At 57.6% G+C, this 56,486-nt stretch carries 50 protein-coding genes and 3 tRNA genes (1 of these 53 running past the window's edge); 21 read left to right on the top strand and 32 right to left on the bottom strand.

The window, feature by feature from the left end; all coding sequences use genetic code 11:
• Positions 1-7: 7 nt before the first annotated feature.
• The 7 genes from ACR0C5_RS05735 to ACR0C5_RS05705 are packed head-to-tail and all read right to left on the bottom strand — an operon-like array spanning position 8 to position 6,692.
• Positions 8-940: an AEC family transporter gene (locus tag ACR0C5_RS05735; protein WP_480875190.1), complete on the bottom strand. Its 933-nt coding sequence runs from the start codon at positions 938-940 to the stop codon at positions 8-10.
• A 42-nt stretch (positions 941-982) separates the two neighbouring features.
• Positions 983-1,780 (bottom strand): MBL fold metallo-hydrolase, encoded by a 798-nt coding sequence (locus ACR0C5_RS05730; protein ID WP_170769301.1) that lies wholly within the window; start codon positions 1,778-1,780, stop codon positions 983-985.
• The gene (locus tag ACR0C5_RS05725) at positions 1,777-2,583 is read right to left on the bottom strand and encodes a TatD family hydrolase (RefSeq protein ID WP_170769302.1); all 807 of its coding nucleotides are present in this window, start codon (positions 2,581-2,583) and stop codon (positions 1,777-1,779) included. The genes ACR0C5_RS05730 and ACR0C5_RS05725 overlap by 4 nt, the downstream gene beginning before the upstream one ends.
• Complete coding sequence (locus ACR0C5_RS05720; RefSeq protein ID WP_480875188.1) at positions 2,580-3,701, bottom strand: DNA polymerase III subunit delta'; 1,122 nt, start codon at positions 3,699-3,701, stop codon at positions 2,580-2,582. Before ACR0C5_RS05720 ends, ACR0C5_RS05725 begins: the two co-directional genes overlap by 4 nt.
• 10 nt (positions 3,702-3,711) lie before the next feature.
• Complete coding sequence (gene tmk / locus ACR0C5_RS05715) at positions 3,712-4,320, bottom strand: dTMP kinase (protein WP_170784265.1); 609 nt, start codon at positions 4,318-4,320, stop codon at positions 3,712-3,714.
• 12 nt (positions 4,321-4,332) lie between these two features.
• Positions 4,333-5,499: a D-alanyl-D-alanine carboxypeptidase family protein gene (locus tag ACR0C5_RS05710; protein ID WP_480875185.1), complete on the bottom strand. Its 1,167-nt coding sequence runs from the start codon at positions 5,497-5,499 to the stop codon at positions 4,333-4,335.
• 20 nt (positions 5,500-5,519) lie between these two features.
• The gene (locus tag ACR0C5_RS05705; protein ID WP_480875183.1) at positions 5,520-6,692 is read right to left on the bottom strand and encodes an SPOR domain-containing protein; all 1,173 of its coding nucleotides are present in this window, start codon (positions 6,690-6,692) and stop codon (positions 5,520-5,522) included.
• 204 nt (positions 6,693-6,896) lie between these two features.
• On the opposite strand from ACR0C5_RS05705, the gene ACR0C5_RS05700 reads away from it, so the two are divergent.
• Positions 6,897-6,986: transfer RNA gene (locus tag ACR0C5_RS05700), tRNA-Ser, on the top strand.
• A 96-nt stretch (positions 6,987-7,082) separates the two neighbouring features.
• On the opposite strand, the gene ACR0C5_RS05695 is transcribed toward ACR0C5_RS05700, so the two are convergent.
• A complete protein-coding gene (locus ACR0C5_RS05695; RefSeq protein WP_480875180.1) occupies positions 7,083-8,024 on the bottom strand; it encodes a response regulator in 942 nt (313 codons plus the stop codon).
• A 559-nt stretch (positions 8,025-8,583) separates the two neighbouring features.
• On the opposite strand from ACR0C5_RS05695, the gene ACR0C5_RS05690 reads away from it, so the two are divergent.
• On the top strand, positions 8,584-9,333 hold the full coding sequence (locus ACR0C5_RS05690) for an acyl-homoserine-lactone synthase (RefSeq protein ID WP_170769308.1): 750 nt from the start codon (positions 8,584-8,586) through the stop codon (positions 9,331-9,333).
• A 209-nt stretch (positions 9,334-9,542) separates the two neighbouring features.
• Positions 9,543-10,676: a response regulator gene (locus tag ACR0C5_RS05685; RefSeq protein ID WP_480875177.1), complete on the top strand. Its 1,134-nt coding sequence runs from the start codon at positions 9,543-9,545 to the stop codon at positions 10,674-10,676.
• Positions 10,677-10,686: 10 nt separating this feature from the next.
• Here ACR0C5_RS05685 and ACR0C5_RS05680 read toward each other — a convergent pair whose 3' ends face one another.
• A complete protein-coding gene (locus tag ACR0C5_RS05680; RefSeq protein ID WP_480875174.1) occupies positions 10,687-12,045 on the bottom strand; it encodes a cytochrome P450 in 1,359 nt (452 codons plus the stop codon).
• A 271-nt stretch (positions 12,046-12,316) separates the two neighbouring features.
• Here ACR0C5_RS05680 and ACR0C5_RS05675 point away from each other — a divergent pair, with 271 nt between their 5' ends.
• Positions 12,317-13,744, top strand: coding sequence for a sensor histidine kinase (locus tag ACR0C5_RS05675; RefSeq protein WP_170769311.1), 1,428 nt, complete (start codon positions 12,317-12,319; stop codon positions 13,742-13,744).
• Between the two features lie 36 nt (positions 13,745-13,780).
• Here the strand turns inward: ACR0C5_RS05675 and ACR0C5_RS05670 are convergent, their stop codons facing one another.
• Entirely contained in the window at positions 13,781-16,282 is a 2,502-nt protein-coding gene (locus ACR0C5_RS05670; RefSeq protein WP_480875170.1) for a cadherin repeat domain-containing protein, read from the bottom strand.
• 180 nt (positions 16,283-16,462) lie between these two features.
• Here ACR0C5_RS05670 and ACR0C5_RS05665 point away from each other — a divergent pair, with 180 nt between their 5' ends.
• Genes ACR0C5_RS05665 through ACR0C5_RS05655 form a run of 3 tightly spaced genes read left to right on the top strand, consistent with a single transcriptional unit; the run spans position 16,463 to position 21,571 of the window.
• Entirely contained in the window at positions 16,463-18,169 is a 1,707-nt protein-coding gene (locus tag ACR0C5_RS05665; RefSeq protein WP_480875167.1) for an ABC transporter transmembrane domain-containing protein, read from the top strand.
• Entirely contained in the window at positions 18,166-20,241 is a 2,076-nt protein-coding gene (locus ACR0C5_RS05660; RefSeq protein ID WP_170769314.1) for an ABC transporter transmembrane domain-containing protein, read from the top strand. Before ACR0C5_RS05665 ends, ACR0C5_RS05660 begins: the two co-directional genes overlap by 4 nt.
• Before the next feature lies 1 nt (position 20,242).
• Complete coding sequence (locus tag ACR0C5_RS05655; RefSeq protein ID WP_480875164.1) at positions 20,243-21,571, top strand: HlyD family type I secretion periplasmic adaptor subunit; 1,329 nt, start codon at positions 20,243-20,245, stop codon at positions 21,569-21,571.
• 55 nt (positions 21,572-21,626) lie between these two features.
• Here the strand turns inward: ACR0C5_RS05655 and ACR0C5_RS05650 are convergent, their stop codons facing one another.
• The 3 genes from ACR0C5_RS05650 to ACR0C5_RS05640 all read right to left on the bottom strand — a co-directional run bounded on the left by ACR0C5_RS05650 (position 21,627) and on the right by ACR0C5_RS05640 (position 24,287).
• Positions 21,627-22,157: a DUF3299 domain-containing protein gene (locus ACR0C5_RS05650; protein WP_480875162.1), complete on the bottom strand. Its 531-nt coding sequence runs from the start codon at positions 22,155-22,157 to the stop codon at positions 21,627-21,629.
• A gap of 295 nt (positions 22,158-22,452) precedes the next feature.
• A complete protein-coding gene (locus ACR0C5_RS05645; RefSeq protein WP_170769317.1) occupies positions 22,453-22,878 on the bottom strand; it encodes a hypothetical protein in 426 nt (141 codons plus the stop codon).
• A complete protein-coding gene (locus tag ACR0C5_RS05640) occupies positions 22,875-24,287 on the bottom strand; it encodes a GMC oxidoreductase (protein ID WP_480875158.1) in 1,413 nt (470 codons plus the stop codon). The genes ACR0C5_RS05645 and ACR0C5_RS05640 overlap by 4 nt, the downstream gene beginning before the upstream one ends.
• A 385-nt stretch (positions 24,288-24,672) precedes the next feature.
• Between ACR0C5_RS05640 and ACR0C5_RS05635 the strand changes: the two genes are divergently transcribed.
• Positions 24,673-26,169: a GMC oxidoreductase gene (locus ACR0C5_RS05635; RefSeq protein ID WP_170769320.1), complete on the top strand. Its 1,497-nt coding sequence runs from the start codon at positions 24,673-24,675 to the stop codon at positions 26,167-26,169.
• Between the two features lie 66 nt (positions 26,170-26,235).
• On the top strand, positions 26,236-27,639 hold the full coding sequence (locus tag ACR0C5_RS05630; protein ID WP_480503080.1) for an MATE family efflux transporter: 1,404 nt from the start codon (positions 26,236-26,238) through the stop codon (positions 27,637-27,639).
• Positions 27,640-27,645: 6 nt separating this feature from the next.
• Here the strand turns inward: ACR0C5_RS05630 and ACR0C5_RS05625 are convergent, their stop codons facing one another.
• The 14 genes from ACR0C5_RS05625 to ACR0C5_RS05560 all read right to left on the bottom strand — a co-directional run bounded on the left by ACR0C5_RS05625 (position 27,646) and on the right by ACR0C5_RS05560 (position 40,294).
• Entirely contained in the window at positions 27,646-28,734 is a 1,089-nt protein-coding gene (locus tag ACR0C5_RS05625; RefSeq protein ID WP_480875155.1) for a M56 family metallopeptidase, read from the bottom strand.
• A complete protein-coding gene (locus tag ACR0C5_RS05620) occupies positions 28,721-29,116 on the bottom strand; it encodes a BlaI/MecI/CopY family transcriptional regulator (protein ID WP_170769322.1) in 396 nt (131 codons plus the stop codon). Before ACR0C5_RS05620 ends, ACR0C5_RS05625 begins: the two co-directional genes overlap by 14 nt.
• 66 nt (positions 29,117-29,182) lie before the next feature.
• Positions 29,183-29,584 carry a DUF2160 domain-containing protein gene (locus ACR0C5_RS05615; RefSeq protein WP_170769323.1) on the bottom strand — a complete coding sequence of 134 codons (402 nt, stop codon included), beginning with the start codon at positions 29,582-29,584 and terminating at the stop codon, positions 29,183-29,185.
• Positions 29,585-29,592: 8 nt separating this feature from the next.
• Entirely contained in the window at positions 29,593-30,390 is a 798-nt protein-coding gene (locus ACR0C5_RS05610) for a carbohydrate ABC transporter permease (RefSeq protein WP_085807800.1), read from the bottom strand.
• Positions 30,387-31,250, bottom strand: coding sequence for a carbohydrate ABC transporter permease (locus ACR0C5_RS05605; protein WP_085807799.1), 864 nt, complete (start codon positions 31,248-31,250; stop codon positions 30,387-30,389). Before ACR0C5_RS05605 ends, ACR0C5_RS05610 begins: the two co-directional genes overlap by 4 nt.
• Positions 31,250-32,323 carry an ABC transporter ATP-binding protein gene (locus ACR0C5_RS05600; protein ID WP_480875151.1) on the bottom strand — a complete coding sequence of 358 codons (1,074 nt, stop codon included), beginning with the start codon at positions 32,321-32,323 and terminating at the stop codon, positions 31,250-31,252. The genes ACR0C5_RS05605 and ACR0C5_RS05600 overlap by 1 nt, the downstream gene beginning before the upstream one ends.
• A gap of 1 nt (position 32,324) precedes the next feature.
• Positions 32,325-33,374 (bottom strand): ABC transporter ATP-binding protein, encoded by a 1,050-nt coding sequence (locus ACR0C5_RS05595; protein ID WP_480503075.1) that lies wholly within the window; start codon positions 33,372-33,374, stop codon positions 32,325-32,327.
• Positions 33,375-33,455: 81 nt separating this feature from the next.
• A complete protein-coding gene (locus tag ACR0C5_RS05590) occupies positions 33,456-35,195 on the bottom strand; it encodes an ABC transporter substrate-binding protein (protein WP_480875148.1) in 1,740 nt (579 codons plus the stop codon).
• 282 nt (positions 35,196-35,477) lie between these two features.
• Positions 35,478-35,552: transfer RNA gene (locus ACR0C5_RS05585), tRNA-Glu, on the bottom strand.
• Between the two features lie 22 nt (positions 35,553-35,574).
• Positions 35,575-35,649 (bottom strand) — tRNA-Glu (locus ACR0C5_RS05580).
• Between the two features lie 98 nt (positions 35,650-35,747).
• Positions 35,748-37,490: a single-stranded-DNA-specific exonuclease RecJ gene (gene recJ / locus ACR0C5_RS05575; RefSeq protein WP_480875146.1), complete on the bottom strand. Its 1,743-nt coding sequence runs from the start codon at positions 37,488-37,490 to the stop codon at positions 35,748-35,750.
• Between the two features lie 93 nt (positions 37,491-37,583).
• Positions 37,584-38,564: a class II fructose-bisphosphatase gene (gene glpX, locus ACR0C5_RS05570; RefSeq protein WP_170769330.1), complete on the bottom strand. Its 981-nt coding sequence runs from the start codon at positions 38,562-38,564 to the stop codon at positions 37,584-37,586.
• Between the two features lie 69 nt (positions 38,565-38,633).
• A complete protein-coding gene (locus ACR0C5_RS05565) occupies positions 38,634-39,920 on the bottom strand; it encodes a homoserine dehydrogenase (RefSeq protein WP_480875142.1) in 1,287 nt (428 codons plus the stop codon).
• Between the two features lie 125 nt (positions 39,921-40,045).
• Positions 40,046-40,294 carry a hypothetical protein gene (locus ACR0C5_RS05560; RefSeq protein ID WP_170769332.1) on the bottom strand — a complete coding sequence of 83 codons (249 nt, stop codon included), beginning with the start codon at positions 40,292-40,294 and terminating at the stop codon, positions 40,046-40,048.
• A gap of 99 nt (positions 40,295-40,393) precedes the next feature.
• Here ACR0C5_RS05560 and ACR0C5_RS05555 point away from each other — a divergent pair, with 99 nt between their 5' ends.
• The gene (locus tag ACR0C5_RS05555) at positions 40,394-40,990 is read left to right on the top strand and encodes a TetR/AcrR family transcriptional regulator (protein WP_480875139.1); all 597 of its coding nucleotides are present in this window, start codon (positions 40,394-40,396) and stop codon (positions 40,988-40,990) included.
• On the opposite strand, the gene ACR0C5_RS05550 is transcribed toward ACR0C5_RS05555, so the two are convergent.
• Positions 40,971-41,882, bottom strand: coding sequence for a pirin family protein (locus tag ACR0C5_RS05550; protein WP_170769334.1), 912 nt, complete (start codon positions 41,880-41,882; stop codon positions 40,971-40,973). The genes ACR0C5_RS05555 and ACR0C5_RS05550 overlap by 20 nt on opposite strands.
• A 91-nt stretch (positions 41,883-41,973) precedes the next feature.
• Between ACR0C5_RS05550 and ACR0C5_RS05545 the strand changes: the two genes are divergently transcribed.
• Positions 41,974-42,537, top strand: a complete 564-nt coding sequence (locus tag ACR0C5_RS05545) for a hypothetical protein (RefSeq protein WP_331252068.1) — start codon at positions 41,974-41,976, stop codon at positions 42,535-42,537.
• Here the strand turns inward: ACR0C5_RS05545 and ACR0C5_RS05540 are convergent.
• Genes ACR0C5_RS05540 through ACR0C5_RS05530 form a run of 3 tightly spaced genes read right to left on the bottom strand, consistent with a single transcriptional unit; the run spans position 42,497 to position 45,259 of the window.
• A complete protein-coding gene (locus ACR0C5_RS05540; RefSeq protein WP_170769335.1) occupies positions 42,497-43,093 on the bottom strand; it encodes a TadE/TadG family type IV pilus assembly protein in 597 nt (198 codons plus the stop codon). The two genes, ACR0C5_RS05545 and ACR0C5_RS05540, sit on opposite strands and share 41 nt — an antisense overlap.
• A gap of 7 nt (positions 43,094-43,100) precedes the next feature.
• Complete coding sequence (locus ACR0C5_RS05535; protein ID WP_170769336.1) at positions 43,101-43,631, bottom strand: TadE/TadG family type IV pilus assembly protein; 531 nt, start codon at positions 43,629-43,631, stop codon at positions 43,101-43,103.
• The gene (locus tag ACR0C5_RS05530; protein WP_170769337.1) at positions 43,628-45,259 is read right to left on the bottom strand and encodes a TadE/TadG family type IV pilus assembly protein; all 1,632 of its coding nucleotides are present in this window, start codon (positions 45,257-45,259) and stop codon (positions 43,628-43,630) included. The genes ACR0C5_RS05535 and ACR0C5_RS05530 overlap by 4 nt, the downstream gene beginning before the upstream one ends.
• Before the next feature lie 328 nt (positions 45,260-45,587).
• Here ACR0C5_RS05530 and ACR0C5_RS05525 point away from each other — a divergent pair, with 328 nt between their 5' ends.
• The 4 genes from ACR0C5_RS05525 (at position 45,588) to rpoD (ending at position 51,574) form a co-directional block, all read left to right on the top strand.
• Complete coding sequence (locus tag ACR0C5_RS05525; RefSeq protein WP_170788419.1) at positions 45,588-47,018, top strand: Glu/Leu/Phe/Val family dehydrogenase; 1,431 nt, start codon at positions 45,588-45,590, stop codon at positions 47,016-47,018.
• 126 nt (positions 47,019-47,144) lie between these two features.
• A complete protein-coding gene (locus tag ACR0C5_RS05520) occupies positions 47,145-47,441 on the top strand; it encodes a hypothetical protein (RefSeq protein ID WP_480875133.1) in 297 nt (98 codons plus the stop codon).
• Between the two features lie 80 nt (positions 47,442-47,521).
• Positions 47,522-49,468: a DNA primase gene (gene dnaG / locus ACR0C5_RS05515; RefSeq protein ID WP_480875130.1), complete on the top strand. Its 1,947-nt coding sequence runs from the start codon at positions 47,522-47,524 to the stop codon at positions 49,466-49,468.
• A gap of 114 nt (positions 49,469-49,582) precedes the next feature.
• A complete protein-coding gene (rpoD, locus tag ACR0C5_RS05510) occupies positions 49,583-51,574 on the top strand; it encodes an RNA polymerase sigma factor RpoD (RefSeq protein ID WP_170769341.1) in 1,992 nt (663 codons plus the stop codon).
• Between the two features lie 163 nt (positions 51,575-51,737).
• Here rpoD and ACR0C5_RS05505 read toward each other — a convergent pair whose 3' ends face one another.
• The gene (locus tag ACR0C5_RS05505; protein ID WP_170769342.1) at positions 51,738-52,757 is read right to left on the bottom strand and encodes a helix-turn-helix domain-containing protein; all 1,020 of its coding nucleotides are present in this window, start codon (positions 52,755-52,757) and stop codon (positions 51,738-51,740) included.
• 272 nt (positions 52,758-53,029) lie between these two features.
• Here ACR0C5_RS05505 and ACR0C5_RS05500 point away from each other — a divergent pair, with 272 nt between their 5' ends.
• The 6 genes from ACR0C5_RS05500 to ribD form a co-directional block, all read left to right on the top strand.
• Positions 53,030-53,467, top strand: coding sequence for a thiol-disulfide oxidoreductase DCC family protein (locus ACR0C5_RS05500; RefSeq protein WP_480875127.1), 438 nt, complete (start codon positions 53,030-53,032; stop codon positions 53,465-53,467).
• Positions 53,468-54,004 carry a DUF4166 domain-containing protein gene (locus tag ACR0C5_RS05495; RefSeq protein ID WP_480503061.1) on the top strand — a complete coding sequence of 179 codons (537 nt, stop codon included), beginning with the start codon at positions 53,468-53,470 and terminating at the stop codon, positions 54,002-54,004.
• Positions 54,005-54,088: 84 nt separating this feature from the next.
• On the top strand, positions 54,089-54,493 hold the full coding sequence (locus ACR0C5_RS05490; RefSeq protein WP_170788423.1) for a hypothetical protein: 405 nt from the start codon (positions 54,089-54,091) through the stop codon (positions 54,491-54,493).
• 17 nt (positions 54,494-54,510) lie between these two features.
• Positions 54,511-54,924 (top strand): secondary thiamine-phosphate synthase enzyme YjbQ, encoded by a 414-nt coding sequence (locus ACR0C5_RS05485; RefSeq protein ID WP_480875123.1) that lies wholly within the window; start codon positions 54,511-54,513, stop codon positions 54,922-54,924.
• Positions 54,925-55,044: 120 nt separating this feature from the next.
• Positions 55,045-55,515 (top strand): transcriptional regulator NrdR, encoded by a 471-nt coding sequence (gene nrdR, locus ACR0C5_RS05480; protein ID WP_008756450.1) that lies wholly within the window; start codon positions 55,045-55,047, stop codon positions 55,513-55,515.
• On the top strand, positions 55,512-56,486 hold the 5' portion of the coding sequence (gene ribD / locus ACR0C5_RS05475; protein ID WP_480503060.1) for a bifunctional diaminohydroxyphosphoribosylaminopyrimidine deaminase/5-amino-6-(5-phosphoribosylamino)uracil reductase RibD. Its footprint extends 126 nt past the window's final position; 975 of the gene's 1,101 nt are visible here — the first part of the coding sequence; it begins with the start codon at positions 55,512-55,514; the stop codon falls past the right edge of the window. The genes nrdR and ribD overlap by 4 nt, the downstream gene beginning before the upstream one ends.

Raw genomic sequence — 56,486 nt, 5'->3', positions numbered from 1 at the left:
AAATGCTCTATCCCAGCAGAGCAAGCCACAGCCATACCGTCAGGATCGACGACGCAGTACCGATAAGCACCGATGAGGCCGCGACCCGTCGCGCGCGCCCATACATATTGGCAAAGATATAGGCGTTGAACCCCGGTGCCATGGCCGCGTTCAGCACGCCCGAGCGGAACAGATCCTGCGGCAGCCCGACGCTTGATCCGAATAGCCAGACCAGACTTGGATGCAGCAGCAGCGACACACCGCAAACATAGGCGATGGTGCGCAGATCGCCCTCGGGCCGATATTTGACAAGAACGCCGCCCAAGGCAAACAAGGCTCCGGGCAAGGCGGCGCGGGTGATCAGGCCAAGGGCGTCATCGACCACTCCGGGCACGCCAACCCCGGACAGGTTGATTATGAATCCCGATGCAATCCCCAGGATCAGCGCATTTCTGAACATCGCTGACAAGACCGAACGGAACATATGCGTGCCACCGTTGCCGCGACTGCGAATGACCTCCATCACTGTGATGCCGATGCCATAGCAAAACGGCGCATGGAAGGCGATGATAGCATAGTTCCCGGCCAGGTTTTCAGGGCCATAAGCGCGCTCGGTAATCGGCAGGCCCAGCAGGACCGAGTTCGAGAACAAGCAGCAGAAGCCGATCGCGACGCAATCCTCCCACTCGCGCCGGAAGATCAGGCGCGCGCCGAACAGGCCGGCGCAGAAACATAGGCCCGCAGCGGTGTAGAAACTGAACAGCAGGCGCGGGTCGAAACTGGCGCTGAGGTCCAGATTGGCGATGGCCAGAAACAGCAAGCAGGGAATGGCGAAGCCCTGGGTGAACTTCATCAGCCCGTCGATATGGACCTCTTTGAAATACCCCAACCGGGTCGAGGCATATCCCGCGCCGATCACCAGAAATACTGGCAGGATAACGTAGATCAGGCTTTGCAGCATGGTGCCATCCGGTGAGATATTGCGGCAGGCACCACCGACATTTTACAGCGCCTGATGGATCACCATGCCATCATAGGCCGGGGTGATGTGGTCGGCGGTTTCGGCCTTGACCGTGGCATAGTCCATGTCGATATGCATATTGGTCAGCACCGCGCGCTTCGGCTCGAGCTGTTCGATCCAACCAAGCGTCTTTTCCAGATGCGCATGAGTGGGATGCGGCGTGCGGCGCAGCGCGTCGATGACCAAACAGTCCAGCCCTTGCAGTGCAGGCCATGCGTCGTCATAGATCTCGGCCACGTCTGGCAAATAGACCAGTCCGCCAATCCGAAAGCCCAACGCGTCGATCGAGCCGTGATTAACCTTGAACGGCTGCAACGGGATCGGGCCGCCGGGGCCGTCGATCTCAAACGGGCCACTGATGGTTTTCAGATCAAGGATCGGCGGGTAGGGCGAGCTGTCAGGCTGGATGAACGCATATCCGAACCGTCCCAGTAGGTCGTTTTGCGTGTCACCGTCCGCCCAGACAGGTACGCGGGTGCGCATGTTGAACACGATCATGCGCAGGTCATCTATGCCGTGGACGTGGTCGGCATGGCTGTGGGTGTAGACCACCCCATCCAGACGCCCGGTGCCGGTATCCAGCAACTGGCTGCGCATATCCGGCGTGGTGTCGATCAGGACCGAAGTTGTGCCTTCGGGCCCATCGCGCTCTACCAGCATGGAACAGCGACGGCGGATGTTCTTGGGGTTTTCGGGGTCGCAATCGCCCCAATGCCCGCCCAGTCGAGGTACGCCACCGGAGGAACCGCAGCCCAGAATGGTGCAGCGCAGCTGGGTCATGCAGCCGCCTTGTAGGTTGCGGCTTTGGTGAACAGCCGCTCGAAATTCAGCTGGGTCTGAGCGGCGAACTCGGCATAGTCCATACCGAACACCTCGGCCCCTTTGCGGGCGGTATGGGCGGTATAGGCGGGCTCGTTGCGTTTGCCGCGGAACGGGGGCGGGGCCAGATAGGGCGCGTCGGTTTCGACCAGAACGCGATCGACTGGGGCGGTGGCAAAGATATCGCGCAGCTCCTGGCTTTTGGGGAAGGCGGCGATGCCGGACAAGGACAGGTAAAAACCCAGATCCAGCGCGGCTTTGGCCAGTTCCGCCGATGAGGAAAAGCAGTGCATCACGCAGGAATAGGGCGCGTTGCGATGTTCCTCGGCCAGAATGCGGGCCATGTCCTCGTCCGCCGCACGGGCGTGAATAATCAGGGGTAGGCCGGTGCGCTGGGCCGCCTCGATATGGACACGCAGAGATTGTTTTTGCACTTCGGCGCTGTCGGCGGTGTAATGGTAATCCAGCCCGGTCTCACCAATACCGACGAATTTCGGGTGCTGGGACAGTGCGACCAGTTCGTCTACGGTTGCCATCTGCTCATCCGCAGCGCTCATGGGGTGGGTGCCGGCGGCGTAGAAGACGGGGGCGTGGGCCTCAGCTATCGCGCGGACGCTGGGTTCATTGCGCAGCTTGGTGCAGATTGTGACCATACGGGTTACGCCCGCGTCAATCGCATTGGCGACGATCTGGTCCAACTGGCCTTCGAAATCGGGGAAGTCCAGATGGCAATGGCTGTCGGTGATCTGGGGGGTGTCGCTCATCTGCTCTGACCGGCGGTTTCCTGTATCTTGAACACCGTATCTAGGACCAGAGCCGCAGGGTCAAGGTTCACCGCCTGACCATGGCGTGCGCGGGCTGTGATTGTCGCAGCCACCTCAGCCCATTTGCGGGCCTGATGGGGGGATTGGGATAGGCGCGACAGGATTTCGGCCTCATGCGGGGCGGCTTCGGGCAGGGGGGCTGCGCCGGTCGCTCCGGTCAGGGCAAGGCGCGACAGGGTCACGTCGATCAGGGTCAAAAGCAGCTCGAACCTCTCAGCCGCGCCGCGCTGGGCGGCGGCCTCGGCCAGTTTCAGGGCGCGTTGACGGTCCATGCGGGGCAGGGTGCCGAGGATGGCGATGAACTCGGCGTAAATCTCTAGCCCGCCCAGGTTAATCAAGCGCACCGCGTCCCCGACAGAGCCAGCGGCGAGGGCGGCCAGATTATCTGGTTGCGTAGGCATTTCGGCTCCGGTTTGGGCCAGTGCGGACTGCATATCGTCAGCCCCTAATGGGGATAGGCGCAGGGTTCGACAGCGCGACCGGATTGTTGGCAACAGGCGCGAGGGCTGGTGCGAGATCAACAGCAGCGTCGTACGCGCGGGCGGTTCTTCCAGCATTTTCAACAGGGCGTTGGCGGCGCTGACATTCATCTCATCAGCCGCGTCTACGATGACCACGCGCCGCCCGCCATCGGCCGAGGACAGGCCGAAGAACTTGCCCAGCTTGCGGATGTCATCCACCACGATCTCACTCCGCAGCCGCCCTTGATCGTTCAGCGTTCGGGTAATGGCGGCCAGGCCGGGTTCGGCCCCGGCCTGAATGCGGTGGGCGACGGGGTGGTCGGGGTCGATCGCGAGCGTCTCTGGGGGCGGGGGCGCGCCGAACAGCCCGTCATCCTCAGCCGGAGGGGTCGCCAGCAGGAACCGCGCGATCTGCCACGCAAGCGTAGCTTTGCCCACCCCGCGCGGGCCGGTCAGCAGCCAGCCGTGGTGCAGACGGTCCGAGGTGTAGGCGTTCAGAAAGGCCTGTTCGGCCTCGGCCTGCCCGAATAAGGTCGCGGTTTCGCGCGGATGCGGGGCACCGGGGGCCTGATCCGGGGTCGGGGTGTCGTCGCTCATGGGTCGTCCGTCACAAGGATTGCAGGACGATATCTGTCACATCGCGGGCCACACTGTCCATGTCCCGGTTGCCATCGATCACGCGAAAACGGTCCGGGAACTCATCGGCCAGCGCCAGAAACCCGGCGCGCATCTTTTGCTGCAACTCCAGGCCGAAATCCTCGAACCGTTCCTCGGTGCCTTGCCGCCCCTTGGCGCGAGACAGGCCGATTTCGGGGTCCATGTCGATCAGCAGGGTCAGGTCGGGTTCGCGCCCGATCATCAGCTTGTGCAACTGATCCACTACAGGGCGCAGATTACCACGTGACATGCCCTGATACATGCGCGTGCTGTCGGCGAACCGGTCGCAGATCACGACTTTCCCAGCCGCCAGCGCGGGTTCAATGGTTCGTTCCAGATGGTCGCGGCGGGCGGCAGTGAACAGCAGCAGCTCTGTCTCGGCTGACCAGCGGTCGGGATCACCTTCCAATACCAGCCTGCGGATTTCCTCGGCCCCGGCTGAACCGCCGGGTTCGCGGGTCAGAACAACGTCGCGGCCCAATCCGCGCAAGTGATCGGCCAGCATACGCGCCTGCGAGGACTTGCCCGACCCATCAATGCCTTCAAATGTCAGAAACACGCGGCGCCCTTGTCAAAATGCGTCCAGAGGGTTGCCGATCACATCGGTCAGAACAATCCCTCCGACAGTCATCATACGCACCAAAAAGCCGCCAGTCGCCACATCTTCCACCGCGACCAATGGGCGGCGGATTTCTGGCAAGCCTTCCGGTTTGATCACCAGTTCGGCCAGTTTCTGACCCTTGGCAATCGGAGCGTTGATCGGGCCGTCATAGACGACCTCGGCAGCCACGTTTTCGTTGCCCAGAACCGGCAGTAGGATGTTCAGATCGTCTTCGGGTACAAGGCCAACCGTCCTTTGCGCCCCCATCCAAACCTCGGCCTCGGCTATCGGCGCGTCTTTGTTGGCAATTGTCCTCTCGACAAAATTTCGAAACGACCAGTTAACCACGGACTCAGCCTCCTCTGCGCGCGTGGCGGTGCTGTCCAGACCGGTGAGCACGAAGATCACCCGGCGATCGCCCTGTTTGGCCGAACCGACAAGGCCATAGCCTGCCTCTTGCGTGTGGCCGGTTTTCAGACCATCCGCGCCGATCCCCAATTTCAACAACGGGTTGCGGTTGCGCTTGTTCGAGGGGGCCCGACCGTCGAATTCAAACTCTTCCTCGGCAAACAGAGGATAGTATTCAGGAAAATCACTGATCAGGCGATCTGCCAGAACGGCCAGATCGTGGACTGACATCATGTGACCGGCAGCGGGCCAGCCGTTGGAATTGGCAAAGCTAGAATTGTCCATGCCCAGCTGTTTCGCGCGCTGCGTCATGTAGCGGGCAAACCCGGCCTCGGTCCCGTCGGGGCTGAGCGCCTCGGCGATCACCACGCAGGCATCGTTGCCCGACAGCACGATGATACCGCGCAGCAAATCCTCGACTGTGACGCGATCCAATGTGTTCAGGAACATGGTCGAGCCACCATAGCTCATGGCGTGTTCGGAAACGGGTAGGGTCTCATCCAACGTCAGACGTCCGTCGCGCAGGGCCTCGAAGGCCACATACAGTGTCATGAGTTTGGACATCGACGCCGGGGGCAGGGGCTGATCGGCGTCTTTGGATAGAAGGACCGTGCCGGTCGTCTGATCCATCACATAGGCCGCCCTGGCCGTCGTATCGAAAGCCTGGGCGGGCAGAGCAAACATTACCAGTCCGAGGTTCAGAACAGTTGAGCGTAGTGAGGACAGCATAGCGGCACCTCCTTTCGGGTTCAGTTTTTGACGGTGAAGGCGTCTGAAAAGCCCAGATCCTTGACATCGCGATGAATGGCATTGCGCTCGGCCCGCGTGGATGCGGGGCCAACCACCACGCGCCAGACGATCTTGTCATCGGTCTTCAATTCTCGCACCTCAGCGCTCAGACCGTTCCTGCGGATCTTGTCGGCGGCGCTTTTGGCATTGGCTTCGACCCCGAACGTACCCACCTGCACATATGGTTTTGACAGCGGGCCGGAAGCTGGGGCTTCGGCCGCCACAGGAGTCGGGTCCGAGGCTTCAGTCGCCGCTGCGGCGCCCTCAATCGGGTCCAAGGGCGTTTCGGTGATTTCATCGACCTCTTTCTTCTGCCACCACTTCCGTTTTGGTGCGGTATCGGCGGGAGGTGTCACTTCGGGGTCAGTCAGAGACGGCGCAGCCGCAGCGGCTGCAGCGACCTCGGCTGTGTCGGCGGCCGTTTCGGTCGCTGTATCAACCGCTGTATCTGCGGCATCGGCGGTTGCCGCGCCAGCAGCAGCGGCAGCCCCTGCGACGGCTGCGGTTTCCTTCTTTTGCCACCATTTGCGCTTGGGTTTGTCTTCAACCGCCGCCTTGCCATCGGCTTCGACGTCAACCGCCGCGCTTTCAACCACTTCCTGCTCGGGCTCGGCGGCGGGTTCTTCCGCAGCTTCGGGTTCAGGTTCGGCTGCGACAGGCTCTACCGGTTTGCGACGCAGAGCGATAACGTCCACTCGTGTGGGCGCGCCGGCCAAAATACCCAGCTTCTCGGCGGCAGCGGAAGAAAGCTGCAACGCGGGACCAGGAAGGTTGCGTTCGCGGCGGAACAGGGCGCCTGTGGTGGACTTGTTATTTGCGGTGTTTGTTATGCGTACACGTTCGGGCTGGGTAACATCCGGGTGCGCGACCCAGATACCGCCCAATGACGGGCGTCCATCCCACAACCCGGCTTCGGTGACGTTGAAAACCTCGGGGGCTTCGACATCCTCGCGTGTGTTTCCGGTCGCATCGGGAAACAGCTCTACCGAGTCACTGCCGCGCGGACTGCTGTCCGCGTCCGATGAAGCCTCATCCGAAGACAGCGTTTCGTCGCAACCTACAAGAACTGTAAGCGCCACAGCAAAAACCACCAACGCCCGCGGTTTTGCGCGTGTCACAATCGCTCGATCCATTATCTCATCCCTTGCCTGAAAGGGCTTGGTTCACAATGCCCCACTGCCGTTTGCCGGTTCTCAAAGGCCAGCGTGTTTCGGTCTTTTCACCGTTGATCATAACCCGAGCAAAGGAGCATGGAAAGTCTGCTGGACAGGCTTGAGCAAGTTTTCCCTATTTGCACTTGCCACCGGTTTCGCTTGGCCTTAGACCCAGCTCCACGCGGGGAGGTGGCAGAGTGGTCGAATGCGGCGGTCTTGAAAACCGTTGGGCGTGAGAGCGTCCCCAGGGTTCGAATCCCTGTCTCCCCGCCACTCATGATACATCTTGGACGAATTGAACGACGAAAAGCCGGGCAAACCTGTGGTCAGCCCGGCCTTGCGAGATTTTTCAGTTTCAGAAGAAGGGGTTCAGCCGAACCTGACCAAAGGGCCATCCTGAATTTCTGAAAGTTCAACAGTCTTGTCGATCAGGAACAGAGCTTCCATCTTCGACGAAGCATTCAGCGAGACGTCCTCACCGACGTGGTATGATATACCCGCATTAGCCAGAAGCTCTCCGGCGTCGGTGCCAGGCAGGCGTGACAGGCGCAAGCTCAGTTCTTGCGCGTTCAGGCCCTTTTTGCGGTCGTGAATCAGAAGGAACACACCATTGCCCCAATAGGTCGCGAAGTTGCGGCCATCCTTGGAGGATGTCAGTAGCGCCTCGCCTGCAACCGCCATGATCTCGCGGAATTCGGTTGATGTGCTGAGGCCGAAGATCTCTTCGACTTCGTTGACCTTGATGGCCAGCATTTTGGACGTTCTGGCGTGCATGGTTGCCAGTTGAACCACGTAATTTTCGAACTCGGCCAGACCGATGCAGCCAGGCAGATCGCCAAAATAGAGCGGATCGCTCAGGCGGAAATTCGGATTCACCTCGGAATCGTTTTGCGCGTAGACATCCGCCTCGAGCACTTCGATCGCGGCACGCCGTTCGGCAGCCAGTCGATACGCATCCGAAAGACGCTGTTTTAGGTCGGCAAACTCGAAAGGTTTGGTGACATAGTCTGTGGCGCCAACCTCGAACGCTTCGTCGATATACTGTTTCTGCACCATGGCGGTGACCATGATAATTGGGGTAAAGCGATAATCCGGCAGTTTGCGCGCTTCTTCGCACAAAGTAATACCGTTCATCTCGGGCATTTGCACATCAAGCAGCAGACAGTCGAATACCTGATCCGTTTCGGACAGGACTTTAATCGCCTCTTGACCGCTGCGCGCGGTTACCACGTCTTCATAACCGAAGGCGCCCAATACACAGATCAACAGCTCAAGAATGCTTGGGTCGTCGTCTACGGCAAGTATACGCATAACAAATCACCAGGTTTTGCCACCGAACCATCCTTTTGCTTTGCAGACTTCCGGCAAAGGACGGCAGGCGAGTGGATTTTCAGGTGCGTTCAGGCTGTCCGAGAAAAACGGCAAAAGATTGACGGGTCAGAGGCACCTATGTGTCCGATTAATCATTTTTTCATTAAGCGCGGATTTAATGAACATTAGGATCAACATGGAATTTGCCAATCATTTCGACCGCTCGGGTAAGAGCTTTTTCACCCTGTTGCAAAGGAGTTGACGTGTCGTGATCGCGAAAAATTCATGTTTGCCGCTCCAAGTTCCACCCAGTTAGTCGGAAAACCCAGAAAATTCTCTTGTGTTCAAAGAGTTGTGAGCGGCTAACTGTCTGCATCTGGCGCAGGAAATCCACAAAAAAATCAAACAAAATGGCGAATAAACTGAAATTTAGCAGCCAAAAATGAAGGGTGGAGGTGATTTGGCCACACATGGGCTTCAATCATAAGGCGAACAGCACTAAGTTGTAGACTTGGTGTTCGGCATCTTGGCATAAGTGTGTCAAAAATAAGAGCAAAATATGGATCGACCACTCCAGTACGAGCAGGCCTACCCGGCGTCCAAAGTTTTTCCGGACCTTGAGCCTGCCAATGACGCTGCGGCTGCGCCCAAGCCTGCGCCGCGGCGACGGTTGTTTTCGCTCAAGCGAAGCCAGCCGTCCCGTCAGGAAAAGCTGGGTGAGATTCGTGCGACGACGATGAGTTTTCGCAACATGCATGAATATGGCACGCTGCTGTCCAAGTATCTGGAAACCCGCAAGTCGATTTTCATCGACCGCCTGAACTGGCAGATCGGGCAGGTAGATGGCATGGAGTTCGATCAATACGACACACCCGCCTGTCGCTGGGTCGTTCTGCATGAATTCGGCGAGGTTCTGGGCGGCGTGCGCCTTTTGCCGACAACCGCGCGCTGCGGGATTTACTCCTATATGTTGCGGGATGCGCAGCAGGGGAATTTGCCGGGTATGCCAACGGATGTCCTTTTTTTCGAGGCTCCAGTTGCCCCCAATGTCTGGGAGGCATCGCGGTTTTTCATCACCGACAGCGTGCCGTCCTCACGTCGTATGGCCGTGCAACAAGAGTTGTTCTATCAAATGACTGTGACAGCCGCCGAGGGTGGAGCGACGCGCATTCTTGGAATTGTACCGTCAGTCTGGGCGCGCTGGTCGCGGCGGCTTGGGGTAGGGGCCGCGCCGGTTGGGGCGAAGTTCTCGATCGAAGGGACCTATAGCCAGTCGGTCTTGTTCAATATCAATCGGCAATCGCCATAGAGCGCGGTTAAGGTGCTGGAAAGCATGTTAAACACGGGGTTGGCCTGCGTGTTCCTTGTCTCTTGATGCGAGGCCCGTGGCCGGTTTTGACAAAATAAGGCCCAGAAATGAACACGTTTCGCGGCGTTTTTTACCGTTTTCGCCGCGGTTTTGTCCTAGTCGTTCAATAGGTTGGGACCGTTAAACAAGTTGAAAACGGTTTACCAGTCATGAAACACTCCAACCCGGACAGTGAACAGTTCCAGCGGAAACTGGAAATCCGCGCGTTGCAAAAGACCAAGCTGCGCGTCTTGGTGGTTGATGATGAACCCAGCATTCTGGAGCTGTTGCAGGCCGCGCTGGCCGAGTTTGAGAATTGCGATATTTCAGCTGCATCCTCGGCCACTGAAGCCCTGGCGCTGATAGAAGCCACCGGAACGCCGTTTGACTGTTTCCTGCTGGATATTCAAATGCCCGGTATTAACGGAATCGAATTGCTGCGGCGTATTCGACAAATGCCCGAACATGCCGATGCGCCGGCGATCATGCTGACCGCGATGAGCGATAGAAAACATGTGGAAGAAGCGTTTCTGGAAGGCGCGTTCGACTATGTTACCAAACCGTTTGATTTCTTCGAGCTGCGCAGCCGGATGAACGCGGCGCATCTTTTGATGCAAGAACGTATCAAGGCGCGCCGCAGCTCGGCCTCGGTGCAGAGCCTTCGGGCTGAACTTGACAGTACACAGCAGTTCAGCTTTGATGATCCATTGTCAATCGACGGGCTCGAACGGTGCCTACGATATGTTGAGTTCGACAATTACATCGAACAACTTTCGCGGGGATGTCTGTACGATTCATGGGTCGTTGCCGTCAAACTTCAGGATGCTGACTTCCGGTTCGATCTTAACGATTTCAGTGCGTTCCGCCGTGCGATTTCCAATTTGGGACGCTCCATCGAAAAGACGACCAAGCTATCGCAAGCAGTGTTCTCGTACCGGGGTAGCGGCGTGTTTCTCGTCGTCGTGCATGGCCGCGAGGCCGCATCCGATCTGCCTGCCGAAGAAGAATTGAACCAGCTTTTTGGCGCGATGCTGGCGGACCGAGGTGTCTCGGGGTCGGTTCGGGCTGTCAAAGGAACGGCTATTGCCATGCGGTCTATTTCCAAGTCAGGGGCATTCTCAGCAATGAATAACGCGATCGAAAAGGTGCAGGAACGGGAAGTGGCCCTTCGCAAGGTCGAAGCGCCCGAGGCAGAACTGCCCAGCAAATCTAACGTGGTGAAGATGGACAAGCCACGTACCAGCCTGTTCGAGACCGTTTTGCAGGAGATGTACGGCAGCCAGACCTATCTGGCCCGCAAGTAAGGCTTGGGCCTCAGGCGCGGGCCGCGTTCAACATCATGGGACCGCTGGCGCGCATGGTGAACGTCAGGACCGGCTCGGGCATCGGAGCCGATGACATCGAGAAATGAATGTCTCGCAGAACCGACGCCATCAGAACCATAATCTCGGTCTCGGCATATTGCGCGCCAATACAGATGCGAGGGCCATCACCGAAGGGGATATATTGCCCACGCGGAGGCGGAGCACCCAAAAAGCGTTGGGGTCTGTACTGATCAGGCTCTTCCCACAGCTTTTCATTGCGGTGAAGTGAATAGACCGGAAAAAACAACGCGTCACCTGGTTCGATCTTGATCCCTTTGATCTCCACTGTTTCCTCAGCATCCCGCGCAAAAAACGCAGCCGAAGGGTACAGGCGCAACGTCTCTTTGATATGCGCGCGCAACAGCGGCATGTGTTCGAGATGCGAGAATTCGATTTTGTCTTCAGGGCAGGCTGTTCGAATCTCATCCCGGATTCTGTGCTGCATCTCGGGGTAGAGCGCCAGCAGGTAGTATCCCCAAGCCATCGCATTGGCCGAAGTCTCATGCCCCGCGACAACAAAGGTCAGCAGGTTGTCGACCGTGGTTTCCAGATCTTCGAAGTCTTCCTTAAGCGCGTTGATCATCAGGTCTAGGAAATCTTGCGGCTCCTCTCGGCCTTCGGCGCGGCGCTGCTCGATCACAGTGCGTGCCAAATCGCGCATCGTAGTGACGGGGGCGGTGCTGCGCAGCCATTTGCGGCGGGGCAGCCATTTGGGCAGGCCCATCAGGTCGAACAGAGAGATATCGGAAATATAGTTAAAATAGGCGATCAAACCCACGCGGATTTGTTCGGAGCTGACCTCTTCATTGCCGGAAAAGATCACACGAGAGATATTCGTCAGCGTCGAAGCCGGTGCGACCTGCGCTATGTCCACAGGACCTTCGTTCTCAGCTAACGACGCGGCGATCTCGGAGCCAGTTTCGGCAAAGTGGCGCGACAAGACAGGCAAGTTCCGGGCCGCGAAAAGCGGCGAGTAGCGCTGTCGTTGTTTGCGCCATTTCTCACCTTCGGACAGGATCAGACCATTGCCAACGGCGGAGCCGATGATGTCTTTGGTGAACTTGGCCTTTGGAAAACGGCGGCCTTTGCCAACAAGCAATTCGGTCACCATTTCGGGGTCGCATATATAATGGATGTTCAACGGACCACGCACATAGGTCTGCTGAATCGTCTCAATCGGGATAACCTCAAGCATGTTGCGCCCGGCTGATCGGGCGAATTGCAACAACGATACGGGCTTTTCTGCCAGTCGGGCCGAAACCGGTGTCACGTCGGCCTGCCTCATTTCCTGCATACCAATTGCGGTCATGCTGCTCATCCTTCAGGTTCATTGGCCCCTGGGCAGAAACATTTAGTGTCAAAACACGCAAAGAATCAATGAAATCGTTAACTTACCGCCATGTGTTTCCGGACTGTGTCATATTAGACTCCGTCACTGATGCTGATATGAGAACAGTGACTATTAACAATACACATCGCGTTTTGAGATTATTGCCAAACTGTGAACCAATTTCGGACCAACTGCGTCCTCATTGTGCCTGTAGTTCAAGGAGAACAGTGCCACAATTGAAGACGACGTGATGACGATCACAGAAACGACACCGCCGATCGAGCTCTCGGAAGAGCCTGTCGATCAGCTGCTACAGAACATCAAGGACTACACCGCCATGAGCTTTGCGCTGCTTTGGCAGCGGCAAGCGATTTTTCTGGCGACGACCATTCTGACGGGCTTCTTCTTCGACTCGCTCAACGCGATCCTGTTCTATGGCACGATCCTGATATGCGAAGCGCAAGACCTGTATCTTGCTAAACGTGTGGCGCGCCTGCGGCGCGATGAACGGCGCGCGATTGCGATGATGGTCGCGTGGATATTGCTGAACACGATCCTAAGCGCCGCTGCCATTTGCCTCTATGCGGTGTCAGTTGCGTTCAAACAGCCGTCGGGGGGGCACTTCACACCCTTGTTCTTCCTGTTTGCGGCCGCGCTTTTTGCGGCGATGAACAACCATCAGTTCGTCTGGGCCATGATCGTGCGGCTGGCCATGTATGGCGTGTCGTTCATGGTGATCGTCGTTACCGATATCTGGATTGAACAACCCGACCTGTCGTCGGAACTTTGGCTGCATTTCTTCACGGTCGTCTTCGTGATGTACTTTTTGATCGACTGTTCACTGGTCTTTCTTAAGCTTTATCGAAAAAATCTAGAGCAGCTTGAAAAACTACGGGAGGAGCACGAACGTACCAAGGCGGCCTATATCGCCAAGACACAGTTCATTTCTACGGTTAGTCACGAATTGCGCACGCCGCTGACCTCTATCAAGGGATCGCTGGACCTGATCAACACAGGCGCGATGGGCGAGGTGCCTGAAAAGATGCAAAAACTTGTTGATCTGGCTGCGCGCAACAGTGAGCGGCTGGCGTCGCTGATCAATGACGTACTTGATATTCAGAAGATGGAAGCGGGTGAGATGGTCTTTCGGCAAACTGCGATTGATGTTCGTCCTCTTGTGCAAGAAGCCATTGCGGCCAATCTGGGTTATGCCAGTGCCCATAACGTAGTGATTGAAGAGAATGTCGACGGCCAAGCCGATCTGCAAATACGCGGGGATACATCGCGCCTGATTCAGGTGCTGACCAATATGATTTCGAATGCTGCCAAGTTCTCTTTCGATGGTGGCTCGATCACCGTCGGCTACAAGCAGGTTGGCGGCCGCGTGCGGATTTTTGTAAAGGATCAGGGGATCGGTATCCCCGCGGGAAGCCGAGACAAAGTTTTCGACCGCTTTTCGCAGATTGATTCATCTGATGAACGCCACGCCGGAGGTACAGGTCTTGGAATGAACATTTCCAAGGAAATCGTGGAACAGTTTGGTGGCACGATCGACTACTACAGCACACTAGGCGTCGGAACCGAATTTTTCGTAGAGTTTCCCATCCTGGAACCGCGTAACAGGCCTGCAAAAGGACATGGACTTACTGATCTGCCGAAAATCATACGATCCAACTAGGCCGTCCATTTGGATCAGCCTTGGCCCAAAATTACTTCACCAGTCGAAACGCTCATAGACTTGTGTATCTAGTGCCGAAACTTGCGGGCTGTCAGGTAGTGTCACTGTCTCGGACAGGACATCTGTTTCTTGGGCTATATCCTGAGCCTCCGGTGCCATGTCCCAAGGTTGAGAGGCCATATCAGTTTCCGTCGCGTCGGCGAGTACAGATGCATCCATTCTTTCGGACTCCGCGCCCGCTGGTTCTGATCCTCCGACAGTGAGTTGAACCGGGATTTCTATTCTGTCCACTAAGTCGGGATCGTTGCGATCAGAGATTGCGAGTTCGAGGTTGATACTACCTTCGAATCCAGCGGGCGGGGAAATTTCCAAACTCGAAAGGTCCCAGCCATCCAAATTGACCACTTCTCCATCCGATAACAATGAGGCTTCGCCACTAACGAAGAGAGTGTTTTCGGGTGCGCCGTCCAACAAAATCGTCGCGCGCTCACTGGCTTCCGCTATGTCGATTTTTAGAGCTATAGTTCCACCTTCTTCGGCTGAGAGAATTCCGCTGACCTGAATTTCGGGCGGGTTTGAACTTTCTCCTTCCGGCCGGTTGTCTGGACCTGTTTCCAAAGCGGTGGTCGGCGCGCTTTCATCGAAAGAGCGTTGGACTTCCTGATCACGGTTTTTGGCTTTTGAGTAGCTTTGACTTGCGGAATTGTTTTTTGACGCCAGACCGCTGGCGATTGCAGTCTCGGGCATGTCGGCAACAGTGATCGAGATTGTCTCGGTTCGGCTTAAACCACCTGCGTCGATCACTGATACATCGATGTCAATCGAGGCTGCTACTTCATAGTCCAAGGCGACACCAGGCTTCAGTCGCAACTGGTTGCCGACCACTTCGAACCGATCATCCGAAACTTCGAACCGGTGTATGTCATTTGCATCGGGATCAGCGAAACTCAGATACCCAACGATGGCGCCTTCGGTATTTTCTGCGACCGAAAGCTGAGCCTCTGTCAAGGCGATGTTGTCGACCAGGGCGCCGTAGCTGTCATTTTGACTTTCTGGTTCACGGAGTTCCAGCGTGTCCTGGCCAGAGCCGACCACCTGAAGCTGGAACGTTTCCCAATCGGACGATTGTGGATCCAGTTCGCCGACCAACTGTCCGTTCCAATATACTTCGACCGTGTCGGTGCCACCGGATAGGCGCTCTCGCAGGTCAATGCCCAAATCGTAAAGCTGCCCGTCTTCAGTCTCAATCGTCTGGGAAATACTGTCGACGCCCCTTGCGTGGTCCAACTCCAACAATTGGTCCCCATGTGAAGCCTTGGTCCCCCATAGATTATCCCAGATTTCAAGGCCATGAGCATCGGTCCATCCGCCAGAATCGTCATTGTCGAAGCCGCGCCATCTGCCACGGTCGAGGTCGAATTCTTCAAAGCTTCCGTTTGCGACCAGATTGTCTGTTGCATTGCCAATGGACAAGTCGACCGGGGCTTCGTTGATGTCTTGGATATCCACTACGAAGGTTTCAGAAACACTCAGCCCGCCGGCGTCGATAGCTGTCACCTCAAGCTCGATCTGTTGGGTGGTCTCAAAGTCAATGTCCACCTCAGGCTTGAGGCGTAACTTTCCATCAACAACTTCGAAACGGTCGTCCGAGACTTCGAAGCTGTGGCTGTCGCTCTTGTCCGGATCAATCACCGAAATCTCTCCAACCACGGCACCGGCTGCATTTTCTGCCACAGTTGAATTGCTGAGCGAAACGCCCTCGGGCCCTTCGTTCACATCCAGCACCTCGATGGTGAAGGTTTGCGTCAAGCTGAACCCGTGCGCGTTTGTGGCCGTCACGTCCACTTCGATCTGGGCTGCATCTTCATGGTCCAGCGATACTTCGGGTTTTATTCGCAGCTCTCCATCTATGATTTCAAACCGATCGTCCGAGACGGTAAATTCATGCGCGTTGCTGCTATTTGGATCAATTACGGTGAGGGTGCCAATCGCTGCACCAGACGCATTCTCTGCGACGGTCGCGTTGTCCAAATTTAGCGCGTCAGGCGCAAGGTCAACCTCCTGTTCTGGAGGAGGCACTGCGCTGGGACCACTGGAAACCGGGGCAGCGATTCTTGGCGGAACATCCGGAATTTCTGGAACCGTCGGAGAGCCCTCCGTGTTTGAGGTGTTGAGCTTCGAAAAAGGCTCATTGGCGGATCCTGAAAAAGAAGAGGGTGCTTCAGGTGCATCTGGAGCAGAGCGCGTTTGCACAGTTTTCTGGCCATCAATGACGGCCTGTGCTTGAGGAAGCGAGCGTTCGGCGCTGATGAAGTCGTCGCGCGCAGAAGGCATGTCTGCTTTCTCAGGTGCACCGTTTTGATGCAGCCTTTCGTCTATCGTTCCTTCGACCCGTTCCCCTGTGTGCAAAGTGCTGCGGGTCGGATCCTCTTGGATCGAAACGCCGCGCGCAACGTGAGAGACGATCTCGGCTTTGTCGTTCAGTTCGGTTTGTGCGGAATTAATCTGATGCTCAAGATATTGCCCGGCTTTTTGCATTGATCTGATCCCCGTTTGTTCCCCTGATTCCGGCCCATCAGTACCATAGGTTGTTACTGCGATTGCGACTTAAGTATTTAAAAATTAAACGGAATAATCCGCAGTTCTCGATCGGAGTTTACACTTCTTCAATAGGTTCAGGCCAAACCGATTGGACGAGGCAACTGGGTGAGCAATAGGATGGGACCGAGCGAATTTATCGGACGAAAACTGACGCCACGGTTGGGTGTTCCGGTTTGGGTGGCTTCCCTGTCTTTGAACGTATTGTCACTTTTGATGCCGATCTCAATCCTGTTGATTTTCGACCGGATCATTCCATTCCAATCCATGGAAACTCTGCACGTTCTGACCGGCGTTCTGCTGTTCAGTGCGGGGTTTGAACTTGTTTTGCGACATTGCCGATCCATTCTATTGTCGACCGCCGCAGAGGATGCAGCGCGCGCCAACTACAGCCTTTTTATGAGACAGGTTCTGACGGCAAATACCCTGACCTTCGCCAAAGAGCCACCCAGCAGTTATGCCGAGCGCTACGCTGCGATTGCGCAACTTCGGGATCATTATGCGGGGCAAGGGCAAACGCTTTCGATTGATCTGCCGTTTACGCTCATGTTTGCAATCTTGATCGGATTGATTGGCGGCTGGCTCGTTCTGGTTCCATTGGGTGCTTTTGGCATCGTCCTGATTTTTGCGGCCGTAATGAAACGTGCTCAATGGAACTTGTTCCGACAGCGTAAGACGCTGGACACCCGCAGATACGCCTTTTTGTCCGAGCTTTTGTCGAACATGAAGACAATCAAGGCTAACCGGATGGAGCCGCAAATGTCGCGGCGATTTGAGATGCTTGAGGATCAGACAGTCGACATCAGCGGCCGAATGATACGTTTCGCCGGCTTCGCACAGAGTTTTGGCACCGTTTTTGCTCAGGTATCGGTGGCCGCAATGGGCTTGTTGGGCGCTTATCTGGCGATCCGAAATCAGATTGGTATCGCGGAAATGGCGGCCTGTATGCTTCTGAATGGGCGGATCGTGCAGCCGCTGACCAAATTGATGGCAATGTGGGTCCAGGCTGAAAATATCACTGTCGCCTGGTCCAGATTGAAAGAGATGAATGAGCTTGAAACGCATCTAGTCGCGACGTCTGGCGACGGGAAGCTATCGGGTGTTGTTACGGCCTCGGACGTCTCGGTCAGGCGTTTGCATGGAAACGGTGCGTCATTTTCAACGGTCAGTTTTACAGCCAGCGCCGATAGAGGCGTTTTGATCGAAGCCGAGGAAAGCTGGATGGTCGACGCCCTTTTTGATGCGCTAACGGGACAGTGCGACCTGGATCAGGGAAGCATTCTTTTCGACAGAGTGGATGCCAAGAAAAGAGTTGCCTTTCGCGGCGAAAACGCGTTGGTCGCGCTGGAGAGCGAACCAGTTATCCTTTCAGGTACCTTGCTGGAAAACCTAAGTGCGTTTGGTGATCACGAACGGATCGAAAGCGCCAAGACGGTTGCCGCTGCATTGGGGTTGGAACGCCGGATTCTTCGCCTGCCGCTTGGGTACAACACCCCAATGACAATTGGGTCGGCGTTCGAACGCGACCCGGTGAACCGGCAATTGATCGCATTGGTGCGCGCACTGGCTCTACAGCCTCACATCCTGCTAATGAACGAGCCGACCGCTGTGCTTGATACGGCTGAGCGACAGGCGCTGGCAGATTATCTGGCTAAGTTAGAAGTGCGACCGACGCTTATCGTGGCATCGCCCGACCCGCGTTTTAAGCAATTTGCGCCACAGGTCGTCAGGCTAAATGCAACCAAGTCACGCGACATGGCAGCGTGGGTCGCGGATACGGATCTTGAAAGGCTGACATCAGAGGCCATGCAAAAGGGGGCCGCATGACGACGCTTGAAGTAGAAAAAGCAACCGGCCTGCTGGACGCTCTGCTTTACAACCAAGGGCGCCGAAGCAGCCTAAACACGTTGCTGGAAGCACTCCCACATCAATCAGAAAGGCTAGATCAGGATGACATTCTGGATGTGCTCGACACGCTGAAAATTTCTTATACCAAAACTCGATGCCGGGAAGACACCATTGTGGACGCGGATTGCCCGGCTTTGGTTATTCCCGAAACCGGGCCGTGGTACGTCGCCTTGGGGCGTAACGGCTTGTCTTTGCGGGTGGCTGGCGCGAAAGACCACTCACCAAAACGTCGTAAGTGTTTGGTCATCCGAATTGAATCGAAGGCTTGGCGCGAAGAGGATGGTACGCCGCAAACTGTTCGTATGGCATTCCGAGTCTTTAGGCCGATGTTGCCTTGGCTTTTTCTTGCGTCATTCCTCATCAATCTATTGGGCTTGGCTGCGCCACTTTTGATCATGGCGATTTATGACAAGGTTATCCCATCGGGTTCGGTGGCAATGCTTACGTCATTGGTTGTTGCGGTCTTGGTTATCGGCCTCTCGGATATGTGTTTCCGACACGCGCGAACACGGGCATTGGCGTATATCGGCGCGCGCGGCGAACACCAACTCATGATTGCGTTGTTTCACAAACTGATGTCGCTGCCCCTGCAGCAGTTGCAGAAGTCGGATATCAGCCAACAGCTCTCTCGTTTCAGGCAATTCGAAGCCCTGCGAGACGTGTTCACAGGCCAGATCATGACCAGCTTGCTCGATTTGCCTTTCGTTTTAATTTTCTTTGCCGTCCTGACTTTTCTTGCCCCTCAGGTCGGATTGTTGACGCTTGGGCTTGTTGTTATTTTGGTGATACTCGGTTTCGTTACCATCCCCGAACAGCGGCGACTGGACAGTGCAGCCTCAGATGCGGCTGCAAAAAGTCAATCTGCAATGCAGCAGGCGATATTGCACCAGCGCATGATGAGCGACTTGGGACTGCAACAGAGATGGCTGGATCGCAGCTTGTCTTTGTCCGAAGCGGCAGAGGATGCAACGCGGCGTGCACGTGTGTTTCAGGCATTCACGCAGTCCTTGTCCCAATCGGTGACAGCGTTGGCCACGGTGGGGGCCATTATTCTCAGCGCTTATGCAGCGGTGAATGGCGATCTCAGTTTTGGCGCTTTAATCGCTGTGATTGCTCTGGTGTCAAAAATTCTTGCCCCGGTACAGACATTGTATTGTTGCTGGGCTCAAATCCTGATTTTCAGTCACAGCCGCAATCAGGCTGATCGGGTGCTTTCATTGCCAGAAGAGCTTGAACTGGGGTTGGAGCATTCTCATCGCAAAGACATTCAGGGCGCGATCCAGTTTTCTGCCGTCACTTTTCGCCCAGATCCGCTGAATGCACCGCTTCTGTCGCAGGCGAGTTTGAGCTGTGATCCCGGTGAAGTCACCTTAATCATGAGCAGTGATGCAGCCGTGCGAACGGCGGTCTTAGACCTGATGGACGGGTTGGCTACGCCTTTGGCGGGCACTGTATCTTATGATGACGTTGACTTGCGGCAAATCGCCAGGGACGAACTGCGCACTTCGGTTACTTACGCGACCTTTGAAAAAAAGCTGTTCTACGGCACGATCGCACAGAATTTTCGATTGGCGTCTGTGTCACTGAGTGATTGCCAAATCGAAACGGCCTTGTCGCAGATGGGATTGTCGCAGGACCAGGAGTTGTTGCCAGATGGTCTTGAAACTCGTCTGACCGATGCTCACCTGGCGCAGTTGCCAGATGAAACCCTCAAGGCTCTGACCCTTTCGCGTAGCATGGCGCGCCCTTCATCGGTTTATCTGTTTTCGGAACCGACCAATGGTTTGTCAGATCAGCGCCGTGCTGCCTTCAAGGAGTGGATGCGACAGCAAAAGAGGCGGAGCACCGTTGTGATCGCAACTGCGGACCGGTCCTTCCTTTCGATCGCAGATCGCTTTGTGTTTCTAAACGGAGAGCGCGTGGTTTTGAATGACACCGGAGAGGTCGGGCGCGGAAAGTTGAAGGCCATTTTACAGGCAATGGAAAAATAAAATGAGAGAGCAGACACAACAAAATTCGACCTCCGGTCCCACGGCACGTTTAATAAATCGTCGTCGGATGCGACCTCCAAGGGTGGCCGCGTTTTTGGCACTGACGATCTCGGGCTTTCTGGGCGTGATACTAGTTCTGGCGGGGCAAACCAACGTTCCTCAAATCACGCGGGCCCCGGGGACAATCTTGCCATTCGGGGACTATGCTCAGATCGAAACTCTGCACGGAGGCGTGGTCCGGGCCGTTCACGTGCGCAATGGCCAAACGGTCGAGGCGGGCCAACTTTTGGTGGAATTGGACCATCCAGACCTTTCGCGTGAGCAGGACATTATGACGGGTCAGCTTTCAGCAATTATTCGTCAGACCGAAAATGCCAAAACCGTTTTGTCCATGCTAGACAGCGAGACTTTGCCAAGTGACCGCGCGCTTGATGAGATAAGGAGTAGAGGCCTGACCAATGCCGCGGCTAGGCTGGATCTGTATTCCGAAAGCCAGACGATCCAGCAGGTATCGATCCAGCAGCAAGAGGGGACGCTGCGAATTTTGCAAGATGCAGCCGAACTGTCAGCAGCACGGGTCGAAAGAAAACAAGATCTTCTGGCAAGACATGCACAGCTTAGGGCACGTGGATTGAAAACCCTGAGCGACTATCTTGAAGAGGAAGATGAGGTTGAAGCGGTTCGAATTGCGGCATCGGACGCGCGGGTTCGGTTGGCCCAGGCTGAAAATGCGTTGAATTTGGCCCGCGCGTCTATGGCAGAGGAAACTCTGGCTCTGCGCGAAGAGGTATTGACGAAACTTTCTGATCTGGATCAGGAAAGGGCAGAGCTTATTGCCGCTCTCAAGATAGTGGGAGCTCAGATCGCGAGCCTGGCCATCGTGGCTCCGGCCCGCGGAGTCGTTCAAGCTGCTGCCTATCCCAATCCGGGAGAGGTCATTGCGCCGGGTGAGGTGCTGTTCGAATTGTCGCCAACACATGACGCGCTATTGGTTGAGGCACGCATTCCAAACGCGGATATCGGTCATGTGGATACCAGTCAGCCAGTGTCCGTCAGCGTTGACACATTCGATGTGCGCAGGTTCGGAAAGATCCAAGGGCGATTGCAAACTGTCTACCCCATGCCGCTTACCGATGAGAGGACCGGCGAGACCTATTTTCGCGCATCCTTTGTTTTGGCTGAAGGCAATGTGGGACGTGGACCTTATGAAAGGCCACTTCAGGCCGGGATGACGGTTGTGGCCGAGATGACGACAGGGGAGCAAACGCTGTTGTCCTATATGTTGAAACCTGTCCAGACGACTTTGGGCCGTGCTTTCAACGAAAGATAGTAGCCCGACCTGCGTGCCGCCTCATCTCGTCCCGTAGGTCGAGCAGGCGATGAATTTAGTTTTCATTCGACAAAACCGCGCCACCCGTTTTGTTGCGGGATGCGGCACGCAGACGGTCCTTGAAAGTCTGGGTCGCGCTGTCTGCAACGTCAGCCTGGGTGACAATGGCATCAGATAGAAGAAACGTGGCACGCATTGCGACAGGTCCATCCACGACAACAAATTGAGTGTTGCTCGGGGAAATCGTCAGCCGGCCAGTGACCTCTACACTTTGGTGAATGTATTCGGGCATCCAATCCGTCTCCAGTTCGACGCGGATCATCTGGTTCGGAGGCGGCGGCGGTAAATGGCTGCACATGCCTGGCCTCGGTACAAGGTATATGATTGAAGCACCGTTAGGAGCTTGAGGAGCCGGGATAGCATAGCCTTGAATTGTGGCGGCTTTACCCTCAAGATCGGGATTGCCTTGGGAACCGGCTTTCGCGCGCTGCGCGATCACATTGTCGCGCTGACTCAACAATCGGTCGATGTCGATTTTTTCAGCGGCAAGAGCATCTTCGGTTTCAAACAGATTTTGTTGCCACATCTGCCGTTCCTCGGCGGTGCCTACATCCTGTTGCAAGCGGCTGCGCAAACGCAGGACGTAAACAAGATCATCGAACTGTTCCGGGCTGAGTGCGCGAAACGGGTCGTGAAAATCCTGTACGGATGGGTCGGGCAATTCAGACCAAAGCAATGGCGTCGCGGCCCATGTCCCGAGGGGCGCACACAATACTGAAAACGCACAGATCAAAACTGCTCGCAGGCGCATCCCAACGGCCTTTCATGACTTAGAAAATAGCGGTCATTCAAATGTGAGAGATATCCGGGTAAACCGCAAATCACGACACTGCAAACGCCCCCAATTGGTTCAGGCAGGGGGTGTGATAGGGTTCGAACAAGGCGACAAATTCCAGCGGTAGTCCGTCCTCTGCTGCACGGATGACATTAGTCGAAGTTGCAAATTTGTCGATGACGCTGTCGTCGATCTTGCCGAGGACGTCTTTTGCATAGGGCAATCGGTGCAGCCCGCTCCAATATCCCAAATCCAGAGCCTTCCCTTCGATCCCTTTCTCTAGAACGAATTCTTCGTAAGCATAGGCGAACTCAGTGGCCGCATCCTGTCGCGCGATCTGGGGGCCATAGATCCGGTTGATGACGTCAAGCGCGTGACCGGCAATGCCGTGCCCTTTGATCAGCCGGTAGGCAACACCTGCGCCAAAGGCACCAACCCCCAAGGCAAGAACGCGACGGCGCGACCAGCTCATGTGACAACCTCCGATGCTCTGAGGGATAGGGCGGAAATGGTCAGGGATGGGTTGGCAGGCGAGCAGGTCGGGAAAGCGCCCGAGCCCAGTACGAACAGGTTTGGAACCCCATGCAGGCGCAACCGATCGTCAACCACCGATGACTCGGCCGAGGGACCCATGCGGTGCGTGCCTTGAATATGCGCCTGTGTGCGAATTTTTTCGTCCACTATCAGGTCCTCGATCGTGTCGGGGATGATGTCCGGCAAGCCGTCAATCGCCCGTCGCAGGCCGCGCATCGCATAGTCGGTGTACCCGACCCATTCGATGACGGGTTCGTCGTCCTCCAGCAGGACCCTGTTCTCTGCCATTGGAATATCATCGACGGTTAACCGGAGATGCAGTCGGTTGGCCCATTTGCCCTGTTCTCGCCGGATCGAGACCGGGGCGTTAACGGTTTCGATCAGAACAGCGCCGGCCTCTGATCGGTCAATGTCATGGTAGAAATGATACCCATGCCCGGTTTCGGACGCACCGCCGTAGAAGGCTTTGATTTTTGCGGTGTCCAGAATGATATCAACCTCACCTTGCTCATGAAGGTACGCACCTAGAGCTTTGTTTTTTATTCCTGATCTCAGCAAAATGGCAGCGTTGAATATCCCGTTTGTTCCCAGCGCAATTGTGTTGCCGCGCAAGCGCGCCTCAGCCCCGTCAGCAGTCTTGACCTGTACTGCGCGGGCCTGACCGCCTTCGATATCCACCGTGCGTACTTCGGTGCCTAACAGGTAGTGCGCGCCGGGATGTTCCAGCCGCTCGAACCCGTTCAGAATTGTAAATTTCGCGTCCACTGGGCAGATGCGGCAGACACCGTTCGCACAACACCGCGCTCGCGAGCCTCCGTTCGAGGTCGCGCTTGGCAAGGGCACCCATAGCGGGCTGTCTTCACGCAAAGCTATGTCAGAGCGAGATGGCGCGTGGGGCGGATACGGAAACGGCGCACTGCGCGGCAGGATGTGATCGGATTGCCCACCGCAGACTTCAATCATCTCTTCGGCCTGAATCCAGAAAGGTTCAAGATCATCGTAGGTTATGGGCCAATCTTCGCCGATACCGAACTTGCTTTTCAGGATGAAATCATCGGGATGCAAACGCGGAGTGTTGCCCCACCAATAGTTCGAATTCCCGCCAAACAAGGTGAATGCAACCCATTCCTTGGGTGCGCCCGAGCTGTTGCGTTGCTCGATCTTTTCACGGACGGCCCACCCATGCGCGATCTGGTCTGCATGAGAATAGTCCTGCCCTTTTTCGACAAACAGGATGTTAAGATGATCGGGTAAGCCGTGGGCGAAAAACATCGCGGAAAAGCTGCTGCCTGCGATCACCACATCCCAATCGCGGGCGCTGGCTTGTTCAAGAGACAATAGGCGCATCAGAACTCATTAACCTTATTAATCTTCACCTGTTGACCAAATTACAGGCTTCCGTCCGACCCGACCAGATCACGCGAGAATTGCGGCGGGGCAAAACAATCACTTTATGGTTTGCAATAATCAGGCCCTTGTCAATAAAGTTAAAGAGACGGCAATGCAGTCGCCTTGCCGGAATTGTTGTTTGTTTGGTGTGTTCGTTGAAGTTTTCTTTGAAAAGACGTCATCTTCTTGGGGCTGTTGCTGCGGTGGTCGTTGTCCCACCGGTTGCCCGGATTGCAGTTTTGAAGTCGCGGGATAATCCGCTGCCTCCCGTTTCCGATCCGAAAGTGGTTTTTGCTGATAGCTGGCTGTTGGATGCGAGCGACCTGGATGTGGACGGGTTGTCATGATCCTGGATGCGCGCGCTGAAATCCCGGCGTTAGAGGGGCCCTATGACTGCTGCATCGTAGGCGCGGGGCCGGCTGGTATCACGCTTGCGCTGAAACTGGCACAGGCGGGCCGTCGAGTGGTTCTTCTAGAGGCCGGAGACCGTGAGGTCACGCCCGTCTCGCAGGACCTCTATGAGGGCGAAAATCTGGGCCTGGAATATTACCCTCTGTCTGCGCCCCGGCTGCGCGCGCTTGGGGGGACGACCGGTCATTGGGGCGGGCAATGTCTTTTGCTGGACCGGTCCGACTTTCTGCCGCGCCCGGACGTACCCCTCAGCGGGTGGCCCATTCGGTACGAGGATCTGGCCCCGTATCAGGCGGAAACAGCTAAACTTTTGCAAACAGGGCAGTTCTCGGGCGGCTTCCGCAAACCGGTTGACGACAGCGGCACGCTGGATGTTGTTGAGCAGAGGTTCAGCTCTGACCGGGCGTTTTATGATATCGGCAACACGGACCCGGTACGCTTCGGTCCATTCTATCAGGGGCAATTGGAGGATGAGCCGAACATCGACCTTGTCTTGAATGCCAATGTGGTAGGGTTCGACGTCGATGGTGAGACCGGCCAAATCACGCAGGCGCAGATCCGTAACTATGGTGATGGCGAGGGGGCGGTGGCTGCCGGACGCTTTGTGCTGGCCATGGGCGGCTTGGAAAACAGCCGTATGTTGCTGCATCTGAACGCCCGGCAAAACAACAGGTTCGGCAATCAGAACGACATGGTTGGTCGCTGTTTCATGGAGCATCCGGTAATCGACCATGAAACATACTTCATCACACGGCGTCTTTATTCTCATTCCCCGACATGGGAATTCGAACGCCTGACGCGGCGCTCCCGCCCCGAGCTTGTGCTGAGTCCCAGCCAGGACCAGATGCTGAAAAACGGCTGGACCAACTCAGCCGTGCGGATGCGGCGACTAAGACGCAGAAAACTGCCGCCCGAAGAGCTGGGGGACACGGGCTTTATTAACGGTTTGAAATTCGATGAGGATTACTTTTTTACCAGCAACTCTCAGGTCACGGCTGAACAGCGCCCGAACCCTGCCAGCCGGGTTGTTCTGACCGACCAGCGGGATCGGTTTGATCTGAATACGGTCGGGCTGGACCTGCGGCTGATGCCCGAAGACATCGAGACCCTGCGCGGATCAACCATTGAAGTGGCCAAGTTCCTGATCCGAAACGGGCTGGGCCGGATGCGAATGGACCCCGCCTTGTGGAACCGCGATGCATTCGAAAACCTGCCGTTGGACTATGGTAGCCACCATATGGGCGGCGCGCGCATGTCCGAGACGCCCGAGACTGGCGTGGTCGATGCCAACTGTAAGGTGCATGGGGCCGCGAACCTCTATGTTGCGGGGTCAGGTGTGTTTGCGACCTGCGGCCACGCCAACCCCACGTTTACTATTGTACAACTGTCCCTGCGGCTGGCGGATCATTTACTTGGGCCTTCTGCCTGACGGGGTTTTGGGGTTGAAGCCCCCTGTATTCCACTGGCAGGTTAGCCCCGCACAAGGGGGGCGTTCATGACATCTCAAAGCTCGGGGCAGGCAGTCTTTCTGTCGGGCAGCCTGATGCGCCATGTCACGCGCATGTCGTTGACCACCAGTATCGGTCTGATGGCGATCTTCGCTGTCGACTTCGTCGATATGGTGTTCATCTCGATGCTGGGGAACGACGCGTTGGCGGCGGCGGTTGGCTATGCCGGGACGCTGCTGTTCTTTACCAACTCGGTCAATGTCGGCCTGTCTATCGCCGCAGGCGCGCTGGTTGCGCGCGAGCTTGGGGCAGGGCGGCCCGATCAGGCAAGGCGGTTCGGAACCAGCGTTGCCGTTCTGGGTGCGATCTCGGGCATGATCCTGTCCGCGCTTGTGCTGCTGAACCTAAACACACTGTTGTCGCTGTTGGGGGCCGAGGGAGAGGTTCTGCATCTGGCGGCGCGCTATAGCCGGATCATTCTTCCGACCATGTGGGTGATGGCTTTGGCTATGGCCGGGATGGCGGTCTTGCGGGCCCATGGGGATGCGCGCCGTTCCATGCAGGCGACGATTTTCGGCGGGCTGGTCAACGCGGTGCTGGATCCGATCCTAATCTTTGCGGTTGGGCTTGGGCTGGACGGGGCGGCGATAGCCTCGGTCATCGCGCGGGTCTGTATGCTGATAGCGGTGATGCGACCTGCTATAAAGGTGCATCGAGGGTTCGCGCAGCCTTCTCTTAAGCAAGTGGTTCAGGATGTACGCCCGGTGCGTGCCATAGCTGTACCAGCCGTCTTAACCAACATAGCCACGCCCGTCGGCAACGCCATCGTCATCCGTGAGGTGGCGCAGTTCGGAACCGATGCCGTAGCCGGCATGGCGGTTATCGCACGGCTGATGCCGGTGGCGTTTTCGGTTGTGTTTGCCCTGTCTGGCGCGATCGGTCCCATCGTTGGCCAGAACTATGGTGCGGGACAGTATGATCGGGTGAAAGAGACGTTTCTGGCCGGGGTCAAATTCACCGCCATCTACGTTCTGCTGATGGCCGCTGTCTTGTTTGCCCTTCGAGGCCCAATTGCGGATCTGTTTCTGGCGCAGGGGGAAACGCGGGCGCTGATCTATCTGTTCTGCGGTCCTCTGGCGCTGGCGTCTTTCTTCAACGGGGTAATCTTTGTTGCCAATGCCAGCTTTAACAATCTGGGCCATCCCATCTATTCCACATGGGTCAATTGGGGGCGGCATACGTTGGGTACTTGGCCGTTTGCCGTGGTCGGAGGCATCCTTGCAGGCGCGCCCGGTGTCCTGATGGGGCAGGCGCTGGGGGGCGTTGTCTTTGCGGTTGTCTGCTGGGTGATGGTGCGCCGCGTTGTGTCAAAGCTCAGCACGCCGCAAAAGCCGGACCCGTTTGCCGGGCAGAACCGACTTCACGCGCTGTTTGGGCGGCGTGGTTGGTAAGCGGGATCAGTTGCCGCTGTTGCGAGCCTCGAGCCGTTCAAGGTTAACTACTGTCGACAGCATCAATCGGTCGTGGCTCCAATCCTCGGTCTGTTGCACGGAGGCGGCACCAAAACCCAGCACGGTTGCAAAGACCAGCGTCAGGCCCAGAAACAGCACCGGAGTGCCAGAGCGGACCGAGGGAGCCTCGGCCAGCGCCATCACCCGTTGGCGCAACACGCGCTTTGCTTTGCCTCCCGTGACCAGCGCGACATTCAGAACCCGAGGGCTGCCCTTGCGCACCGTGCGGGCGCAATAATCCAGCAGGCAAGCGGTATAGTCGCGCGCGTTGATCCCGCGGCGGGCAACTACGGATTGGTCGCAGGCCAGCTCGCGCAGACGGTCGAACTGATATTTCAGCACCAGATAGGCGGGGTTCCAGAACAGCAATGGGCGTAGAATTTCGAACCCCAGCTCCCACTCCACATCGCCCGCACGCACGTGCTGAAGCTCATGCGCCAGCGCAAAGCGCAATTCGCGCGGCGTGTCCAGCAGATGGCTGGGCAGGACAACATGGCGGCGACGAAGGCCGCGCACGGCAAAGGGCACGGCGATCCGGTCGGAGAGGCGTATATCGACCTTGGCCGAATGCCGCCACAAAAAGCTGGTCTGGATCGTTTCACGGATCGCCAGCCCATCGCGCAGGACGCGCACGGCATAGGCCGCAGCCATCACAACAACCAGACCGAAGATCGCGGACATAACCGGGTATGCACCGGAAACAAATACTTCGACCCAGCGTTCGCGTGTGTTCAAAAGCGCCTCGAATTGGGTCGCGGGCATGGCGATGTCGCCGCGCAGATAGGCGGCAACAGCGATGTCCCCCAAAGCAACGGTGCCATGGGCTGAGGTGAGTGCAAATGCCCCAATGGCCAGAACAGGGCTAAGAACGACGCAAAGGCACAGGGCCTTGAGCGCCTGAAGCTGCGCAACAAAGCCATATTGCAGCCGCGTCCGACCCATAATGGCCCGCACGACCAGCCACACCAGTGCCGCGAGGGCCAATACGATATTCCATTCCAGATACGCGTCGAGAACCGGTTTAACCGCCGTCATTGTGCAGTCTCCTTTCTACCAGTGCTCGAATTTCCTCCAGATCGGCTTCGCTCAGGCCCGCATCGTCTACCAGACGCGCCACCAGCGAGGCAGGCGTGTCATCGAACAATGTACGCGAGAGGTTCTGCAACGACCGTGCCTGATATTTGTCTTTCTCCAGCAGCGGCGTATAGATCAGCGTCTTGCCGTCCTTGCGGCTTTCGACAAAGCCTTTCTCGTCGAGAATCCGAAGGATGGTTGCGCCAGAGGTATAGGCCAGATTGCGTTCTGGAGGCAGACGATCAAGCACGTCACGGACCGAGCCCTGACCAAGTGCCCAGAGCTCATTCATGAACTCCAGCTCTACCTCGGTCAGAAGGTTTGTTGTCTTTTTCTTTCGCATCGGTCTTTCGTGTCGCATTTTTTAGTATGCCTGACAGACAAGCATCCTTTCGCTGTTTCGCAAAGCTCAAACTTTCCAGAAGACGAAGAATCCCCAGCCGATCGACAGGAAAAGCGGTGCCCAGACGGGCTGGCCAACCAATCCCAGCCAAGCAAGGAAGATATAGGCCGATCCCAATAGGGTGATGAACAGTCGATCCCCCAGCGTAGTGGTCAGGCCCAGAACGCCGCGCCGTTCGATCCCGTCGCGGAACTTGAACCCCTCCAGCACGCCGATCAGGGCGATGGCCGAAAAGATACCGACGAACAGCGCCAGCGTTGCGGGGGTCCAAGCCATCCAGAAATCGGGCCACAAGGGATCGGTCCAGGAAAACCCTTTTTCCTCCTGCTGGCCGACGCTGCCCCAACCGGCCTGCTGGGCAGCCGCCATCGAGGGTAGAAAGGGGAGGGTGAGAAGAAGTTTACGCATATCGAACCTCACACACGGCCCATCGCGAAACCACGCGCGATGTAGTTGCGGACAAACCAGATGACGATGGCGCCGGGAATGATGGTCAGTGTTCCGGCGGCTGCCAGCAGGCCCAATTCATACCCCGCGCTGGATGCAGTACGAGTCATCACGGCGGCGATGGGCTTGGCCTCTACCGCCGTAAGGGTTTTGGCCAGAAGCATCTCGACCCACGAGAACATGAAGCAGAAGAACGCCGCCACGCCGACGCCCGCCTTGATGTTGGGTAGGAAAATCGTCACGAAGAAGCGCGGGAAGGAATAGCCGTCGACATAGGCGGTTTCATCCAGTTCCTTTGGGATGCCGCGCATGAAGCCTTCCAGAATCCACACCGCCAGCGGCACGTTGAACAGCGTATGCGCCAGCGCCACGGCGAGATGCGTGTCAAACAGCCCGATGGAAGAATACAGCTGAAAGAAGGGCAGCGCGAACACCGCCGCCGGGGCCATCCGGTTGGTCAACAGCCAGAAGAACAGCTGCTTGTCGCCCAGAAACCGATAGCGCGAGAACGCATAGGCCGCAGGCAGGGCCACACAGACCGACAGCACCGTGTTCAGTGTTACGTAGATGATCGAGTTGATATAACCCCAATACCATGTCGGATCGGTGAAGATGGTGATGTAATTTTCCAGCGTAAAGGTCTGGGGGAATAGGGAAAAGCCCGACAGGATTTCGTTCGTTGTCTTGAAGGACATCGCCACCAGCCAATAGATCGGCAGCATCAGGAACGCGATATAGAGGATCGGGATAAGAGACCGCTTCTTCATTGCGCGTCATCCTTTGTCATCAGAGTGTAGAAGACCCAGCTGACCAGCAGCGTGATGGCGAAATATATCAGGCTCATCGCGGCTGCAGGGCCAAGGTCGAACTGTCCCAGCGCGATCTTCACAAGGTCGATCGACAGCAAGGTGGTTGAGTTGCCAGGGCCGCCTCCGGTCAGAACGAAGGGTTCTGTGTAGATGTTGAAACTGTCCATAAAGCGCAGCAGAACGGCGATGGTCAGAACGGTTTTCATCTTGGGCAGCTGGATATAGCGGAACACCGACCACGGGCTGGCACCGTCGATCTTGGCCGCTTGGTAGTAGGCATCCGGGATCGAAACGAGGCCCGCATAGCACAGCAGCACCACCAGCGACGTCCAGTGCCAGACATCCATGACGACGACCGTGATCCAAGCCGACAGAGGCTGTTGCGTCATGTCATAGTTGATGCCCAGAACATCATTCAGGAAGTAGCCCAGCAGGCCGATCTTGGGCAGGGTAAAGATGTTCCACATCGAGCCGACTACGTTCCACGGGATCAGCATCGGCAGGGCCATCAGGACCAGACAGACGGGCACCCAGAACCCTTTGCGGGGCATCGATAGGGCTACAATAATGCCCAGAGGCACCTCGATCAGCAGGATCAGGAAGGTAAAGAGGAACTGCCGACCGAGGGCCGCTTGGAACCGATCTGAACGCAAAATTTGCTCGAACCAGCCAAGACCTTCCCAGAAGAACTGGTTGTTGCCAAAGGTTTCCTGCACCGAGTAGTTGACCACCGTCATCATCGGCACCAGCGCGTTGAATGCGACCAGCGCGAGTACCGGCAGGACAAAGAACCACGCTTTTTGGTTTTCCGTTCTCATCAGCTGCGTTCCTCGGTTGCGATCCAGCCGTCGCGGTAGACGCGGGATTGTTCAGGTTTGAATTGCAGGAAGACCTGCGAGCCCGGCTCGGGCACACTGTGTTCGGTTACGGCTTTCAGGGCGGTATTTCCAACCATGGCGCTGACCACGTAGTGGCGGCCGATGTCGGAAACCTTGGTCACATGCGCCGGGATGCCGGTATCGCCAAAGCCCACATATTCGGGGCGGATACCCAGGTCGGTGCGGCCTCCGTCGCCATGGGTGGGGCCTTCCAGCATGACCTCGTGGCCTTCGAAAACCGCGCGGTCACCTTTGGCTTCGCAGGGTAGGACATTCATGCCGGGGGAGCCGATGAAGTGACCCACAAATGTGTGCTGAGGGCGCTCGAACAGTTCAACCGGTGTGCCGATCTGCACCACTTCGCCTTCCTGCATCACCACGACTTCGTCGGCGAAGGTCAGGGCCTCGGTCTGGTCATGGGTCACGTAGATCATCGTGGCTTTGACCCGCTGGTGCAGCTCTTTCAGCTTGGACCGCAGTTTCCATTTCAGATGCGGGTCGATCACGGTCAGCGGTTCGTCAAACATCACTGCATTCACGTCATCGCGGACCAGTCCACGCCCCATCGAGATTTTCTGCTTGTTGTCCGGGCTGAGGCCGCTGGCGCGGGTGCTCAGCATATCCGTGACATCCAGCATTTCGGCGATCTCATCGACCCGGCGTTTGATCGTTGCCGGGTCAACCCCCCGGTTTTTCAGCGGAAAAGCCAGGTTTTCGCCCACTGTCATCGTGTCGTAGATCACCGGGAACTGGAACACCTGCGCAATGTTGCGCTGATCGGGGGGCAGGGCGGTCACATCCCGATCATCGAATAAGATTTGCCCTTCGGACGGGGGCAGAAGGCCCGAGATGATGTTCAGCAAGGTGGACTTGCCGCAGCCCGACGGCCCCAGCAGCGCATAGGCCCCGCCATCGCGCCATGTGACGTCGATTTCCTTCAGCGCAAAATCTTCGGGGCCTTTCGGCGCGGGCATATAGCTGTGTCGCAGATTGGAAAGTTTGATCTGTGCCATGTCAGGCCACCCTTTTGCCGTCTTGGCCGAAATACCGGCAATGCGCCGGGTTCAAGTAGAAACTGTGATCCTCGCCGACTTGATAGGGATGCACGCCAGCCGCCAGGGAAACCCAATCATCCGATCCATGGCGGAAATGCGCGCTGGAATCTGATCCCGACAGCTCGGTCACAATGACCCGGCCGGTCAGTTCAACATCCGCATCCGATGTGCGGAACGGCGTCACCCGGTGCGGGCGCACGGCGACCATGTAGTCTCCATCGGCCATATCCGAGACGGCCCAGCCTCCGCCACCTGCCAGTTGCGCTTGAGCGCCGGACACGGTGATGTGGGCCACGTTGATCGGTGGGTCCGAGAACACACGCGCGGCGGCGATGTTTTCGGGATTGCGATAGATATCTGCTGTCGGGCCGAACTGCGTGACGCGACCATCCTCCATCAATGCGGTGTAGCCACCCAGCAGCAGCGCCTCTTCGGGTTCCGAGGTGGCATAGACCACCACGGCGCCGCGCCCTGCGAACAGGTCGGGCAGTTGTTCGCGCAATTCTTCGCGCAGTTTGTAGTCGAGGTTGGCCAGCGGCTCGTCCAGAAACACCGCGCGGCTTTCCTTGGCAATCGCGCGGGCGAGAGCTGTACGCTGTTGCTGACCACCCGACAGCTCATGCGGGCGGCGGTGCAGCATGGGGCGCAGTTGCAGCAGGTCGGCGGCCTCTTCCACGCGGCCTTCGATCTCGGATTGCGCCATGCCCGCCACGCGCAGGGGTGATGCGATATTGTCGAAAACAGTCATATGCGGGTAGTTCACAAAGAACTGGTGCACCAGGCTGATTTGTCGCTTTTGCGTGTTCAGCCGGGTCACATCCTGCCCATCCATCAGCACTTTGCCCGAGGCCATCGGATCCAGCCCGGCCATCATCTTGATCAGAGAGGTCTTACCTGATCCCGTCGCGCCCAGCAGCACATTGAAATGGCCGGTCTGCAGCGTCAGGTTGGTTGGCTTGATATGGATAACATTGCCAACCCGCTTGGTGGCGTCTTGAAGTTCGATCATGTCCGTGGGTTCCGGTCCTTCAGTGCGGCGCACTGGTCGTGGGGTGGGGATGCCGCGCACGGCACCCCCGGTTGCATTGGCTTAGTTGGCCTGCCAGCGCGCAACCAGCTCGTCATAGTTGACGGTCTGGCCCTGCGGCTTTTCGTTGTCCAACTTGGCCTTAGGCGAACCGGCTTTTTCCAGCCAGAAGGCAGGGTCCTGCGGCTCATTCAGGCGCGGGCCACAGCCGCCATAGACGTTGGCGGCCTCATCGGCGGCCTGCATCCGGGACATGGTGATGTCCATTTCCTCGGCCAGACGATCCATCGCCTCTTGCGGGGTGAAGGCGCCCGAGTTCACGTCACCGATCTGCTGCCACCAGATCTGGGCCAGCTTCGGATAGTCCGGAACATTGATGCCGGTCGGCGACCATGCCACACGATCGGGCGAGCGGTAGAACTCGACCAGACCACCTAGCTTGGGTGCGCGTTCGGTGAAGGACTCGTGGTTGACCGAGCTGTCGCGGATGAAGGTCAGACCCACGTGGGACTTCTTCACATCAACAGTCTTGGACGTCACGAACTGAGCGTACAGCCACGCGGCCTGGGCACGATCCGAGGGGGTCGATTTGAGGAACGTCCAGGAGCCCACGTCCTGATAACCAACCTTCTGACCTTCTTCCCAGTAGGGGCCATGCGGGCTGGGCGCCATCCGCCACAGCGGCGTGCCTTCGTCATCCACGGTGTTGTTGCCTTCGGACTTCGGCTTGACCATGTCGGCGGTAAAGGCGGTGTACCAGAAGATCTGCTGGGCCACGTTGCCTTGGCTGAGCGCCGGCAGCGACTGGTAGAAGTCATAAGACGCTGCACCCGGAGGCGCATAGTTCCGCAGCCACTCATCCCATTTGCGGATCGCATAAACCGCAGCCGGGCCGTTTGCAGCACCACCACGCGAAACGGACGCACCAACTGGGTTACAGGTGCCCGCTTCCATGCGGATGCCCCATTCGTCGACGGGAACGCCGTTCGGCTCACCTACGTCGCCTGCGCCGGCCATCGAGAGCCACGCGTCAGTCATACGCCACCCAAGGTCAGGCGCACGTTTGCCGTAATCCATGTGGCCATAGATCGCCACACCATCGACTTCTTTCACGTCGTTGGTGAAGAACTCGGCGATGTCTTCGTAGGCTGACCAGTTGACCGGAACGCCTAGGTCATAGCCATACTTCTCTTTGAACGCGGCCTTGTTGGCCTCATCATCGAACCAGTCCTTGCGGAACCAGTAGAGGTTCGCGAACTGCTGGTCGGGCAGCTGGTACAGGTTACCGTCCGGGCCAGTGGTGAACTGAATACCCATGAAGTCATCCAGATCCAATGTCGGCGATGTGGTCGCCGCCCAGTCACCTGCCATCTGTTCGGTCAGGTTATAGGCCAGTTGCAGGCGCGAGTGCGTGCCGATCAGGTCGCTGTCATTGACGTAACCGTCATACAGGTTCCGGCCGGTCTGCATCTGGGTCTGCACGGCCTGAACCACTTCGCCCTCACCGAGGATCTGGTGGTTTACCTTGATGCCGGTGATCTCCTCGAATGCCTTGGTCAGCACCTCGGATTCATAGGAATGGGTCGGGATGCCCTCGGACAGGACGTTGATCTCCATGCCCGCATAGGGTTGTGCAGCTTCGATGAACCATTTCATCTCACCCATCTGTTCGTCTTTCGACAGGGTCGATGGCTGGAATTCGTCGTCGATCCAACGTGTTGCTGCGGCTTCGTCGGCCCAAGCGGTACCGTGCCCCGCAATGACGGCTGCTGCCGCCACGGCGGAAAGTAGATGTCTCCGCATCTGTCTCCTCCCAAAGATTATGGTTTCCGGCGCGAACCGGATGGCGAGGAGCATCGGCGATTTTTTGCATATGTGTCAAACTAAATTTTTAGTAAATGAAATTGACGTCGTATAATGCGCTGAAAAAAAACACTTTTCAAGCTATTGCGAGCGCAGTCACAAGACAGACAAAAGGCTGAGAGGTGGTTTGCCGCAACTGTGAGTTCGGGTTTGTTGTTGAAATCGATTCCCAGACATCCAAAGCGAAACCGGCGGACTGCACGGCGAAAAAGAGGGGGAAAATGGCAGCCCGTAGGGGAATCGAACCCCTCTTTCCAGGTTGAAAACCTGGCGTCCTAACCGATAGACGAACGGGCCATTTAAGCCGAACAAGCACAAGTGGCAGCCCGTAGGGGAATCGAACCCCTCTTTCCAGGTTGAAAACCTGGCGTCCTAACCGATAGACGAACGGGCCACGCTTGCTTGTGGAGGGCCTTTTACGGTTAACCTACACCCCCCGCAAGCCGAAAAATGCAGGGAGGGACAAGTTTTTTGGCGGGGTCGGGCGCGGGCCTAATTTGCCTCAGCTGCGTCCTCCAACCGAAGCTGCACGGATTGCCGTCCGCCCCACGTATTAACCTCGAGCCGCCCAGCAAAATGGAACCGAGCGCCACCGTGGTTGGACAGTTTTTCCCCGATTGGCCCGTCGAACGCACCGAACGCGATGGCGTCCAGACCGCTGCCCACACCATCGGACAGGGACAGTTTCAGATGTGACTCGCCTACGCGTTTGGCAAAGCGCACTTGCAGATCGGGCAGAGCATAGCGTGGGGCAGGGGCGCTGGCGCCAAATGGGCCAGCTTTTTCGATCTGTTCGATCAGGTCCACTGTGGCGGCACCCGGCATCAATGTGCCGTCCAGTTTCAGGTCCGCCGGGCCGCCTTCGCCCGCGCCCTGTTTGGCCAATAGTTCCGACAACCGCGCCATCGCCGGTTCCAGCTGATCGCGCATCACGGTTAGCCCTGCAGCCATCTTGTGCCCGCCACCTTTGAGCAGCAGCCCTTCGGCAGCCAGACGCTGGATCGAAGCCCCCAGATCGACGCCCGAAACCGAGCGACCCGAGCCCTTGCCTTCATCCCCGTCAAAGCCGATCACGATGGCTGGGCGGTTCGCGGCCTCTTTCAGACGCGACGCAACGATGCCAACGACGCCGGGATGCCAGCCCTCACCGGCGGCCCAGACCAAAGGCGCGTCCAGCCCGCGCTCCTCGGCCTGTTCCATGGCGGCTGCGCGTACGGTGTTTTCGATATCGCGGCGCTCGGTATTCAGTTCGTCCAAGCGCTGCGACAGGGCCTCGGCCTCGTGCATGGAATCGGTGCTGAGCAATCGCGCACCCAAATCGGCCTGACCGATCCGCCCCCCGGCATTCACGCGGGGGCCCAGCAGGAACCCTAGATGATAACTGTTCGGGGCCGAATCCATCCGCGCCACGTCCGACAGGGCCACCAGACCGGGCCGCTGCCGTTGGGCCATCACCTTCAACCCCTGACGCACCAGTGCGCGGTTCGCCCCGATCAGAGGAGCGACATCTGCCACGGTCGCCAGCGCCACCAAATCCAGCAGCGAGATCAAGTCCGGTCCCTTAACCCCGGCCTCACGCAGTTGCCGCCCGGCCTCGACCAGCATCAAGAACACCACGCCAGCCGCACACAGATAGCCCAGATCGCCGCTTTCATCCTGCCGGTTCGGGTTCACCACGGCCACGCATTCGGGCAGGGTCTCACCCCCCAAATGGTGATCCAAAACGATCACATCCGCATCCTTGGCTGCCGCGATCGGTTCATGGCTCAGCGTGCCGCAATCGACACAGATAATCAGATCGTGCTGCGCCGCCAACTCCTGCATTGCGGGTACATTGGGGCCATAGCCCTCATCAATTCGGTCGGGCACGTACAGCGTCGCCTGCAACCCCATCTGCCGCAGCCAGACCAGCAACAAGGCGGCTGAGCTACCGCCATCCACATCATAATCCGCAAAAACAGCAATCCGCTGCTTGTCCCGCACTGCCGTCAGGAACCGGGTGGCTGCGGTTTCCATATCCTTCATGTCGCGCGGATCGGGCAGCAGTTCTTTCAGCTTTGGCTCCAGGAAACCGGGGGCCTCCATCGCGGGAACGCCACGGCGCGCCAGCACTTGGCAAACAGCACGCGGCAGCCCAGCCTGTTGCACCAGCATCTCGGTTGCGCGTTCCACATCCGCCGAGGGGCCGACCCACCGCCGCCCGGACAAAGACTGTTCAACCCCAAGAAAGCTCATGACCCGCCCCTGATATGCCAAGGCCGGATACCTTTCGGACCCGGCCCTTCTTCTCGTTCAAAATACGACCGCCGGAGGCCGCGGCGCAAGCCGCTAGTTGTCGTGCGACCACAGAGGGGTGCGATAGGACATGCGCCGAACCGATCCGGTCTTGGAGCGCATCAGCAGGGTGGTGGTTTCCAGCCAACCCGGCTCGCGCTTAATGCGCGGCAACAGCGACCCGCCGGTCACGCCGGTTGCGGCGAAAATCACGTCGGCTGTCACCATCTCATCGCGTGCGTAGATACGGTCCAGATCGGTGATGCCCGCCTTGGCCGCGCGGCCGCGTTCGTCATCGTTGCGGAACAGCAGGCGGCCAAAGATCTGACCACCCATGCATTTCAAGGCCGCTGCAGCCAGCACACCCTCGGGCGCGCCGCCTTGGCCCATATACATGTCGATGCCGGTCTCTTCACTTTCGGCGCAATGCATCACACCGGCCACGTCACCATCGGTGATCAGACGGATTGAGGCGCCGGTCTCGCGGACTTCGGCGATCATCGCCTCGTGCCGGGGGCGTTCCAGAATGCAGACGGTAATGTCGGCAGGCGCGCAGCCCTTGGCTTTGGCCAGAGCCTCGACCCGTTCGCGCGGGCTCATGTCCAGATTCACGACGCCTTCGGGATAGCCCGGACCCACGGCCAGCTTGTCCATGTAAACGTCGGGCGCATGCAGCATCGAGCCGCGGGGGCCCATCGCAATCACGGTCAGCGCGTTGGGCATGTCCTTGGCGGTCAGGGTGGTGCCTTCCAGCGGGTCCAGCGCGATGTCCACGCCGGGGCCATTACCGGTACCGACCTCTTCACCGATATAAAGCATCGGCGCTTCGTCCCGCTCGCCTTCGCCGATGACCACGACGCCTGCGATATCTAGCAGGTTCAACTGTTCGCGCATCGCGTTGACCGCTGCCTGATCGGCTGCCTTCTCGTCACCACGTCCCACCAGCGAGGCAGAGGCCAGAGCAGCCTGTTCCGCAACCCGCGCCAGGCCCAGCGACAGCAGTCGGTCGTTGAAATCAATCTTGGCAGCACTCATTTTCACTATCCTCAGGTCAGTATAGGCGTTTTCTTGGGCATAGCCTGCGGCCTAGGCAGGCCGCAAGGGTCAAACCTCTTCAATGCGCAGCGCGACCGGTTCGCCCGATACCACATCGGTGTCGCGGAACCCGTCCAGCGCCACATCCAGCGTGGCCCGTGTTGTTTTATGCGTTACGATCAGGACCGGCGCGGTGCTGTCCGAGTGGCCATATTGGCGCATCCGGTCGATCGACACACCGGCATCGCCCAGAATGGCAGCCACTTTCGCCAGCGCGCCGGGTTTGTCGAACAGCGCAAGACGCAGGTAGTAAGGGGCAGGCAGGCCGGTGATCGCCGGTGCCGCATCCTGCAACGAGGTCGCGGGCCGGCCAAAGGTCGGGATTTGCAACCCTCGCGCCAGATCGCAGACATCGCCCATCACGGCACTAGCCGTGGGGCCTTCGCCCGCGCCGGGGCCGCGCAGAACGACTTGGTCAACTGAGTCGCCCTCGATCACCACCATGTTGGTGCCGCCTTCCAGTTGTCCCAGCGCCGAGCCGCTGGGTACAAGGCAGGGCTGCATCCGTTGGACCAGCCCTCGCGCGGTTTTCTGTGCGACGCCGAGCAGCTTGATGCGATAGCCCATATCGTCGGCCTGGTGGATGTCATCGAGGCTGATCTGCTGAATGCCCTCAATCTCGATCCCGTCGAAGTTGGGTTTGGTGCCGAAGGCAATCGACGACAGCAGCGCCAGTTTATGCGCTGCATCGATGCCGCCGACATCCAGATTTGGATCAGCTTCGAGGTACCCCAGCTGGGCGCATTCTTCGAACAGGGCGTTATAGCCCAGCTCCTGCGATTGCATCCGGGTCAGAATATAGTTGCAGGTGCCGTTCATCACGCCCATGACGCGGGTGATTTCATTGCCTGCAAGACCTTCGGTCAGGGATTTGATCACGGGAATACCGCCTGCAACGGCGGCCTCGAACCGGATCACGCGCCCGGCGGCTTCGGCCTTTTCGGCCAGCTCTTGCCCGTGGATCGCCAGCAGCGCTTTGTTTGCGGTTACGACATCTTTGCCACTGGCCAGCGCCGCCTCGACCGAGGCTTTGGCGGGGCCGTTTTCACCGCCCATCAGTTCAACATAGACGTCGATATCGTCCCGCTGCGCCAGGGCAACCGGGTCGGTTTCCCACGCATAGCCCGACAGGTTCACGCCGCGATCCTTGGACGCGTCGCGCGCCGATACGGCGGTGATTTCAATGGGGCGGCCAGTACGCGCTTGCAGCAAATCCGCATGTTGGCGCACGATCTTGACGACACCCACGCCGACCGTTCCCAAGCCCGCAATTCCAAGCCGCAGCGCCTGTGTCATCCCGTGGGTTCCTTTCGCTCGAATTCATCGCCTTTTGGGCCTTGCCCGTTCTCCGCTGCCTTAGCGGGTTCGGCGCAAGGGTGCAATGCGTCCCGAACCGGGCCAACAAGGGATTTTGACGACGTTCAGTTGATTTCTGCGTTCTGCAGTTGATCCGCCTTGTTTTCCAGCGCTTCGCGGCGGGCGTTCAGCTCTTCTTCGACCTCGGCGGCTTCGCTGACGGGGTCGACTGGCGGGCCCAGATTCTGCTGCAACGCGATCAGCTTGGGATAGCGTGCCTTTTTCACGTTGGTGGGTTCCTCTCCCTCCAATTCCGGGAAGTTTGCACAGGCTGCGCAAGCCAGCACAGCGATCAGAAATGGCAGGGGTTTCATTCAGAACCCTTTCGAACAGGACTGCTCCAGTGATGCCTCTTTTGCGACGGCGGTTCAAGCGGGGTTCTATCTGAACATCTGTTCAGATATTGTTGAGTTATGGCACGCACGCAAGGTTCACATTCCGATATCACTGGCCCCCGCATTCGCAAGGCGGCGCTGGCTTTGTTTGCTCGCCACGGCTATGCAGCGGTGTCGATGCGCCAGATCGCGGCCGAAGTTGGTGTGCAGGCCGGTGCGCTGTATAACTACACACCCGACAAGCAGAGCCTTCTATACAGGCTGATGTCCGACCACATGCAGGACCTTCTGACAGCCTATGACGCGCTGGATCCCGCAGGTGATGCCATTGAGGCCCTGCGCCGCTTTGTCGGCTTCCATATCCGGTTTCACCTGCAACGCCCCGATGAGGTCTTCATCGCCTATATGGAACTGCGCAATCTGACTCCCGAGAATTTTGCCGAGATTGAGGCTCTGCGCCGCAGCTATGAGGATTCGCTGGAGACAATTCTGCAAGACGGTCAGCGGGCAGGGCAGTTTGACATCGCGGATACCAAGATCGCCACGTTGGCCGTGATTGCAATGCTGAATGGCGTGATGACCTGGTATCGCGCGGGCGGGCGTTTGTCGCTGGACGAGGTCGAGCGGATTTATTGGGATATGGTGCGACGCTCGGTCAGTGCGCGGGGCGAATGAAGGTGCCGTTTTGCAGCTCTCGAAAGGCCTGCTCCAGTTCGGCGCGCGTGTTCATGACGATGGGTCCGTGCCACGCCACCGGCTCGTCGATCGGAGCACCTGAGATCAGCAGGAAACGGACCCCATCCGGCCCGGCCTGAACCGTGACCTCATCCCCGGTTCCAAACCGCACCAATGTGCGATCGCCGGACATGTCGCGGATATTGACCTCTTGCCCTGCGACCTCTTTCTCCAGCAAGACGCCAGTGGGTTGCGAGGCATCGGCGAAGGCCGCCTGTCCCTGAAACACATAGGCAAAAGCGCGGCGATAGGTGTCGACGCGAAAGGTCTTTTTCACGCCCGCCGGGATCTGGATATCGAGATATTGCGGGTCAGCGGCGATGCCGTCTACCGGGCCGGTTTTGCCCCAGAACTCACCAACAATGACGCGAACCTTGGTGCCGTCATCATCCGTGATTTCGGGGATCTCTTTGCTTTCCACATCCTGGTACCGCGGTGCCGTCATTTTCTGGGCTGAGGGCAGGTTGCCCCACAGTTGAAACCCGTGCATCTGCCCAGAGCTGTTTCCTTTGGGCATTTCCTGATGCAGAATGCCGGACCCGGCGGTCATCCATTGTACGTCGCCCGCGCCCAAGGTGCCGGTGTTGCCCAGAGAATCCGAATGCTCGACCGTGCCGGACAGCACATAAGTGATCGTCTCTATCCCGCGGTGGGGGTGCCATGGAAAACCGGCCATGTAGTCCTGAGGACGTTCATTTCGGAAATCATCGAAGAGCAGGAAGGGGTCCAATTCGGACGGGTCCTGAAACCCGAATGCGCGGTGCAATTTGACGCCCGCGCCTTCCATCGTTGGCATGGCTTTTCTGGTCTCCAGCGTGGGTCTAAGCGACATATGGGCCTCCTGTATCCTATGCGAACCATGTATCGCGCGGGTAAGGTTCGTCAATTTGCAGTCGGGCACGGGACCTGTGCGCAAAAATGCAATGCACCGCCCTCTGTCCTTCGTCAGCGAAAGCGGCTACATCCGGTCAAACGAACGCGGGGATATGACGATGCAGCAAGAGGTACTGGCCACTGTAAGGGCTTCAACACCAAGACGTTGGCTTGGCGTTGGCATGTTGGCTGTGGTTGGGGCGCTGGTTCTCTATGTGGCAGCGGCAACCCCGCCAGAGCCGGCCTGGCAGGTGTTTCTGGTCTTGGTTGGGATCGCGGCATTCTGGCTGGCGCACCGTATGTGGACTGCAACTGCCGACTGGATCGAGTTGACCAAAACCGAGATGCGTACAGGGTCAGGGCGCGTTATCGCTTATGTCGACAGTATCGAGGCCGTGGATCGCGGGGTCTTTGCGTTCAAGCCCTCAAACGGCTTTTTGGTTCGCACGAAAGAGGGTCAGGCGAACGCCTGGGCACCGGGACTTTGGTGGCGTCTAGGCCGTCGGGTTGGCATCGGCGGCATGACATCCGCCGCCGAAACCAAATTCATGTCTGAGGCGCTTTCTATCTTGCTTATGAACAGACCGGCTGAGGGCCAAGGTTCTGCGCAATAGCGTTCGTAAAACGCGGACGAGTGAATACAAAATTTTCGAAGGTTGAATCGTCGCTTACCCAATCCCCGATGACTGCGGCGCCACCAAAGGCCGGATCGAAGTCATTTGAGGTTTCAACGATGATAAGTGTGTCCTGATCCGGCATCGGCGGCAAAGAGCCGCTAATGCTGGTGATGTTGTCATTGTCCAATTGATCGCAGAAGCCGCGAATGGCAGACCATTCAACATAATGTCGTGCATCGCCTTCATCATACCTGACCAGCGAAATACGAACACGTAGTGGCGTACCATTGTCGACCATACGCTCCATCAATTCCTGCATGGAGTCTACGTATGTATCCGTAACCTCTGACGTTTCCCTCGAGATCAGATCTCCAACGGTATAGGCGGCCCGAAGGTTGGCGGCGCTTTGCCGGAAACCGTCGAAAAACGTGTAGGTGCCGGTGACCGTCCAGAACAGCATCGGAAAGACCAGAACAGCCTCGACCGACAGGGCGCCGCGTTCGTCACGGGCTTTGCGGTTTAATAGGTTTCGAACTTTTGCAAGCAGGGACATGGGACTATCAAGGCTCCTGAACAAATGCTGTGGTGGCGGTCAGAGCGATCTGGCCCCTGTCGTCAGACAAAGCGCGGCCCATCAACGAAGTGGGGAATACGGGGTCCACTTTGGCACAGGCCCGCAAAATCATCAGCTCGTTTGACAGGCCCGGTGTAAACTCGCGCACAGGTCTGGCTTCTTCCGAGTTGTCGGTGCAGTCAGGCGTTTGCGGCAAGACAACTCCGGTGAATGCGCTCTGCACTATCATCTCAAGACGCATGTTGTCTTGGCAGTTCTTGATAACCAGGGTCCGTTCGCAGATCGAATCCTTGATGGAATCATGTGTAGGGGCCGTGCCGGTTCCCAAGCGCACGTCCCTTACGGATTGATCCACAGCGCGTTCCAACATCGCCTGCTGGAGCGTGACCAGCGAATACTCCGTCGCGCTCAGGATGAAGAAGATGAATGCAGGAAACAGGAGTGCGAATTCGAGTGTGATCGATCCGTTTTCAGACTTTCTAAAAAGCCGTAGTTTTTTGAATGCTCGATGTGTCATTGAGTCAACCTCAACTTTTTGATCGACGATGCGATCGAGGCGAATGCCTCTTCCAAAGAGATACCTTCGGGATCATCAAACTCGTCGACTTCATAGACATGGCTGTCGGAACTTGCGCAATTCTTGATCGTAGTCAGACCCGCCGCGGGGGCTTCAAAGGCGATACCGTAGATAATCGTGCCCTTGTTCTTGGCCGCGGCGCAGATATTGGTTGTGCGCGTATTCTTGCTGGACGCCCCTGTCGAGCGGAAGGCGTTGTTGTACCAGTTGGTGCGGTGGTTGTTCTGCCAGCGGTAGTTGTTTACCGCGTTCCAGTACAGGGATGCCTGATTAAACAGTTGGGGGTATGTCAGGCGAGTGGCCCGACCTGGTTCGTTGTCACCAAAAGGGTGATCGCGGAAAACGCCTTGGCGTGTCCAGAAATAAGTGGGCGGGTTGCTGGAAACGCGGGTGCTGTATTCACCTCGTTGGCCGTTGAAATGAACGTAGTTGGGGTTGTACCAGACGTTCGAGTTACCGCTGCGCAGGTCCGAGCGTAAACGGAATTGCGAGGTGTTCTGGCCGTCGGTCATAACAATCACGATTTTCAGAACATCTTCTTCGTATCCCAGCGGGCGGTTGCTGAATTTTGCCGGGACGTTGCCGTCGGTCGACAGATCGCTGACGACATCTTGGAAGGCAGGGTCCAGCAATGCCGTACCCCATTTCATGCCGACGTCAATCGAGGTGTTCCCGGTCGCCGTCAGGGCATCAATTCGGTTGTGCAATACGGTAATGTCGTCCGTGACAGGCGTAATCTCGCTCCCAGCGCGGACCGGGCAAACAGGGGCACTGATCGGGTTTTCCGAGTTCGTGAAAACGTCGAAATGTCCGGTGCGTTCCAACGCCGTTGCCGGGTCAAGGGCTGCTTGCTGGAACTGAGTCGAAGTGAAGTTAACGCAATGCGAAAAGCTGTGCTCGCTTGAGACATTGGTGAACTTGTCCAAAATGTCAGCACCCGCGTTCACCTGAGTGGCATAGGGGATGATTGACATCGAAATCTCGCTGCCTTCCTGCTTTTGCAGCATCAGCGTGACAAATTCCTTTGCCGCATCCCTGAGAACCTCAATCTTGGTCTTGTTTGGTTCGGCTGAATCTTCGTTCATGGACCCGGACATATCCAGAACCAACGAGATTTCGACAGCGCCGATGGATTCCTCGGCGGTACTTGCCGCAACGGCCGTGAGTTGTTTGACACCCGAGAACCGCATGAAATGAGTGGGAACGACGGTCTGCGCCCTGGCAGAAACTCGACGAGACCCTAAGCCTTCCTCGACAACGGGTTCTCCGACCAGTTTATCTCCAAGCCCGGCCTTTTCCAGATAAGAAACCACGACCGCTTTCGGAGGCAGTTGCTGATCAAGATCCGCGGCTGCCAGAACGGCGCGGTCCAACGTGGACTGAAGGTTCGCGCGATCTCGCTCAAAGTTCATCAGGTCAACGCCCATACCGGTCGTTGCCAAAATGACAAGGAAACCCAGCAGCACAAAAATAGTGAATGCACCGTCTTCTCGCTGCGCGAAATGACGAGCTAAAGGAATTTGTCGACCAAAAAACGTTTTGCCGCCGTGACGTGCGTGTTCAATCATTATGCAGACCTCGTTGAGCAGACATCCCAAGCTGCTAGGAAAAAGTTAACGCATGGAAATTACTGGTGAAACGTGGCGGGAATTGGGCGAAACGGCCCCCCTTTAGGCCCTTTTGGGGGCAAATGGAGGATAATTTATCGAACACGTGTCGCTCTGTTTTCCCGCTGGCGACAATCGCGTTGGCGCTGAAGATCCCTCGCGACTCAGCGGGGGTTCAACAAGATGTGCAGAAAATTTCGACTTTTATTTCTGCTTAAATATTGATCGTTTAAGTAAGGGGTGCGACAAAACGTCAGAACGCCAGTCGTTCGTTGGCACGGAGGTATAGATGACGGCCATTAATGAACCAAGTTTTCGTGAGAGTGTTGATTTGATGTTCAACAGGGCGGCGTCCCTGATGGATTTGCCCCCCGGACTTGAAGAAAAGATACGTGTCTGCAATGCCACCTACACTGTTCGTTTCGGTGTGCGCCTACGTGGCGACATACACACCTTCACCGGATACAGATCGGTTCATTCCGAGCATATGGAACCCGTGAAAGGCGGTATCCGCTATGCGCTGGCCGTAAATCAGGACGAGGTCGAGGCGCTGGCTGCGCTGATGACTTATAAATGTGCCTTGGTAGAAACGCCGTTTGGCGGCTCGAAAGGCGGGCTATGCATCGACCCGCGCAAGTATGAAGAGCATGAGCTTGAGCAGATCACTCGGCGCTTCGCCTATGAATTGGCCAAGCGGGACCTAATCAACCCGTCTCAGAACGTTCCGGCCCCCGACATGGGTACAGGTGAGCGGGAGATGGCCTGGATGGCCGACCAATATGCGCGGATGAACACCACCGATATCAACGCGCGCGCTTGTGTAACTGGCAAGCCGCTGAACGCAGGTGGTATCGCCGGGCGGGTCGAGGCAACGGGGCGCGGCGTGCAATACGCGCTGCGCGAGTTCTTCCGCCACCCGGAAGATATCCAGAAGGCGGGCCTGTCAGGGAAGTTGGACGGCAAGCGGGTGATCATTCAGGGATTGGGTAACGTGGGCTATCACGCGGCTAAATTCCTGAGCGAAGAGGACGGAGCGATTGTCACCGGCATCATAGAGTGGGATGGCGCGCTATATAACCCTGATGGGATCGACGTTGAATCCGTTCGGCAGTGGATCGTCAAACATGGCGGCGTCAAGGGTTACCCGGACGCGACCCATTCCGCCGAAGGCTCGGCAGTGCTGGAACAAGAATGCGATATCCTCATCCCGGCGGCGCTGGAAGGCGTGATCAACCTGGAAAACGCTGATCGCATCAAGGCTCCGCTGATCATCGAGGCGGCCAACGGCCCTGTGACGGCGGGCGCGGACGAGATTCTGCGTAAAAAGGGCACCGTGATCATCCCGGATATGTATGCCAACGCAGGTGGTGTGACGGTCTCGTATTTCGAGTGGGTCAAGAACCTCAGCCATATCCGCTTTGGCCGGATGCAGCGCCGGCAGGAAGAGGCGCGGCACGAACTGATCGTCAGCGAACTGGAACGTCTGGACCGGTATCTGGGCGATGCCTGGTCGATGTCACCGGACTTCAAGGCCAAGTACCTGAAAGGTGCGGATGAGCTTGAGCTAGTGCGCTCGGGCCTCGATGACACGATGCGGATTGCGTATCAATCCATGCGTGAGGTTTGGCATAGCCGCGATGATGTCGAAGACCTGCGCACAGCTGCGTATATCGTGGCGATCGACCGGGTCTCGAAAAGCTATCGCGCTAAAGGGTTGTGATGTCAGCGCAGGGGCGGCCTTGGGTCGCCCCTGTGCAACACGAAGGCGCGAGGTGCAAAACTGCGATGGCGGGCCGGGTTTGCCAGGGATAGACTGCCGGTACAGAAACGAATCCCGGAGACCCAAATGTTGCGTATCGCCATTGCGGCCATTGTGCTGGCCACTCCTCTGTCCGCTCAGGAAACCAAGGAGCAAAGCTGCAAGTTTCAGGCCGATGTTGTCGCTGCCATCCAGCAAGCGCGTCTGGACCGGGTGAAAGAACGCGATGTTCCGCAGGCCGTCGCGGATTCCGGACCCACTTGGCCAGAAAATTACAATGCGGCTATCCCTCTGATCACGCCCTGGGTCTATGAGCAAAAGATGCGCGACGTGCGCAAAAAAGACTTGGGCGCCGCCTGGTTGGAGCTGTGCTTGCAGCAATAATCCACAAGCCGGCCAATTCCCTGTGGACAACCGCGCGTCCTCCCCTTGGCGCGCGTTTTCATTTCTGGCAGATTTGATCCATGTCTTTGCCTCCCGGATTTCTGGATGAACTGCGCACACGCCTAAGCCTGTCTCAGGTCGTGGGGAGAAAGGTCATGTGGGACCAGCGCAAGTCCAATCAGGGCAAGGGAGATATGTGGGCACCATGCCCGTTTCATCATGAAAAGACTGCCTCGTTCCATGTGGATGATCAAAAGGGGTTCTATTACTGCTTTGGCTGCCATGCCAAAGGGGATGCAATCAGTTTCGTGAAAGAGACCGAGAATGTCTCGTTCATCGAAGCGGTCGAGATTCTGGCGCGTGAGGCCGGGATGCCGATGCCGCAGCGCGATCCCAAGGCGCAGGAAAAGCAGGACCGCCGGGCGCAACTGGCCGAGGTGATGGAGCAGGCGGTGCAGTTCTTCCGCCTGCAACTCAAGACCGGGGCCGGGAGTGCGGCGCGCGATTACCTGACCCGCCGGGGGTTGGACGCGCAGGCGCTGGACCGGTGGGAGATCGGCTTTGCCCCCGATGGCTGGCAGGCCCTGTGGGATCATCTGACCGGCAAGAATGTGGCCGAGGATCTGATCCTGGGGGCGGGTCTGGCGAAACCGTCGAACAAAGGCAAAAAGCCTTATGATACCTTCCGAAACCGGATCATGTACCCGATCCGTGACCCGCGTGGGCGGTGTATTGCCTTCGGCGGTAGGGCGATGGACCCCAATGACAATGCCAAATACCTGAATTCGCCCGAGACCGAATTGTTCGACAAGGGGCGCAGCCTCTACAACCACGGGCCCGCGCGGCAAGCGGCGGGGAAGGGACAGCCTCTGATCGTGGCCGAAGGCTATATGGATGTGATCGCGCTGGCCGAGGCCGGGTTTGGCGCGTCGGTTGCTCCGCTGGGCACCGCGATTACCGAACATCAACTGCAACTGCTCTGGCGCATATCCGATGAGCCGGTCATTGCATTGGATGGTGACACGGCGGGCTTGCGCGCCGCGATGCGCGCGGTTGATCTGGCCCTGCCGCTGCTTGAGGCAGGGAAATCTCTGCGGTTTGCCCTGATGCCCGAGGGCAAGGACCCCGACGACCTGCTGCGCGCCGAAGGGCCGGGGGCCGTGCAAGCCGTGCTGGAAGGCGCAATTCCCATGGTCAAGCTGCTGTGGCAGCGCGAGACCGAGGGCAAGGTGTTCGACAGTCCCGAGCGCAAAGCGGCGCTGGACAAGGCACTGCGCGAGAAGATCAAGCTTATCCGCGACCCCTCGATCCGGTCGCACTACGGGCAGGAAATCAAGAACCTGCGCTGGCAGTTATTCCGCCCGCAGCGCCAACAGCAGAACCGCCAATGGCAACCGCGTGGCAAGTGGCAGCCTCAGCCGACGGCGACACCAGGAGCACGCGCGTCCTTCCTGGCCTCGTCCGAAGGTTCGGAAATCCAACTGCGCGAAGCGGCGATTCTGGCCATTGCAGCGCTGAACCCGCAGGTGGTTGTGCAGTTCGAAATCCAGTTGGAAGAGATGGAGTGCCGTGACCCCGACCACGCCGCTCTGCGCCACGCCATCCTGCGCCATGCGATTGATGACCCCGAGAATCTGAAAGACCACATTGCTGAAACTTTGGGGCCCGAAGCCCTTGAAAACCTGCTGGCCCTTCGCCATGTCGCAGTGATCCCTTGTGTGTATAAACCGGGCGATGTCGAAAAGGCCGAAATGACGCTGGCCGAGGAGCTCGCAAAGATCAAAGCTCTCAGGGGGTTGGACGCAGAGATTGCCGAAGCCGAGGAGGAACTGTCTGATCTGGCCGATGAGGCGCTGACATACCGGCTGGCCCAGGCCGCCGAAGAGCGTAACCGCACAAGCCGCAGCCAGAATGAGGACAGGGCGATATTCGACGTGGCCGACAATGGCGCGCGAATCAACCGCGACGAGAAAGACAAGTTTGAGGCAATCATGTCCGGGATCAATTTCGAGCGGAAACGCCGGTAAAGTGGTGTTTTCGTAAGGCACTGGAAAAGAAAAACGGGTAAACGGGTGGCCGAATCACTTCTACGCGCTAATGATTCGGTTCAAACGAATCACCCATCCCTGCAGGAGCATTGAATGGCCGCCAAGGATACCAACGAAGACCGCAAATCCGACGAGCAGGAACAGGAAATCTCGCTGGATATGAGCCAGGCCCAGGTCAAGAAGATGATCGCCGAGGCCCGCGAGAAAGGTTACATCACCTACGACCAGCTCAATCAGGTTTTGCCGCCGGATCAGGTCAGCTCGGAGCAGATCGAAGACGTGATGTCGATGCTGTCCGAGATGGGCATCAACATCATCGAAGATGAAGAGGCCGAGGAAGAAGAAAACAAAGGCTCGACCGAACTAACCACGACCGAAAGCAACCGCGAGGTTGCTTTGGCCGGGGCGGCGACCGAAAAGCTGGACCGCACCGACGACCCTGTGCGCATGTATCTGCGCGAGATGGGCAGCGTCGAACTGCTGAGCCGCGAGGGCGAGATTGCCATCGCCAAACGGATTGAGGCCGGGCGGAACACGATGATCGCAGGCCTGTGCGAAAGCCCGCTGACGTTCCAGGCGATCACCATCTGGCACGACGAATTGCTGTCCGAAGACATTCTGCTGCGCGACGTCATCGATTTGGAGGCCACTTTTGGCAACCAGATGGACGAAGACGGCGACGTCGAGGAACCAGTGGTTGACACCTCGAACGTGCAGGCCGCCAAGCCCGCGAAAGAGGATACCGGCCCCGAGCTGGACGCCGACGGCAACCCGCTGAACAACGACGACGATGATGACGACGATGATCAGGCCAACATGTCACTGGCCGCGATGGAAGCCGCGCTGAAGGATCAGGTTCTGACCACGCTAGAACGCATCTCGACCGACTTCTCGATGCTGTCGGAAATGCAGGACAGCCGAATTTCAGCCACACTGAATGAAGACGGCACCTTCAGCGAACAGGACGAAGCAACATACCAAAAGTTGCGCGCCGAGATTGTTGAGCTGGTGAATGGGCTGCACCTGCATAACAACCGGATCGAAGCGCTGATCGACCAGCTTTACGGTATCAACCGCCGCGTGATGTCGCTGGACAGTTCGATGGTGAAGCTGGCGGATCAGGCACGGATCAACCGCCGTGAGTTTATCGACGCCTATCGCGGGCGCGAGCTGGACCCCAACTGGCTGTCGGATATGGCGGAAAAGCCGGGTCGGGGCTGGCAGATGTTCATTGAACGCTCGACCGCGAAGGTCGAAGAACTTCGCAACGATATGGCTCAGGTCGGTCAGTATGTCGGTTTGGACATCCCCGAATTCCGCCGCATCGTGCAGCAGGTTCAGAAGGGTGAGAAAGAGGCGCGGCAGGCCAAGAAGGAAATGGTCGAGGCCAACCTGCGTCTGGTGATTTCGATCGCCAAGAAATACACCAACCGTGGCCTGCAATTCCTTGATCTGATCCAGGAAGGGAACATTGGCCTGATGAAGGCGGTGGACAAGTTCGAATACCGCCGCGGCTACAAATTCTCGACCTATGCGACCTGGTGGATTCGTCAGGCGATCACGCGGTCTATCGCGGATCAGGCGCGCACCATTCGTATTCCGGTTCATATGATCGAGACGATCAACAAGCTGGTTCGGACCGGTCGCCAGATGCTGCATGAAATCGGTCGCGAGCCGACGCCGGAAGAACTGGCCGAAAAGCTTCAAATGCCGCTAGAGAAGGTTCGCAAGGTGATGAAAATCGCCAAAGAGCCGATCTCTCTGGAAACACCGATCGGCGACGAGGAAGACAGCCAACTGGGCGATTTCATCGAGGACAAGAATGCAGTGTTGCCTCTGGACAGCGCCATTCAGGAAAACCTCAAAGAGACCACCACACGGGTTCTGGCCTCTCTCACTCCGCGTGAGGAGCGGGTGCTGCGGATGCGCTTTGGCATCGGTATGAACACCGACCATACGCTGGAAGAGGTTGGCCAGCAGTTCAGCGTGACCCGCGAACGTATCCGCCAGATCGAGGCGAAGGCGTTGCGGAAGTTGAAACACCCCAGCAGGTCACGAAAACTGCGATCCTTCCTAGACCAATAAACAAAAGGCGCCTCAACCAAGGCGCCTTTTTTCATTCAGATGACCGTTCCAGAAAACGCTTTGGCAGGATTTCACAAGTTCTGAGCAGCAGCGGCACTTACCTCACTGTTGTCCACTCATGGGACGGACCGGGGCGAGGCATCTGCGCCGATGACCCCCGGTCTCACCCTTGGGGTGGAGGATCCAATCTGCTGCGGAACGTGCTTGGGGCTTGACCGGTCCAGCGCTTGAAAGCGGTGGAAAAGGCGGGTTGATCGGCATAGCCAAGCGAATAGGCAATCTCGGTCAAGTTCATTCCGTTGGTGATGAAGGTCTGCGCTAGATCGCATCTGAGGTCATCGACGATCTCGCGATAGCTGGTTCCTTCATCCTTTAATCGACGCGCAAAGGTACGGGTGCTAAGACCCAAATTGGCGGCGGCTTCCTCGGCTTGCAGGATTGCACCAGGAAGGGATCTGGTGATCAGCCCTTCGACCTGCGCGCGCAATTTCTGTTTGGGTTGGCGTCTGTCGGCCATGACGCGATCCCCATACTCCAACAGATGCTGACGCAATTTGGGGTCATATGTCGGGACAGGTAAATCTAGCGTTGATAGGGCCAGAATGATCTCGAGCCTCTCGGTTCCGAAAGAGACGGGAAATCCTGCAAGCTTCTGATACTGCGCCTTGTTTTCCCCAACTTCGTGCTGAAAACACATTTCTATCGGGTAAAAATCAATCTGGGTAAGGTCGCGCATACGTGAAAGACCGGCGAACATCAGAAACTCGGTCCGGCGATGAAAACGGGCATAGCTGGCGTCCTTCCACTCAGCCTCGATCGTGGCAAAGTTCCCGGCCACGCGCAGACTGAAGCGCAGGGCGGGATCAATAAGGCCATGATAGCGGGCCGCGTTTTCCAGTACCTGCTTCAGATCGCGAGAGTATTTGCTGACATAGGCCGTCAGGCTCGAGGATGATTTGAAGGCCAGCCCCGCTTGCGCGGCAAACGTCGGATCGCCTAGGGCATCACAGGCATATCTGGTGAACAGAGCTTCGGTTTTTGCGCTGATCCCGCTGTTTAGCGCTTCGACCTCGGGCCGGCTGAGCCCACATTTCTCAAGCAATTTGTTGGCGACAGAATTGTCCGCCGCTTTCTGATCAAGCGTTCGGGTCAATGTCTGAATGCGGGCGATGTCGACGTCCATAGGTTCATCATAGCCTGTTTGCCCAGATTTTGCATCTATGCTGCAACGACCATTGTCCGGTTGTCGAAAAAGCTTGGCGCAAAGTCACAAGCGCATTTTCTACTAAGGCATTATCTGAGCCTCGTTGCCGGGTAAGAACCTTCTCGGGGATGAGGTCGAGCCCAGTCCGGACACAAAACGGATTGTCAGTGGCTCCCCGGCACACCCGTGTCCAATTGTGTCGCATTGCTCCATTCACGCAACCAGCGCAAAACTGGCGTGAAAAGGGCGACATGCAGCATTTTGATCTGACCAGCGTGACGAAAGACCAGGACGTAATCGTTTTCGACGGCGAATGTGTCCTGTGTGCTGGTTTTTTTCAGTTCATGCTAAGACACGATAGGCTGGCTCGGTTCAAATTCGTCACGGCGCAGTCGCCGCTGGGGCAGCAGATGTATATCGGTCTTGGCCTGCCAACCGAGGATTTTGAGACCAATCTGGTCATTGTTGATGGCCAGGTGTTCCAACGTCTGGATGCTTTTGCTGCAGCTATGCGGGCTTTGCCAGGTTTGTGGCCGGTTCTTGGGCTGTGCCGCTTTTTGCCAAGAATTATGAAAGACCCGGTCTATTTTGCAGTCGCGCGCAACCGCTACAGGCTATTCGGGCAAAGGCCTAGCTGCCTGATACCAGACGCGGCAATCCACACGCGTTTTCTGCCCGGAGGGTTCTGATTGGACCCGTTCTGGCAAGCCCTGCCAACGCATTCCGATTTGCCTGACGCGCTTCGCGCTCTGCACGAACATCCTGGCAAGTTTTCAGGGCGTTGTTCGGTCGAAGCCGGAACAAGTTGGGTCGTAAGATCAGCGCTATGGCTGGGTAGGTTCCCACCCGTGGCTAGCGACATTGCGATCCGCATCGTGACCCGACAGGACAATGAGACGTGGTTTTGGACGCGAGATTTTGCCGGGCATCTGATGCAATCGTCAATTCGGTTTGATCCAAAGACCATGTTGGTCTGTGAAAAGGCGGGCGTACTGACATTTTGGCTAAAACCGATATGGAACGGCGCAGAACTGAAATTGAAAATTCAGGGCTTGTCTGTTTTCGGGGTGCCATGTCCGGGCGTTTTGGTGCCCAAATCCTCGACCGTCGAATGGCAGGACGCGGTGGGTCGGTTCCGTTTTGACGTTTCGGCCAGATTGCCCGTATTGGGACTGCTCATCCGATATCACGGATGGCTAACGCCGGATCACGCAAGCCCCGACTGAGGCTGAATTGATCGTGAACCGCCTTTGACTGCAAGCAGCGTATACTATTTCCAGTCTTACCTCGTAACAGGAAAGAGTATGATTATGAAACAGGTTATGACATATGCCGCTTTGGCGGCAGTGGTGCTGAGTACGCCGGTCTCAGCGACGGGATTTGCACGACTTGGGTACCAAATCGCGTCCGTCAACAGCAACGTTTACGAAGTGATCCCGCGCGGTCGAACTGATGTGGACGGATATTGGTGCGCCGCTGCGGATTACGCGCGCAGAACATTGGGTGCGGGTTGGAAACAGCCGATCTATGTTGTGCGCGGCTATGGTCCCAGCGAAGCGACCGGTCGTCGTACGGCGGTCCAATTCTCGATCAATCCGCCGGCGGGTGTCAGCACCCCGACCAAGACTGTGTCTGTCGGGTTTGTCGCCGGTCAAAGCAGATCGGTTCAAAGTGCCAATTCGCTGTGCTACCGTCGCCAAATCTTTGACGACTAACGGAGTCTAGCGCCGTCTTGCAGACCGAGTTTATTATTTCGACGCGCGGACCGGGTTTGTATGAATTCACCCGCGACGTGTGTAACTGGCTCAACTCGGTTCAAGCAGACGGGCTTTTGACCCTGTTCGTGCGCCATACGTCGTGTTCTCTGGTGATACAGGAGAACGCAGACCCCGAGGTGCAGACGGACATGAATGCTTTTTTTCAACGGCTGGTGCCGCCCTCGAACCATCCATCGATGTCTTACTTGCGGCACACTTATGAGGGCCCAGACGATATGCCTGCGCATATCAAGGCAGCCTTGTTGCCTGTGTCGCTGACTATCCCGGTGGCGAACGGTCGCCCGGTTCTGGGAACGTGGCAAGGGATCTACGTTTTTGAACATCGCTCCCAGCCGCATACCCGCAAGGTCGCGGCGCATTTTGCTTAGAATCAGGATATTGCGGTAAAATTTTCCGACTACCCAAATCCTAGCGGCTGCCCTATAGTTGTGGATAAGTAAGCCACAGCGCTTACAAAAGAGGCGGATATAGGGACGAGGAGACGGCGGATGCGCTGCCCGTTTTGCGGAAATATTGACACACAGGTGAAAGATTCACGCCCGGCTGAGGATCACGTTGCGATCCGCAGACGTCGCTTTTGCCCGGCATGTGGCGGGCGGTTTACCACCTATGAACGGGTCCAGTTGCGCGATCTGGTCGTGATCAAGACAAACGGCAAGCGCGAAGATTTCGACCGCGACAAGCTGGAACGGTCGATCCGTATTTCGATGCAGAAACGGCCCATTGACCCCGAGCGTATCGACCAGATGATCTCGGGCATCGTTCGGCGGCTGGAAAGCATGGGCGAGACGGATATCCCCTCGAACAAAATCGGTGAGATTGTCATGGAAGCTCTGGCACGGATCGACACCGTCGCCTATGTACGCTTTGCAAGCGTATACAAGAATTTCCAGGCGGCCGATGATTTCGAGGAATTCGTCCACGAACTGCGCCCGCCGCAGCCTTCGACGGACGAGTGAGCGACTCAGATAAGCGATATATGGCGCTGGCCCTGTCTTTGGGGCAGCGCGGACAGGGGTTGTGCTGGCCTAACCCGTCTGTGGGCTGTGTCCTTGTGCGGGACGGTCGGATTGTCGGGCGCGGTTGGACGCAGCCCGGCGGTCGCCCGCATGCTGAAACCGAGGCACTGAAACAGGCTGGTGACGCGGCTCGCGGTGCGACGGCCTATGTCTCGCTGGAACCATGTGCGCATCATGGCAAGACACCTCCCTGCGCGCAGGCGCTGATTGCTGCGGGTGTTTCGCGCGTGGTTTCACCCATCGAAGACAGTGATCCGCGCGTGGCGGGGCAGGGCTTTGCGATGTTGCGCGACGCGGGGATCGAAGTCACGACCGGTGTCCTCTTGGATCAGGCCGAGCGGGATCACGCGGGCTTTTTCCTGAAGAACGAGCAGGGTCGCCCGTTTGTAACGCTCAAGCTGGCCAGCAGTTTTGACGGCCGTATTGCCACGTCGTCCGGGCACAGCCAGTGGATTACCGGTCCCACGGCGCGCCGAGCCGTCCACGCAATGCGCGCCCGCCACGATGCGGTGATGGTGGGCGCTGGGACCGCACGGGCGGATGACCCCTCACTGACGGTGCGTGATTTGGGGGTCCAGGCGCAACCGGTTCGCGTGGTGGTCTCGCGCCATTTGGACCTTCCCTTATTGGGGCAACTGGCCAGAACGGCCAAGGACATCCCGGTCTGGCTCTGTCACGGACCATCCCCCGACCCCGAGCGGGCAAAAGCGTGGGAGGGGTTGGGCGCGCGTTTGATCCCTTGTGCCTTGCACGATCATCAAATTGATCCCTTGGATTTGGTGCAGCAACTTGGGCAGGCCGGTTTGACCCGTGTCTTTTGTGAGGGCGGCTCGGCTTTGGCTGCGTCTTTGCTCGCGCAGGATCTCGTGGATGAGCTGATCGGTTTCAGCGCCGGGTTGACCATCGGGGCC

It is taken from the genome of Ruegeria sp. N8 (genome assembly GCF_056531325.1).
This window is presented reverse-complemented; position numbering and strand designations above follow the sequence as displayed.

What these genes read in the sequence shown, in the direction of transcription:
- ACR0C5_RS05735 (WP_480875190.1), bottom strand. Translation starts at nt 940, where the DNA reads ATGCTGCAAAGCCTGATCTACGTTATCCTGCCAGTATTTCTGGTGATC.
- ACR0C5_RS05730 (WP_170769301.1), bottom strand. Translation starts at nt 1,780, where the DNA reads ATGACCCAGCTGCGCTGCACCATTCTGGGCTGCGGTTCCTCCGGTGGC.
- ACR0C5_RS05725 (WP_170769302.1), bottom strand. Translation starts at nt 2,583, where the DNA reads ATGAGCGACACCCCCCAGATCACCGACAGCCATTGCCATCTGGACTTC.
- ACR0C5_RS05720 (WP_480875188.1), bottom strand. Translation starts at nt 3,701, where the DNA reads ATGAGCGACGACACCCCGACCCCGGATCAGGCCCCCGGTGCCCCGCAT.
- ACR0C5_RS05710 (WP_480875185.1), bottom strand. Translation starts at nt 5,499, where the DNA reads ATGCTGTCCTCACTACGCTCAACTGTTCTGAACCTCGGACTGGTAATG.
- ACR0C5_RS05705 (WP_480875183.1), bottom strand. Translation starts at nt 6,692, where the DNA reads ATGGATCGAGCGATTGTGACACGCGCAAAACCGCGGGCGTTGGTGGTT.
- ACR0C5_RS05695 (WP_480875180.1), bottom strand. Translation starts at nt 8,024, where the DNA reads ATGCGTATACTTGCCGTAGACGACGACCCAAGCATTCTTGAGCTGTTG.
- ACR0C5_RS05690 (WP_170769308.1), top strand. Translation starts at nt 8,584, where the DNA reads ATGGATCGACCACTCCAGTACGAGCAGGCCTACCCGGCGTCCAAAGTT.
- ACR0C5_RS05685 (WP_480875177.1), top strand. Translation starts at nt 9,543, where the DNA reads ATGAAACACTCCAACCCGGACAGTGAACAGTTCCAGCGGAAACTGGAA.
- ACR0C5_RS05680 (WP_480875174.1), bottom strand. Translation starts at nt 12,045, where the DNA reads ATGACCGCAATTGGTATGCAGGAAATGAGGCAGGCCGACGTGACACCG.
- ACR0C5_RS05675 (WP_170769311.1), top strand. Translation starts at nt 12,317, where the DNA reads ATGACGATCACAGAAACGACACCGCCGATCGAGCTCTCGGAAGAGCCT.
- ACR0C5_RS05670 (WP_480875170.1), bottom strand. Translation starts at nt 16,282, where the DNA reads ATGCAAAAAGCCGGGCAATATCTTGAGCATCAGATTAATTCCGCACAA.
- ACR0C5_RS05665 (WP_480875167.1), top strand. Translation starts at nt 16,463, where the DNA reads ATGGGACCGAGCGAATTTATCGGACGAAAACTGACGCCACGGTTGGGT.
- ACR0C5_RS05660 (WP_170769314.1), top strand. Translation starts at nt 18,166, where the DNA reads ATGACGACGCTTGAAGTAGAAAAAGCAACCGGCCTGCTGGACGCTCTG.
- ACR0C5_RS05655 (WP_480875164.1), top strand. Translation starts at nt 20,243, where the DNA reads ATGAGAGAGCAGACACAACAAAATTCGACCTCCGGTCCCACGGCACGT.
- ACR0C5_RS05650 (WP_480875162.1), bottom strand. Translation starts at nt 22,157, where the DNA reads ATGTGGCAACAAAATCTGTTTGAAACCGAAGATGCTCTTGCCGCTGAA.
- ACR0C5_RS05645 (WP_170769317.1), bottom strand. Translation starts at nt 22,878, where the DNA reads ATGAGCTGGTCGCGCCGTCGCGTTCTTGCCTTGGGGGTTGGTGCCTTT.
- ACR0C5_RS05640 (WP_480875158.1), bottom strand. Translation starts at nt 24,287, where the DNA reads ATGCGCCTATTGTCTCTTGAACAAGCCAGCGCCCGCGATTGGGATGTG.
- ACR0C5_RS05635 (WP_170769320.1), top strand. Translation starts at nt 24,673, where the DNA reads ATGATCCTGGATGCGCGCGCTGAAATCCCGGCGTTAGAGGGGCCCTAT.
- ACR0C5_RS05630 (WP_480503080.1), top strand. Translation starts at nt 26,236, where the DNA reads ATGACATCTCAAAGCTCGGGGCAGGCAGTCTTTCTGTCGGGCAGCCTG.
- ACR0C5_RS05625 (WP_480875155.1), bottom strand. Translation starts at nt 28,734, where the DNA reads ATGACGGCGGTTAAACCGGTTCTCGACGCGTATCTGGAATGGAATATC.
- ACR0C5_RS05620 (WP_170769322.1), bottom strand. Translation starts at nt 29,116, where the DNA reads ATGCGAAAGAAAAAGACAACAAACCTTCTGACCGAGGTAGAGCTGGAG.
- ACR0C5_RS05615 (WP_170769323.1), bottom strand. Translation starts at nt 29,584, where the DNA reads ATGCGTAAACTTCTTCTCACCCTCCCCTTTCTACCCTCGATGGCGGCT.
- ACR0C5_RS05610 (WP_085807800.1), bottom strand. Translation starts at nt 30,390, where the DNA reads ATGAAGAAGCGGTCTCTTATCCCGATCCTCTATATCGCGTTCCTGATG.
- ACR0C5_RS05605 (WP_085807799.1), bottom strand. Translation starts at nt 31,250, where the DNA reads ATGAGAACGGAAAACCAAAAAGCGTGGTTCTTTGTCCTGCCGGTACTC.
- ACR0C5_RS05600 (WP_480875151.1), bottom strand. Translation starts at nt 32,323, where the DNA reads ATGGCACAGATCAAACTTTCCAATCTGCGACACAGCTATATGCCCGCG.
- ACR0C5_RS05595 (WP_480503075.1), bottom strand. Translation starts at nt 33,374, where the DNA reads ATGATCGAACTTCAAGACGCCACCAAGCGGGTTGGCAATGTTATCCAT.
- ACR0C5_RS05590 (WP_480875148.1), bottom strand. Translation starts at nt 35,195, where the DNA reads ATGCGGAGACATCTACTTTCCGCCGTGGCGGCAGCAGCCGTCATTGCG.
- recJ (WP_480875146.1), bottom strand. Translation starts at nt 37,490, where the DNA reads ATGAGCTTTCTTGGGGTTGAACAGTCTTTGTCCGGGCGGCGGTGGGTC.
- glpX (WP_170769330.1), bottom strand. Translation starts at nt 38,564, where the DNA reads ATGAGTGCTGCCAAGATTGATTTCAACGACCGACTGCTGTCGCTGGGC.
- ACR0C5_RS05565 (WP_480875142.1), bottom strand. Translation starts at nt 39,920, where the DNA reads ATGACACAGGCGCTGCGGCTTGGAATTGCGGGCTTGGGAACGGTCGGC.
- ACR0C5_RS05560 (WP_170769332.1), bottom strand. Translation starts at nt 40,294, where the DNA reads ATGAAACCCCTGCCATTTCTGATCGCTGTGCTGGCTTGCGCAGCCTGT.
- ACR0C5_RS05555 (WP_480875139.1), top strand. Translation starts at nt 40,394, where the DNA reads ATGGCACGCACGCAAGGTTCACATTCCGATATCACTGGCCCCCGCATT.
- ACR0C5_RS05550 (WP_170769334.1), bottom strand. Translation starts at nt 41,882, where the DNA reads ATGTCGCTTAGACCCACGCTGGAGACCAGAAAAGCCATGCCAACGATG.
- ACR0C5_RS05545 (WP_331252068.1), top strand. Translation starts at nt 41,974, where the DNA reads ATGCACCGCCCTCTGTCCTTCGTCAGCGAAAGCGGCTACATCCGGTCA.
- ACR0C5_RS05540 (WP_170769335.1), bottom strand. Translation starts at nt 43,093, where the DNA reads ATGTCCCTGCTTGCAAAAGTTCGAAACCTATTAAACCGCAAAGCCCGT.
- ACR0C5_RS05535 (WP_170769336.1), bottom strand. Translation starts at nt 43,631, where the DNA reads ATGACACATCGAGCATTCAAAAAACTACGGCTTTTTAGAAAGTCTGAA.
- ACR0C5_RS05530 (WP_170769337.1), bottom strand. Translation starts at nt 45,259, where the DNA reads ATGATTGAACACGCACGTCACGGCGGCAAAACGTTTTTTGGTCGACAA.
- ACR0C5_RS05525 (WP_170788419.1), top strand. Translation starts at nt 45,588, where the DNA reads ATGACGGCCATTAATGAACCAAGTTTTCGTGAGAGTGTTGATTTGATG.
- ACR0C5_RS05520 (WP_480875133.1), top strand. Translation starts at nt 47,145, where the DNA reads ATGTTGCGTATCGCCATTGCGGCCATTGTGCTGGCCACTCCTCTGTCC.
- dnaG (WP_480875130.1), top strand. Translation starts at nt 47,522, where the DNA reads ATGTCTTTGCCTCCCGGATTTCTGGATGAACTGCGCACACGCCTAAGC.
- rpoD (WP_170769341.1), top strand. Translation starts at nt 49,583, where the DNA reads ATGGCCGCCAAGGATACCAACGAAGACCGCAAATCCGACGAGCAGGAA.
- ACR0C5_RS05505 (WP_170769342.1), bottom strand. Translation starts at nt 52,757, where the DNA reads ATGGACGTCGACATCGCCCGCATTCAGACATTGACCCGAACGCTTGAT.
- ACR0C5_RS05500 (WP_480875127.1), top strand. Translation starts at nt 53,030, where the DNA reads ATGCAGCATTTTGATCTGACCAGCGTGACGAAAGACCAGGACGTAATC.
- ACR0C5_RS05490 (WP_170788423.1), top strand. Translation starts at nt 54,089, where the DNA reads ATGAAACAGGTTATGACATATGCCGCTTTGGCGGCAGTGGTGCTGAGT.
- nrdR (WP_008756450.1), top strand. Translation starts at nt 55,045, where the DNA reads ATGCGCTGCCCGTTTTGCGGAAATATTGACACACAGGTGAAAGATTCA.